The sequence below is a fragment of the Tateyamaria sp. GN1-10 genome, assembly GCF_055693845.1.
This window is the reverse complement of sequence record NZ_JBVFUR010000005.1, coordinates 1-57671: the sequence shown is the minus strand read 5'-3', so window position 1 is coordinate 57671 and position 57671 is coordinate 1. Positions and strand designations below refer to the sequence as shown.

Annotated in this window: 46 protein-coding genes and 13 pseudogenes (1 of these 59 running past the window's edge); 37 read left to right on the top strand and 22 right to left on the bottom strand. The window is 59.4% G+C overall.

The window, feature by feature from the left end; all coding sequences use genetic code 11:
• The 7 genes and pseudogenes from ACZ1HN_RS23875 to ACZ1HN_RS23845 form a co-directional block, all read right to left on the bottom strand.
• Positions 1-1287 carry the 5' portion of a DUF294 nucleotidyltransferase-like domain-containing protein gene (locus ACZ1HN_RS23875; RefSeq protein WP_472729429.1) on the bottom strand. It extends 534 nt beyond the left edge of the window, so the window shows 1287 of its 1821 coding nt (coding positions 1-1287); its start codon is at positions 1285-1287; its stop codon lies off the left edge, out of view.
• 105 nt (positions 1288-1392) lie between these two features.
• A complete protein-coding gene (locus ACZ1HN_RS23870) occupies positions 1393-3177 on the bottom strand; it encodes a sodium:solute symporter family protein (protein ID WP_299592766.1) in 1785 nt (594 codons plus the stop codon).
• A 10-nt stretch (positions 3178-3187) separates the two neighbouring features.
• Positions 3188-3466: pseudogene (locus ACZ1HN_RS23865) on the bottom strand (DUF4212 domain-containing protein); the annotation flags it as partial.
• Between the two features lie 259 nt (positions 3467-3725).
• Positions 3726-4412, bottom strand: coding sequence for an adenylate kinase (locus ACZ1HN_RS23860; protein ID WP_472729428.1), 687 nt, complete (start codon positions 4410-4412; stop codon positions 3726-3728).
• Positions 4412-6430 (bottom strand): acetate--CoA ligase, encoded by a 2019-nt coding sequence (gene acs, locus ACZ1HN_RS23855; protein ID WP_472729427.1) that lies wholly within the window; start codon positions 6428-6430, stop codon positions 4412-4414. The genes ACZ1HN_RS23860 and acs overlap by 1 nt, the downstream gene beginning before the upstream one ends.
• Positions 6431-6752: 322 nt before the next feature.
• Positions 6753-8714 carry a sensor histidine kinase gene (locus tag ACZ1HN_RS23850; protein WP_472729426.1) on the bottom strand — a complete coding sequence of 654 codons (1962 nt, stop codon included), beginning with the start codon at positions 8712-8714 and terminating at the stop codon, positions 6753-6755.
• A gap of 9 nt (positions 8715-8723) precedes the next feature.
• Entirely contained in the window at positions 8724-9677 is a 954-nt protein-coding gene (locus ACZ1HN_RS23845; protein ID WP_472729425.1) for a RepB family plasmid replication initiator protein, read from the bottom strand.
• A 682-nt stretch (positions 9678-10359) separates the two neighbouring features.
• On the opposite strand from ACZ1HN_RS23845, the gene ACZ1HN_RS23840 reads away from it, so the two are divergent.
• The 5 genes from ACZ1HN_RS23840 to ACZ1HN_RS23820 all read left to right on the top strand — a co-directional run bounded on the left by ACZ1HN_RS23840 (position 10360) and on the right by ACZ1HN_RS23820 (position 14969).
• Positions 10360-11565, top strand: a complete 1206-nt coding sequence (locus tag ACZ1HN_RS23840; RefSeq protein ID WP_472729424.1) for an AAA family ATPase — start codon at positions 10360-10362, stop codon at positions 11563-11565.
• Positions 11562-12551 (top strand): ParB/RepB/Spo0J family partition protein, encoded by a 990-nt coding sequence (locus ACZ1HN_RS23835; RefSeq protein WP_472729423.1) that lies wholly within the window; start codon positions 11562-11564, stop codon positions 12549-12551. The genes ACZ1HN_RS23840 and ACZ1HN_RS23835 overlap by 4 nt, the downstream gene beginning before the upstream one ends.
• Positions 12552-12754: 203 nt before the next feature.
• On the top strand, positions 12755-13459 hold the full coding sequence (locus tag ACZ1HN_RS23830) for an ABC transporter permease (RefSeq protein ID WP_472729453.1): 705 nt from the start codon (positions 12755-12757) through the stop codon (positions 13457-13459).
• Positions 13453-14169, top strand: coding sequence for an ATP-binding cassette domain-containing protein (locus tag ACZ1HN_RS23825; RefSeq protein ID WP_472729422.1), 717 nt, complete (start codon positions 13453-13455; stop codon positions 14167-14169). Before ACZ1HN_RS23830 ends, ACZ1HN_RS23825 begins: the two co-directional genes overlap by 7 nt.
• Positions 14166-14969, top strand: a complete 804-nt coding sequence (locus tag ACZ1HN_RS23820; RefSeq protein WP_299606415.1) for an ABC transporter substrate-binding protein — start codon at positions 14166-14168, stop codon at positions 14967-14969. The genes ACZ1HN_RS23825 and ACZ1HN_RS23820 overlap by 4 nt, the downstream gene beginning before the upstream one ends.
• A 113-nt stretch (positions 14970-15082) precedes the next feature.
• On the opposite strand, the gene ACZ1HN_RS23815 is transcribed toward ACZ1HN_RS23820, so the two are convergent.
• The 4 genes and pseudogenes from ACZ1HN_RS23815 to ACZ1HN_RS23800 form a co-directional block, all read right to left on the bottom strand.
• Entirely contained in the window at positions 15083-15568 is a 486-nt protein-coding gene (locus ACZ1HN_RS23815; protein ID WP_472729421.1) for a DUF6505 family protein, read from the bottom strand.
• Positions 15565-16275: pseudogene (locus ACZ1HN_RS23810) on the bottom strand (biotin/lipoate--protein ligase family protein). The gene ACZ1HN_RS23815 and the pseudogene ACZ1HN_RS23810 overlap by 4 nt, the downstream one beginning before the upstream one ends.
• Positions 16272-17331, bottom strand: a pseudogene (locus tag ACZ1HN_RS23805) (Mrp/NBP35 family ATP-binding protein). The pseudogenes ACZ1HN_RS23810 and ACZ1HN_RS23805 overlap by 4 nt, the downstream one beginning before the upstream one ends.
• Positions 17332-17337: 6 nt before the next feature.
• Positions 17338-17526: pseudogene (locus ACZ1HN_RS23800) on the bottom strand (DUF6494 family protein); the annotation flags it as partial.
• 57 nt (positions 17527-17583) lie between these two features.
• On the opposite strand from ACZ1HN_RS23800, the gene ACZ1HN_RS23795 reads away from it, so the two are divergent.
• Positions 17584-18315: a hypothetical protein gene (locus ACZ1HN_RS23795; RefSeq protein WP_472729420.1), complete on the top strand. Its 732-nt coding sequence runs from the start codon at positions 17584-17586 to the stop codon at positions 18313-18315.
• Here the strand turns inward: ACZ1HN_RS23795 and ACZ1HN_RS23790 are convergent.
• Positions 18309-20251, bottom strand: a pseudogene (locus ACZ1HN_RS23790) (4Fe-4S binding protein). The gene ACZ1HN_RS23795 and the pseudogene ACZ1HN_RS23790 overlap by 7 nt on opposite strands.
• A gap of 361 nt (positions 20252-20612) precedes the next feature.
• On the opposite strand from ACZ1HN_RS23790, the gene ACZ1HN_RS23785 reads away from it, so the two are divergent.
• The 16 genes and pseudogenes from ACZ1HN_RS23785 to ACZ1HN_RS23710 all read left to right on the top strand — a co-directional run bounded on the left by ACZ1HN_RS23785 (position 20613) and on the right by ACZ1HN_RS23710 (position 34249).
• A complete protein-coding gene (locus ACZ1HN_RS23785) occupies positions 20613-21146 on the top strand; it encodes a DUF3305 domain-containing protein (RefSeq protein ID WP_472729452.1) in 534 nt (177 codons plus the stop codon).
• Positions 21143-21703, top strand: coding sequence for a DUF3306 domain-containing protein (locus ACZ1HN_RS23780; protein ID WP_472729419.1), 561 nt, complete (start codon positions 21143-21145; stop codon positions 21701-21703). Before ACZ1HN_RS23785 ends, ACZ1HN_RS23780 begins: the two co-directional genes overlap by 4 nt.
• Positions 21700-22326 carry a TorD/DmsD family molecular chaperone gene (locus ACZ1HN_RS23775; RefSeq protein WP_472729418.1) on the top strand — a complete coding sequence of 209 codons (627 nt, stop codon included), beginning with the start codon at positions 21700-21702 and terminating at the stop codon, positions 22324-22326. The genes ACZ1HN_RS23780 and ACZ1HN_RS23775 overlap by 4 nt, the downstream gene beginning before the upstream one ends.
• A 55-nt stretch (positions 22327-22381) precedes the next feature.
• Entirely contained in the window at positions 22382-22567 is a 186-nt protein-coding gene (locus ACZ1HN_RS23770) for a twin-arginine translocation pathway signal protein (protein WP_299775034.1), read from the top strand.
• Between the two features lie 226 nt (positions 22568-22793).
• Positions 22794-25642: pseudogene (locus ACZ1HN_RS23765) on the top strand (formate dehydrogenase subunit alpha).
• A 13-nt stretch (positions 25643-25655) separates the two neighbouring features.
• Positions 25656-26264 (top strand): formate dehydrogenase FDH3 subunit beta, encoded by a 609-nt coding sequence (gene fdh3B, locus ACZ1HN_RS23760; RefSeq protein WP_472729417.1) that lies wholly within the window; start codon positions 25656-25658, stop codon positions 26262-26264.
• 143 nt (positions 26265-26407) lie between these two features.
• A pseudogene (locus tag ACZ1HN_RS23755) lies at positions 26408-27594 on the top strand (formate dehydrogenase subunit gamma).
• A pseudogene (locus ACZ1HN_RS23750) lies at positions 27575-28848 on the top strand (c-type cytochrome). The pseudogenes ACZ1HN_RS23755 and ACZ1HN_RS23750 overlap by 20 nt, the downstream one beginning before the upstream one ends.
• Positions 28849-28851: 3 nt before the next feature.
• Entirely contained in the window at positions 28852-28977 is a 126-nt protein-coding gene (locus tag ACZ1HN_RS23745) for a hypothetical protein (RefSeq protein ID WP_472729416.1), read from the top strand.
• 4 nt (positions 28978-28981) lie between these two features.
• The gene (locus tag ACZ1HN_RS23740; RefSeq protein WP_472729415.1) at positions 28982-30331 is read left to right on the top strand and encodes a sigma-54-dependent transcriptional regulator; all 1350 of its coding nucleotides are present in this window, start codon (positions 28982-28984) and stop codon (positions 30329-30331) included.
• Between the two features lie 108 nt (positions 30332-30439).
• Positions 30440-30547 carry a pyrroloquinoline quinone precursor peptide PqqA gene (pqqA, locus tag ACZ1HN_RS23735; protein WP_076630733.1) on the top strand — a complete coding sequence of 36 codons (108 nt, stop codon included), beginning with the start codon at positions 30440-30442 and terminating at the stop codon, positions 30545-30547.
• A 14-nt stretch (positions 30548-30561) separates the two neighbouring features.
• Positions 30562-31449, top strand: a complete 888-nt coding sequence (pqqB, locus tag ACZ1HN_RS23730) for a pyrroloquinoline quinone biosynthesis protein PqqB (RefSeq protein ID WP_472729414.1) — start codon at positions 30562-30564, stop codon at positions 31447-31449.
• Positions 31446-32194: pseudogene (gene pqqC / locus ACZ1HN_RS23725) on the top strand (pyrroloquinoline-quinone synthase PqqC). The gene pqqB and the pseudogene pqqC overlap by 4 nt, the downstream one beginning before the upstream one ends.
• Entirely contained in the window at positions 32191-32469 is a 279-nt protein-coding gene (gene pqqD / locus ACZ1HN_RS23720; protein WP_299775022.1) for a pyrroloquinoline quinone biosynthesis peptide chaperone PqqD, read from the top strand. The pseudogene pqqC and the gene pqqD overlap by 4 nt, the downstream one beginning before the upstream one ends.
• The gene (pqqE, locus tag ACZ1HN_RS23715; protein ID WP_472729451.1) at positions 32459-33538 is read left to right on the top strand and encodes a pyrroloquinoline quinone biosynthesis protein PqqE; all 1080 of its coding nucleotides are present in this window, start codon (positions 32459-32461) and stop codon (positions 33536-33538) included. Before pqqD ends, pqqE begins: the two co-directional genes overlap by 11 nt.
• A 9-nt stretch (positions 33539-33547) precedes the next feature.
• On the top strand, positions 33548-34249 hold the full coding sequence (locus ACZ1HN_RS23710) for a vWA domain-containing protein (RefSeq protein ID WP_472729413.1): 702 nt from the start codon (positions 33548-33550) through the stop codon (positions 34247-34249).
• Here the strand turns inward: ACZ1HN_RS23710 and ACZ1HN_RS23705 are convergent.
• Complete coding sequence (locus ACZ1HN_RS23705) at positions 34246-34695, bottom strand: ABC transporter permease (protein ID WP_472729412.1); 450 nt, start codon at positions 34693-34695, stop codon at positions 34246-34248. The genes ACZ1HN_RS23710 and ACZ1HN_RS23705 overlap by 4 nt on opposite strands.
• Before the next feature lie 476 nt (positions 34696-35171).
• Here ACZ1HN_RS23705 and ACZ1HN_RS23700 point away from each other — a divergent pair, with 476 nt between their 5' ends.
• The 3 genes from ACZ1HN_RS23700 to ACZ1HN_RS23690 are packed head-to-tail and all read left to right on the top strand — an operon-like array spanning position 35172 to position 38093.
• Positions 35172-37226, top strand: coding sequence for a 4Fe-4S binding protein (locus ACZ1HN_RS23700; protein WP_472729411.1), 2055 nt, complete (start codon positions 35172-35174; stop codon positions 37224-37226).
• On the top strand, positions 37223-37513 hold the full coding sequence (locus tag ACZ1HN_RS23695; RefSeq protein ID WP_472729410.1) for a hypothetical protein: 291 nt from the start codon (positions 37223-37225) through the stop codon (positions 37511-37513). Before ACZ1HN_RS23700 ends, ACZ1HN_RS23695 begins: the two co-directional genes overlap by 4 nt.
• Entirely contained in the window at positions 37473-38093 is a 621-nt protein-coding gene (locus tag ACZ1HN_RS23690) for an FAD:protein FMN transferase (protein WP_472729409.1), read from the top strand. The genes ACZ1HN_RS23695 and ACZ1HN_RS23690 overlap by 41 nt, the downstream gene beginning before the upstream one ends.
• A gap of 61 nt (positions 38094-38154) precedes the next feature.
• On the opposite strand, the gene ACZ1HN_RS23685 is transcribed toward ACZ1HN_RS23690, so the two are convergent.
• The 6 genes and pseudogenes from ACZ1HN_RS23685 to pedF form a co-directional block, all read right to left on the bottom strand.
• Positions 38155-38937, bottom strand: coding sequence for an FAD binding domain-containing protein (locus tag ACZ1HN_RS23685; RefSeq protein ID WP_472729408.1), 783 nt, complete (start codon positions 38935-38937; stop codon positions 38155-38157).
• 12 nt (positions 38938-38949) lie between these two features.
• A pseudogene (locus ACZ1HN_RS23680) lies at positions 38950-41323 on the bottom strand (xanthine dehydrogenase family protein molybdopterin-binding subunit).
• Positions 41324-41337: 14 nt separating this feature from the next.
• Positions 41338-41821: pseudogene (locus ACZ1HN_RS23675) on the bottom strand ((2Fe-2S)-binding protein).
• An 11-nt stretch (positions 41822-41832) separates the two neighbouring features.
• A pseudogene (locus ACZ1HN_RS23670) lies at positions 41833-42269 on the bottom strand (CoxG family protein).
• A 192-nt stretch (positions 42270-42461) separates the two neighbouring features.
• Entirely contained in the window at positions 42462-43364 is a 903-nt protein-coding gene (locus ACZ1HN_RS23665) for a substrate-binding periplasmic protein (RefSeq protein ID WP_472729407.1), read from the bottom strand.
• 4 nt (positions 43365-43368) lie between these two features.
• Positions 43369-44037: a cytochrome c-550 PedF gene (gene pedF / locus ACZ1HN_RS23660; RefSeq protein ID WP_472729406.1), complete on the bottom strand. Its 669-nt coding sequence runs from the start codon at positions 44035-44037 to the stop codon at positions 43369-43371.
• 195 nt (positions 44038-44232) lie between these two features.
• Here pedF and ACZ1HN_RS23655 point away from each other — a divergent pair, with 195 nt between their 5' ends.
• The 8 genes and pseudogenes from ACZ1HN_RS23655 (at position 44233) to ACZ1HN_RS23620 (ending at position 48923) form a co-directional block, all read left to right on the top strand.
• Positions 44233-44532: a hypothetical protein gene (locus ACZ1HN_RS23655; protein ID WP_472729405.1), complete on the top strand. Its 300-nt coding sequence runs from the start codon at positions 44233-44235 to the stop codon at positions 44530-44532.
• Positions 44529-45395 (top strand): type 1 periplasmic-binding domain-containing protein, encoded by an 867-nt coding sequence (locus tag ACZ1HN_RS23650; RefSeq protein ID WP_472729404.1) that lies wholly within the window; start codon positions 44529-44531, stop codon positions 45393-45395. The genes ACZ1HN_RS23655 and ACZ1HN_RS23650 overlap by 4 nt, the downstream gene beginning before the upstream one ends.
• Positions 45392-46381, top strand: a complete 990-nt coding sequence (locus ACZ1HN_RS23645; protein WP_472729403.1) for a YVTN family beta-propeller repeat protein — start codon at positions 45392-45394, stop codon at positions 46379-46381. Before ACZ1HN_RS23650 ends, ACZ1HN_RS23645 begins: the two co-directional genes overlap by 4 nt.
• Positions 46378-46563, top strand: a complete 186-nt coding sequence (locus ACZ1HN_RS23640) for a hypothetical protein (protein WP_472729402.1) — start codon at positions 46378-46380, stop codon at positions 46561-46563. The genes ACZ1HN_RS23645 and ACZ1HN_RS23640 overlap by 4 nt, the downstream gene beginning before the upstream one ends.
• Complete coding sequence (locus ACZ1HN_RS23635; protein WP_472729401.1) at positions 46560-46829, top strand: hypothetical protein; 270 nt, start codon at positions 46560-46562, stop codon at positions 46827-46829. Before ACZ1HN_RS23640 ends, ACZ1HN_RS23635 begins: the two co-directional genes overlap by 4 nt.
• Positions 46826-47544, top strand: a pseudogene (locus tag ACZ1HN_RS23630) (ABC transporter ATP-binding protein). The gene ACZ1HN_RS23635 and the pseudogene ACZ1HN_RS23630 overlap by 4 nt, the downstream one beginning before the upstream one ends.
• Positions 47541-48332 carry an ABC transporter permease gene (locus ACZ1HN_RS23625; RefSeq protein WP_472729400.1) on the top strand — a complete coding sequence of 264 codons (792 nt, stop codon included), beginning with the start codon at positions 47541-47543 and terminating at the stop codon, positions 48330-48332. Before ACZ1HN_RS23630 ends, ACZ1HN_RS23625 begins: the two are co-directional and overlap by 4 nt.
• 54 nt (positions 48333-48386) lie before the next feature.
• Positions 48387-48923 (top strand): tetratricopeptide repeat protein, encoded by a 537-nt coding sequence (locus ACZ1HN_RS23620; protein WP_472729399.1) that lies wholly within the window; start codon positions 48387-48389, stop codon positions 48921-48923.
• Here the strand turns inward: ACZ1HN_RS23620 and ACZ1HN_RS23615 are convergent.
• The 3 genes from ACZ1HN_RS23615 to ACZ1HN_RS23605 form a co-directional block, all read right to left on the bottom strand.
• The gene (locus ACZ1HN_RS23615; RefSeq protein WP_472729398.1) at positions 48863-49528 is read right to left on the bottom strand and encodes an ABC transporter ATP-binding protein; all 666 of its coding nucleotides are present in this window, start codon (positions 49526-49528) and stop codon (positions 48863-48865) included. The genes ACZ1HN_RS23620 and ACZ1HN_RS23615 overlap by 61 nt on opposite strands.
• Positions 49529-50497, bottom strand: a complete 969-nt coding sequence (locus tag ACZ1HN_RS23610) for an ABC transporter substrate-binding protein (RefSeq protein WP_472729397.1) — start codon at positions 50495-50497, stop codon at positions 49529-49531.
• Between the two features lie 71 nt (positions 50498-50568).
• Complete coding sequence (locus tag ACZ1HN_RS23605; protein ID WP_472729396.1) at positions 50569-51090, bottom strand: hypothetical protein; 522 nt, start codon at positions 51088-51090, stop codon at positions 50569-50571.
• A 216-nt stretch (positions 51091-51306) separates the two neighbouring features.
• Between ACZ1HN_RS23605 and ACZ1HN_RS23600 the strand changes: the two genes are divergently transcribed.
• From ACZ1HN_RS23600 to ACZ1HN_RS23585, 4 genes are all read left to right on the top strand, one after another.
• Positions 51307-53076 carry a PQQ-dependent methanol/ethanol family dehydrogenase gene (locus ACZ1HN_RS23600; protein ID WP_472729395.1) on the top strand — a complete coding sequence of 590 codons (1770 nt, stop codon included), beginning with the start codon at positions 51307-51309 and terminating at the stop codon, positions 53074-53076.
• A 109-nt stretch (positions 53077-53185) separates the two neighbouring features.
• Positions 53186-53887 (top strand): response regulator, encoded by a 702-nt coding sequence (locus ACZ1HN_RS23595; protein WP_472729394.1) that lies wholly within the window; start codon positions 53186-53188, stop codon positions 53885-53887.
• A 33-nt stretch (positions 53888-53920) separates the two neighbouring features.
• Positions 53921-55117 (top strand): FIST N-terminal domain-containing protein, encoded by a 1197-nt coding sequence (locus ACZ1HN_RS23590; protein WP_472729393.1) that lies wholly within the window; start codon positions 53921-53923, stop codon positions 55115-55117.
• On the top strand, positions 55117-57318 hold the full coding sequence (locus ACZ1HN_RS23585; RefSeq protein WP_472729392.1) for a PAS domain-containing hybrid sensor histidine kinase/response regulator: 2202 nt from the start codon (positions 55117-55119) through the stop codon (positions 57316-57318). Before ACZ1HN_RS23590 ends, ACZ1HN_RS23585 begins: the two co-directional genes overlap by 1 nt.
• Positions 57319-57671 lie beyond the last annotated feature (353 nt).

The following is a 57671-nucleotide window of genomic DNA, read 5'->3' as shown; positions in this document are numbered from 1 at the left end:
GACCGAGGCCAGCATCTGCGCCTCGGGATTGGGTTTGGCGATCCAACCGGTAAAGTACGCGCGCCAGACAGACAACGGCTGACACCAACGCGGGTTGGTCGCCATCATGTCGCCGGGGCAATAGATATAGCCACAGGTATTGAGCCCATCGCAAACAATCCGCGCCAGTTTCGCAAAATAGGGCAAGTCCGCATCCGTCGCGTCATCGGACAAGATCAGGCAATTGTCCTGATCCGACACACCCGCCTGCTCCCGCCGACCCTGAGATCCACAGGCCAGCCACAGATACGGCACAGGCGGAGCACCCAGCTCTGCCTCGGCCAGAGACAGCAAGCGCCGGGTCACGGTATCGGCGATATCGGTGATCAGACGGGTGACAATATCATGCCGGGTCCCCATGCTCACCAGCTGTGCCAACAGCGCCGGGATCTCGGCCGTGACACGGGCCATGGCAGGCGCATCATCCGCCTCGGCCAGACGGCGCACCAGATCGGCAGAGGACAACGCTTGAAACCGTGTCAAGTCTGTCTGAGTGACAATGCCCAACAGCTGCCCATCCTCGACAATAGGCACGTGGCCAATGCGCCGTTCCATCATCATATGCAGCACATCCATACCCAACGCACTTGGCGGCAGGGTCAGGGGATCGGGCGTCATGATTGTAGACACAGCCTGACCAGAATCCACACCACCGGCAACAACCTTGGCATTCATGTCGCGGACCGTGACGATCCCCTGAAAACACTCCGATCCCGCCACACAGATGGATGAGATATGGTGCTGTGCCATCTGCTGCGCCGCCGCACGGATCGTATCATCCGGCAGGCATGTGACCGGATCACGGGTCATCAACTGATCAACGGGTAAAACCGTCAAATCCTTTGCCGCCGCCTGCGCCGGACGACGACGATCAAAGAACCGTGCCACCTTGGGATGCTCACGGATCAATTCGTGCAACATCTGGGCCGGTACCAGGATCAGCGTTGTCTGACCAATCGCGACAGCCGTGCGCTGTGATGGGCCACCTCGCAGCAAAGCGCGTTCACCAAATGAGTTGCGCGGGCCCAATAGGGACAATTGCACATCCGTCTCATCCGTGACCTCAACCTCGCCTGCAACGATGACATAAAGATACCGGATCGCGTCCCCGACCTGAAACACGGGCACGTCGTCGGCAAATGTCTCGACCGTGCATCGACCAACCAGTGTCTTCAGATCATCCGCGCTCAGCGCGTCATAAGGATGGACCGAGGCCAGGAATTGCGCGTGTTCAGTCTCAAGAGGCATCACATCACCCTGCGAAGGACAAAAACCTGCCCACGAGGATCGCGGACAGGTTCAGGATCAAAAGGCGCATCGCAGGGAAGAGAGACTGCGATGCGCCCGAGGGCCTTAGTGGTCCGCGGCTGCAGTACCCGCCCCGCGGGGGATACGCACGCTTTCCACCAGGTCCTTGATCTCTTGCGGGGTTTCCTTGGTCATGCCGGACACCACGTAAGCTGTGGCGAAGTTGACCATGGCCCCGATCGCGCCGAACGATGTCGACTTGATCGGCCCCAACAGCGGATTGTCATCCGTGAACATGTTGGTGTCCGGGATAAAGAACCAACCCTTGTGCAAGAAGATATAGAGCAAGGTCACAACCAGACCGGCCAGCATGCCAGCCACAGCCCCCACGTTGTTGATACGGGTCGAGAAGATGCCCATCATAAGCGCAGGGAAGATCGACGCCGCCGCCAGACCAAAGGCCAGCGCCACCGTCTGGGCCGCAAAGCCCGGCGGGTTCAAGCCCAGGATCACGGCCACCACAATCGCCGCCGCCATTGAAATACGGGCCGCAAGCAGCTCGGACTTCTCTGACATGTTCGGCGTCAGCTGACCCTTCAACAGGTCGTGGGACACCGCGGAAGAGATCGCCAGAAGCAGACCTGCCGCCGTGGACAGAGCCGCCGCAAGGCCACCCGCGGCCACAAGGCCGATCACCCAACCCGGAAGGGACGCAATCTCTGGGTTCGCCAGCACCAGAATATCCCGGTTGAACTTGGTCAACTCATTGCCCACCCATCCGTTCTCGGCCGCCTTGGCCTGCAGATCAGCATTTTCGTCGTTGTAATACTGGATCAGGCCGTCGCCGTTCTTGTCTTCCCAATCTAGCAGACCGGTTTGCTGCCATGTCTCCATCCAGGCATATTCCGGATCGCTATCGATTTGCTCGACACTCACCGCCGCATTGTCGATCCCATTGGGCCACATCAGTTCCGAGATGTTCAGGCGTGCCATCGCACCCACGGCAGGCGCGGTCAGGTACAACAGGGCGATGAACACAAGCGTCCAACCGGCAGACCAGCGCGCATCCGACACTTTGGGCACGGTAAAGAAGCGCATGATGACGTGAGGCAGACCCGCCGTCCCGATCATCAGGGACAAGGTGAAAAGCACCATGTTCAGAGTAGATCCATGGGCCGCCGTGTACTCGGCAAAGCCAAGATCGGTCACGATCTGGTCGAGCTTGGCCAGTAGCGGCTCACCACTTTCGGTCGATCCAAACAGACCCAACGCGGGGATTGGGTTGCCCGTCAGTTGCAGCGAGATGAAAACCGCCGGAATGGTATAGGCAGTGATCAGAACGCAGTACTGCGCCACCTGCGTGTACGTCACACCTTTCATGCCGCCAAACACGGCATAGGCAAACACCACGCAAGACCCGATCAGCAGCCCCCATGTCGCATCAATCTCAAGGAAGCGACCAAAGGCGATGCCGACGCCTTGCATCTGGCCGATCACATAGGTGATCGACGCCACCAGCAGGCAGATCACGGCCACCATGCGGGCCGATGAGCTATAGAAACGATCGCCGATGAATTCAGACACCGTGAACTTGCCGAACTTCCGCAGGTAAGGCGCCAGAAGCAGCGCAAGCAGCACATAACCGCCCGTCCACCCCATCAAGTAGGATGAATTGTCGTAGCCGGTAAAGGCGATCAGGCCCGCCATCGAGATGAAAGAGGCCGCCGACATCCAGTCCGCCGCCGTGGCCATCCCGTTGGTGACTGGGTGCACGCCGCGACCCGCGGCGTAGAACTCGCTGGTCGAGCCCGCGCGGGCCCAAACAGCGATGCCGATGTAGAGCGCAAAGGACGCGCCAACAAACAGCAGGTTGAGTGTAAACTGGTCCATCGTTCTTACCCTCGTCCACGCCGTACTGCTTATCGAGCCTGTTCATCCGCCAGGCGTAGAAAAAGATCAGCACCAGAAAGACGATGATCGAACCCTGCTGCGCAAACCAAAAGCCCAGGTCCGTGCCACCCACAGAAATTCCGCTCAGGGCTGGCCTGAGGACGATGCCAAAGCCAAAGGACACAAGGGCCCAGATCACCAGCGAAATTAAGATCATGCGGACATTGGCCGCCCAATAGCCTTTGTCCCTCTCCGTGACTTGAGCAATGTTTGTCGTTTCCTCCGACATCGTAGCTCCTCCTATCGTTTCCGTTGCGGGGCGCGCGTGGCCCCTTTGGTCTATGGCACCCGAATGATGTTGCGGGTTGCCTTCGAAATTTCAGTCACTGTGCTGCGCCTTGGGGCCGTCAGCGATGACCCAGATCAAGGCAGGCACAGCGATCTTTCCCGGCCCCCAAACACACGGGGGCCTATCTGCGCCCTTGCGGGGCGCAGCCACGGCCACACACACAGCCGCGTTTTACAGTTTCGTCAGGCAGGTTCGGGCGTCAGCCCGCAGCCTCCCGCACCATCCCCGAAAGGGTCGTCGCGATTGCGTCGATCTCTCCCATCGCATCCAGGGATTGCAGCACGCCTTTGCCCTCGTAATAGTCAATCAGCGGCGCTGTTTGTTTGTGATACTCGGTCAGCCGTTGGGCGACCGTTTCGGCATTGTCATCGGCCCGGCGTTTCATATGGGTACCCCCGCATTTGTCACAGGTGCCCAGCACAGCCGTCGGCTTGTGCACGTCATGATAGCCTTCACCACAGTTGCCACAGGTGAAACGGCCCGAGATACGGGCGACCATCGCTGCGTCGTCAACCTCAAGGCTGATGGCCGCATTGATGTGCTGCCCTGCGTCGGCCAGCAGTTCGTCCAACGCCTCAGCCTGCCCGGTCGTGCGGGGAAATCCGTCAAGGATCACGCCGTGGCCACAGTCCTCATCGCCCAAGCGGTCTTTGAGAATGGCAATGACGATTTCGTCGCTCACCAGCCCGCCCGCTTCCATCACAGCTTTCGCCGCCTCGCCAGCGTCCGTACCCGCCGCAACAGCGGCACGCAGCAGATCGCCGGTGGAAAGCTGCACAAAGCCATGGGCGTCTTGCAGCATACGCGCTTGGGTCCCCTTCCCTGCTCCGGGCGGTCCAAGCAGGATGAAAACAGGCGCCGTGGCCGTTACCTGAGCACCATCCATTAGACATCACTCCGGTTCATGCGGTTTTCGATCAGATCTTCGACGACCGACGGATCGGCAAGGGTCGACGTATCACCCAATGACCCGAAATCATCCTCAGCAATCTTGCGCAGGATACGGCGCATGATCTTGCCCGAACGTGTCTTGGGTAGGCCCGGCGCCCATTGGATCAGGTCGGGTTTGGCAATCGGCCCAATCTCGGTCCGGACCCAGACCTCCAGCTCCTTGCGCAGCGCGTCGCTGGGCTCTTCGCCGTTCATCAGGGTGACATAGGCATAGATGCCCTGCCCCTTCACCTCATGCGGATAGCCCACGACCGCGCTTTCCGCGACCTTGGCATGGGCCACCAGCGCGCTTTCAACTTCGGCCGTGCCCATCCGGTGACCGGACACGTTGATCACATCATCGACGCGACCAGTGATCCAGTAATCACCGTCGTCATCCCGACGACAGCCATCACCTGAGAAGTAATAGCCTTTGTAGTCCCCGAAGTAGGTCTTCTCGAACCGCTCGTGATCACCCCAAACGGTGCGCATCTGACCGGGCCAGCTGTCCTTTATGCACAGCACGCCCTCAATCCCATTGCCGTGCAGCTCAATACCGCTTTGCGGGTCCAGAACGACAGGTTGCACGCCAAAGAACGGCTGCTGGGCAGAACCAGGTTTCAGGTCCGTGGCGCCGGGCAGCGGTGTCAGCATGTGACCACCGGTTTCGGTCTGCCAGAACGTATCGACGATAGGACAATTCCCCTTGCCGACCACCTCGTGATACCAGTTCCACGCCTCGGGGTTGATCGGCTCACCGACCGAGCCCAGAAGACGAAGCGACGACAAATCGTATTTCTCGACCCATTCATTGCCAGCACCCATCAGGGCACGAATAGCCGTGGGCGCGGTATAGAACTGCGTGACGTTATGGCGTTCACACACGTCCCAGAACCGGCCCGCGTCAGGAAAGGTCGGCACGCCTTCGAACATGATCGTGGTCGCACCATTCGCCAGCGGACCATAGACGATATAGCTATGACCAGTGACCCAGCCGACGTCGGCCGTACACCAGAACACATCGCCTTCGTGATAATCGAATGTGTATTGATGGGTCATCGCGGCATAAGTCAGATAGCCGCCCGAAGTGTGCACAACACCCTTCGGCTGACCGGTCGAGCCGGAGGTGTAGAGGATGAACAACGGATCTTCGGCATTCATCTCGGCTGGCGCGGCGTAGTCCGACGCCTCCAGCGCCATCTCGTTGCAATCATAGTCGCGATCGGTCCAGGTCGTCTGACCCCCTGTCCGCTTCACCACCAGACACTTCACGCTGTCCTTGCAATGCAGAAGCGCCGCATCGGTGTTCGACTTCAGCGGCGTCTCTCGTCCGCCTCGGGGCGCGTAATCGGCGGTAATGACGACCTTCGCTTCACAACCGTTGATCCGCGCCCCAAGCGCGTCCGGGGAGAAACCGGCGAACACGATGGAATGGATGGCACCGATGCGGGCACAGGCCAGCATCGCATAAGCGGCTTCCGGGATCATGGGGAGGTAAATGACAACCCGGTCGCCTTTGCGAACCCCAAGCTCTTCGAGGATGTTTGCCATCTTGCAAACAGAGCTGTGCAGGTCGCGATACGTAATATGTTTCGGCTCTACCTTGGACGTATCATCTGGTTCCCAGATGATGGCCGTCTGATCGCCGCGCGTCTCAAGATGCCGATCGATACAATTGGCCGCCACATTCAGCGTGCCATCTTCGAACCAGCGGATGTCGATGTTGCCGGGTTCGAATGACGTATTCTTGACTGATGTATAAGGCTTGATCCAATCCAGCCGTTTGCCATGCTCCCCCCAGAACGCTTCCGCATCATCCACCGACGCAGCATACATCTTGGCATAGCCCTCCGCGTCCAAATGGGCGCGTGCCTTAGTCTCTTCCGATGGGGGAAGGTCGCCGAATTCGGCGTGCTTTGAATATTCATGTGTCTCCTCCGGTTTGGGATCAGATCCGCTTTTCATCGGCTTCATCACCCGGGGCGTGCATCACTCGCCTGTCGAAGTTGACCATACACGGTTTTGTAAAATCATGCGTTGGGCACTGGTCTTGAACAGTTTTTTTGTAAATTTCTGTTCTGCGGCATTACCCGATCTGTAAACTCTTTTAAATCAGAACAGATTTTTCCATGTTTTTCTGCAGCATAGCATTTTCCCGCAAAGATAGAACGGTATCCGTTTGTATACTGTTAGCGTAAGACAAGTTGACAGTGCTGACTGTGACAAATTGTCAACCAACGGTGACGTATGGCCGGCATACCCAGAATCACGTAGGTGGCGCGCACCCGACTCGGCCCTAAGCGCTGAATGACAAAGCGCCGGTTTCCTGCTCAGCCGCAGGCAACCAAATCTCGAAACAGGCACCGCCCGCTTCGCGGTTGTACGCGCTGATCAGCCCCCCTGCCCTCTGGATCAAGGTTTGTGAGATCGACAGGCCCAGACCCGTCCCCTCGGCCTGCTTGGTAGTGTAGAACGGAGCAAAGACATCATCGACCCGATCCGGCGCGATGCCGGGTCCAGTATCTGATACGGTCAGCTGCACACCTTGCACACTGTCACGATCCGCATCTGCCGTATGCAGGGTCAGCGTTCCTTGTGATCCCATCGCTTGCACGGCGTTCATGATCAAGTTGATCAGCACTTGCTGTAATTCACCGGGATCAATGCGTACGTCTTGTACGGCATCAAACCGTGTTTCGACGTCAATGTCAGCTTGCGAAATCACGTGATTGACCAGCACCAGACAGTCCGTCACCACGGGTTCCAACGGCACGGTTTGCTCCAGATCCGCAAACTCTCCCGGCCGTGCAAATTGCAGCAGCTTGCCGACGATGGTCTGGATGCGGGCAATCTGGCGGTCCACCAGCCCCAACTCGGTCCGGATGGCGGCACTGTCTTCCCCAAGGCTCTCTCGGATCACATCCATATTGCCCTGAATGACGGCCACCGGGTTGTTGATCTCATGCGCGACGCCTGCGGTAATCTCCCCAATCGAAGCAAGCTTTTCGCTCATCACCAATTGGCGAAACGTCTCTTCCAGTTTTTCATTGGCGCTTTGCAGCTGTGCCGTGCGTCTTTCGACACGCACGTTCAACTCTTCATTCAATGTACGCAGTTCCTGATCCCTCTCCTGCACCTGGTCCAGCAGATCATCAAGGTGGCCGGCGACCTCTCCAATCTCACCCGTGCCCCCCTCTTCACCATTGCGCGCTGACAGATTGCCCCGCTGCACCAGAAACATGGTGTGGGTCATACGTTCGAGTGGCGCAAAGATACCCTTTGCCAACCGCAGGAACACCGGCGCAGACAACAGCAGCACAGCGACAAAGGCACCGAGGATGGCAAGGAACGCGTTGCGCTTGGCGATGGTAAACGGCTCTTCCAGAAATCCGACGTAGAGCATGCCGACATGATCCCCGAAGCTGTCCGTCAGTGGCAGATAGCCCGAGATGTACCAATCGTTGACCACAAATGCGCGGTCCAGCCATGTGCGCCCCTCGCCCAACACCTTCCCCCGCACTGCCGCCGACACGCGGGTGCCAAGCGCGCGCACCTCCTCGAACAGGCGGACATTGGTGGACACGCGCACATCCTCCAGGAACAGCGTCGCCGTCCCCTGCCGTGATCCACCGCCTGTAGCGTCCTGATAAACCAGCGCATTGATCGTATCGATAAAGCCAAGGTTGCGGTTCAGCAGGATGCCCCCCACCAGCACGCCGTCGCGCCCCGGTAAGGTCACAGGAGTCGCCGAGTGGATGACCATACCGCGATCCTCGACCGTGCGGTCCGTTGGAACCGCCGCCTCTGTGTCGATCAGCGGCAGGCGCGCGCGTTCTGCCAGGTCGGGTGAGATCGCGGCCAACATCTCTCCGCTGAAAATGTCGATCTCGGTCCGCCCCTGTCCTTTTGCAGCACTTTGAATAACGGGCCAGACGTCGGCCATGTCCGCACGCGGCAGAAAGTAGAGAAAATCCAGCCCAAGCGTCGCGCGCTTTTCCTCAAAGAACGCATTACGCCCCGAAGGCGGTGTTTGTGCAAACTCGACCGACCCCGCCACAGCCTGCAACTCATCCCCCGTCTGGACCATCAGCCGCGACAGGTACTGTTCGGCGATCCGCAGATCGCTTTCCACGTTGGCGATCAACACCTGGTCATAGTCTGCCGTCCACCGCGTCATGCCCAGAAACAAGAGCAGCGGCATCAGCACGACCATCGGTGCAAGGGCCAGGATCAACAGACGGAAACGAACGGAGTTCATGGGTCTACGCTAGCGCAGCGGGTTGTTTTCCGCAAAGCTCCGGAAAAAGGCGAGGTAAGCGCGGTCCGCATCGCGCGGCGGCTCCTTGCCCTGTGCCCAGGCACGCCACTCCTTTTCGACATGGTAAATGTCGTAGCCAGGATAGCGCAGACGCGCAGTCTCGTAGGTTTCCGTGCGCAGCGCAGGGCCTGCGGCTTCCAGCCACGCGGGCCGGGGTTTCAGATTCTCGGTGGTATTGGTCATCCGCGCCTTGCGCCCGACCTTGGAGAAGGACAACTCCCGCTCCGTCTCGGCCGTCCCTGCCCCATCCTTGCGCCACCACTTCAATTCGATATGCGTGACCCGCCGCCCCGTCTTCACCGGATCAATCTCGACCACGTAATCCGACAGCATGTTCACCTCGGCCACCGCCGGTTCAATCGCCCGCAGCTTCAGGTTCGACCAAGAGGTCAGTTTGCCCTTGGGAACGCCCAGCACCCCGCGCAGATCATCCAGCGCAAACTTCTCAGATGACCGATAGCGCAGGTTCCCCCGCTTCTGGATCATCTCATAAAGCGTCAGCGCATATTTGGAACTGAGCGCAAACATCACCTCGCGCTGGAGCCGGGCAAAGACAGTTGAGTCCTTGATGATCTTGCGAAGCCGCTGCGGGATTTCGTATTCCAGCACCCCGTCCCGCCGCGTCGTCTCGATGTTTCCGCCCAGCAGCTGCACCCGCTCGATGGCATCTTCGCCTTCATGGGTGACCTTCACCTTGACGATGGCCGACATCAGCCGCTCGACCGACTCCTCTACCCTGTCATTGGAATTGTGTGACCCACGCAGATCGGATTTCGAGATGACATGCGTCACCGGCTTTTCAATCGCGTCCCACGCATTTTCCAGAAGCTGGTTATAGATGCGCCGGTCGGCCAGCGTCAGCGGCGTGACCTCGACCAGGTCCACCAGCTCACCGGGCTTCACTAGGCTTTGCGCATTTGGCCGGGCGTCTATCGTCCGGTAGGATTGGGTTGGGCGATCTCGCCATGCTGCTCTTCTCTTACCTCTGACGGGCAGTGTGACGTAAGAATAACAGCAGGCGCGGGACGCGTCCACGAAAACGAGGGCACCCAATTTGTAAGGTTAAACGGGCATAAGGGAATCAGTAGTCCCGCCAAGTGATCTGAATAACGCCCAAAAATCAAAGGGCTGAGTCGCTGCTGAGACTCACCCAAAACGTAAGGATTGGAGGCCACCCGATACGTAAGCTTTGCCTCCCCCAGATGTAGGAGTTATCGTCCCAAGACGTAAGCAGAACCGCCCCGGAATGTAAGTCCCAGCGCCTCTTTTCCTATGAAATTCAGCGCTTTGAGCTGAGGGAACACTGAACACTATGAAATTAGAATAGAGGGGTGTTTTCTGTTTGGGGTTTTGATTGTGTTTTGTGGCAAACGTCGGCTCACCGAAGCCAACCACATACATAGTGGGTTCTGTCGCGCTTAAGATGCGCTAAACTTCCAAACAGAGCGCAATGATCACCCAATTTCCAACCATTGGGCGCCTATCATCCAATTTCCGCTTTTTTCGTCCCTATCCTCCAAAGTTTGCACTTGAGGCAAACGCTCGCACCCGTCATGATTCGGGCCAACGCCCCCATAAGAGGTCCATGATGGAGCAGTCCGCCCTTCCCCCCGTCTCCCTTGAGGAGTTGGACAAACTTGCCACTCGCGCCTCGACGGTGATCGACCGGTTGAGGGACCGGCTCTATGCGCCGGGGGCTCAGAAAACGCTCGATCTGCGTTTCAACGTCAAACGCGCCGCAGACATGGTGGGACGTAGTGACAAGCTGATCCGTGATGCCGAAGCAGATGGCCGTCTCCCAATGCCGGAAAAAGACCCTAACACAGGGCGCCGCACGGGATATTCCCTCGCGGACGTCAACCGAATGCGGCAGGTGTTCGGCACCCTGCCCCACCGCGCAGACAGCGATCCAGCGATGGTCCTTGCCATCCAGAACTTCAAGGGCGGCGTCGGCAAATCCACGATGGTCTGCCACTTCGCCCAGCACCTCGCCCTGCGCGGTTACCGCGTCTGCGTCGTGGATTGTGACAGCCAGGCCAGTACCACCTCTGTCTTTGGCCTGAACCCCGATGTGGACGTGGATGAAGAAGAGGATACGCTCTACCCCTTCTTCCGCCACGGCGGACCGCAAGACCTGTCCTATGCTCTGCGCGCCACCTACTGGCCCAACATCGCGCTGATCCCTGCAAATCTCGGTCTCTATGACGCGGAATACGAATTTGCCGCCCGCATGGCCCGCGAACAGGTGTTCGTGCTCGACCGCCTGCGCAACGGGTTGGAGACGATCAAGGACCGGTTCGATGTCATACTGCTGGACCCACCCCCTGCCCTCGGGATGCTGTCACTTTCGGTGTTGCGCGCAGCGGATGCATTGGTGATCCCTGCCCCGCCCAACAACATCGATTTTGGCTCCACCGCGCACTTTTTGAAAATGCTGGGTGCCACGCTCAACGAGCTCGCCCGCCATGGGGGTACGCGCGATTATGCCTTCGTTAAGATCCTCGCAACCAAGATGAATGACTCGAAATCAGCGCATATGGCGATCAAACGGATGATGGACGCGGTCTTTCCCCTCGACATGTTGCAATCGGTGCTCAAGGACAGCGCCGAGATCGACAATGCCGCGGCGAACCTGTCTACCGTCTACGAGCTGACCGGCCCGGCCACCCGGACCGAGACGCACAAACGCTGCCGCGCCTATCTGGACGCTGTGAACCGCGAGATCGAAGTGCTGATCCGCAAGACATGGCCAAGCCATCACGCAGGGCTGCGCAAGGAGGGACTGCTATGACCCGCAAACATGATGCTATTTTTGACGATGTTCTCAGCGATTTGGAGGCCGTGCCCGATGCGTCCGACCGCGCCGGTGCCCGCTTTCTCAAACGCACCACGGCGATCAGCGACAGGTTGGCCGGAGAGGTCGAGGAAAAGACACTGCGCTGGATCGACCCGGCCCGGTGCCGCATGTGGGAGCGGCATAACCGAGATTATGCTCTGCTGACCGAAGACAATTGCCGCGACTTGATCGACGGTATCCGTTCTCAGGGGCAGCAGGAGTTTCCTGCCATAGTGCGGCCCGTCGATGACGAGGATTATGATTTCGAGGTGATCTGCGGCGCGCGCCGGCACTTCGCTGTAAGCTGGTTGCGTGCCAACAACTACACACAGTTCAAATACCTGGTGGAAGCGCGGCAGCTGTCGGACGAAGAGGCTTTCCGGCTGGCGGATATCGAGAACCGCGACCGCGAAGACATCTCGGACTACGAACGCGCGTTGGACTATGCGGATGCGGTTGCGCGCTACTATGGCGGCAAGCAAAAGGCGATGGCAGAGCGGTTGGAGGTCAGCCAGCCGTGGCTGTCGCGCTATCTGCAATTGGCGAAGCTGCCGCAAGCCATTGTCGACGCCTTTCCGAACATCCGAGAGATCCGCGAACGGAATGCACGCGAATTGAAGCCGCTTCTGGCACAGCCGGGTACAGCGCGCGCGGTTTTGGAAGAAGCGGGCGCCATTGGTCGCGAACAGGCGCGAGCCCGTACCGGGCGTGGATCCTTTGTGGATGCAGCCACAGTCATGCGGCGCTTGTCACGGGCAGGCAAACCTGCACAGCCCAAGGCAGAACCCGATGGAAAGGTGTTCCGCCGGAGTGTCCATGACAAGGGCATTGCCGTCGTTCAGAAGGGCCGTAAGGTGCGGATCGAATTTGAAGCGGGTATGAGCCGTATGCAATTGCAGGGAGCGTTCGACGCCTACCTCAAGGCCGAGTTCGACAGCTAGTTCGAAGAATTGCCCATGGGCAATTCTTGTCCTGCCCGCGGAAATTGCCCGCGGGCAATTTTTTTGCCTGGCGGACAAACTGACCCCTAACTGTACTCGTCACGGCTCTGCCAGAGACAACCTGACAGGCTGGCATAACAGGGCTGGTATCCACGCGCAAAACCGTCCAATTTCAGGAAAAAGAAACAACGGGAGGATCGGCCATCGTCGATCTATGGGAGGGTTTGCGACACGCCTTTTGGCTGGTCGTCACGTTTGATGCAGAGCTGGCAGAGATTGCGCTGCGCTCGCTCCGCGTCACCCTCACCGCATTGATGATTGCCTGTCTGATCGCCCTGCCCCTGGCGGCCATGCTGGCTGTGCGGCGTTTTCGCTGGCGGCGGGCGACCATTGCCTTGCTCAACGCGCTGATGGGCCTGCCGCCGGTCGTTGTCGGGCTGATCGTTTACATCTTTCTGTCCCGGTCAGGTCCATTTGGCGCGCTCGGCCTGCTGTTCACACCTACAGCCATGATTGTGGCGCAGGTGATCATCATTGTTCCGTTGATAGCGTCCATTGCGCACCAGTCCTTGCGCGAGCTGTGGGCCGAGTACCACGATTTGCTGATCTCGATGAATGTCACGCAGGTGCAGAAAATGCGCACGCTGATCTGGGATGCCCGGCGGGCGCTACTGACGGCCGCGCTGGCCGGGTTCGGGCGCGGGATTGGTGAAGTCGGAGCTATCATGATTGTGGGTGGCAATATCGACAATGCGACGCGCGTTCTGACCACGGCCATCGCACTTGAGACAGGCAAGGGGGAGTTCGCTCTGGCGCTTGCACTGGGGTTCGTCCTCATCGCCCTGGCTCTGGGCGTCAACCTTGCAATCCACTGGATCGGCCAGACCGAGCGGGACAGCCGATGGTGACCGAACTTTTTCCCGTGACGCTCAAGGGGGCTGAAACCTCGCGCCGAGGCAAGCGGTTGGTTGGGCCGGTGGATTTGTCCTTGGACGGGCAGGGGCTGTGCGTGGTTCTGGGTCCAAATGGCGCCGGTAAGACAACGCTTTTGCGCCTTATGCACGGAACGGCGCGTCTGACGGGGGGCACAGTGCAATGGGCCTGCGATACCGAAACGGCCCGCCATCATCAGGCGTTTGTCTTTCAGCAACCGGTCGTTCTGCGACGCACGGTCGAAGAGAACCTGACGTACCCATTGCGCCTACGAGGCGCGGATCGAAGGACTGCGCGGATGGCGGCGCGTACATGGGCCGAACGGGTCGGATTGGGCGCGCACCTGACCCGCCGCGCCATGGTTCTGTCCGGGGGTGAACAGCAAAAACTGGCCATCGCCCGCGCCCTGATCACCGATCCGGCGCTGGTGTTTCTGGACGAACCCACGGCATCGTTGGACGGACGCGCCATGCGCGAGATCGAGGCGGTTCTGCTGCAAGCTAAGGCTGACGGCACGCGCCTTATTTTGTCGACACATGACATGGGTCAAGCCAGACGGATTGCGGATCGGGTAATCTTCATTCTAGGCGGCAAAGTACACGAAACCGGTCCTGCGCAGGGGTTCTTTGACGCGCCGCAAACGCCCGAAGCACGGGCCTTTCTGAATGGAGACATCGTGGAATGAAAAAGACCCTGATACTCACGTTTTTGGCGGTTTTTGCCGCCGGGATCGCGCAGGCGGCTGATCAGATGCGCATGGCGGTGACAACGTCGTTCCACAATTCAGGGCTGGCCGATGTATTGCTGCCAGAGATTACAAAGGACCTCGATCTTGAGGTTCAGCTGCTGGTGGTCGGCACGGGGCAGGCCATCAAGCTAGGAGAGGCGGGCGATGTGGATGCGATCCTCGTGCATTCCCGCACGGCTGAAGATGCATTTGTGGACGGTGGCTATGGCACACATCGGCGTGAAATCATGTATAACGATTTTGTCTTCATTGGCCCGGCGGACGATCCGGCTGCGATTGCCGAGGCCGAAACGGCCGCTGATGCCCTGCAAAAGATCTGGTCCGCCAGTGCTGCTTTTGTAAGTCGTGGTGATGACAGCGGCACCCACAAGAAAGAACTGAGCTTGTGGGTGGATGCGGGGTTGGACGCTGACACATTCGACGCATGGTACAATGCTGTCGGTGCGGGCATGGGGGCAGCACTGAACACGGCATCGGGCCTGAACGCCTATGTGCTTTCAGACCGAGCAAGCTGGCTGAACTTCGGAAACAAGGGTGATCTGGCGCTGCTGTTTGCTGGCGATCCGGTGCTGTTCAACCAATACGCTTACCTGCCGGTCAATCCTGCGCGGCATGATCATGTCAAAACTGATCTTACGGCCAAGTTGGAAGAGTGGCTAACATCCGAGCGCGCGCAATCACTGATTGACGGGTACATGATCGACGGTGAAACGCTGTTCGTATTCAATGCAAAATAGGCTCTGACAAGGCTCTTTTGCTTCTTCTGACCGGAAATTCGGTGGGGAGCGCGCGGGACGGATAACAACCCTCTCGTATCAGTCGAATTGGCAAAGCCAATTCGAAACAAGTATCAGTGACCGTGATCCGTATCCCCGTGGACCGCGAATTGATCCAGCCCGGCGTCTTGCGGTTGAATCGTCCGGAACGCTTCGCGCACACCCGCTTCCGTCAGCTCACGTGCGACCGTCAGCAGCGTGTTGGGGTCGTGGTCCTCGCAGAGATCAATCATCTGCGCCAGTTCCTCGGTCGCGACGGGTTGCGCCGCCTTAACGGATGGGGCGCCGTAATATGTCACGAAGTGTTGGGCAAGCAGGGCGGTCAGTGTCTCCAATTCGGCCTGTTCCAACTGGGTGACGGCGACAAAGGTCACGCGCCCGCCGGTTTCCAGCCCGAACCACCCGTTGGCAAAGGCCTGGCGCGCTTTGCCCGTCAGGTCGCTCTCGCCCCAGTTCGAAAACTCGAACCCACCCGAGATGCACCATTCGCCCGTGCGGGCAGGGGAGGCGAAAACGTTCATATCGCTTTCGTCGAAATGGATCGCGCGGGCGAGTTTCATGACGGGTCCTCCAACACAGTTGTGAGCGGGATCAAGTGCGTTGTCTCTGTGTCCCGCAGAAGCATTCCGAACTCTTCGTCAACACCCAGAAATGTCCCTGTTAGAGACTGATTTTCTACCTCTTCCCCGATACCTTCAACCAGCCCGCGCCATTCGGAATGCAAAGAGGCGGTGCCTTCGTCTTCCCACCGGTTCAGCCAGTTCAGCGTGTGCCTTGACCACGATCTCGAGCAAGGTCGGGGGCGACACCTCGGCGCAGCCTTCGGCAAACAGCGCCGTTTCGTCGGGGGTCAGGCCCGTGTCTTCGGACGCCGGGATCAGGGGCAGTGTGAAGCCAACGACCAGCCAGTCTGGCACAGCTTCGGGTCGGATCCCGAAGCCATGGCGCGGAACTTGCCGCAGCGCGCGCCGTTGACGCGAATGCCGCCCCACCAATTCAGGTGCACGGCCACCTCGGGCGGGGCCAATGCACCAAGCGCATTCTGAAAACCCACACCGCAGAGCGGCAGCATCGCAATTGCCTTGGATAGCGGCACTTCGGGCGCAAAGACCAGCGCGGCCTCCATTTCCGTCACACCCAATTTGTAAGAGATGAGCCCCGCGTCACAACCCAGTGTCGCCCGCATCACGGCATGGTCAAAGGCGCTGTCCGGCGCTTCCTCACCCCACATCAGCGGGGGAAACGTGACTTCGGCCGCGTCGCTCATGCCGCCCCCTGGGCTACAAGGCCCGCCGCCACGTCTTGAAACGCCTTGGCCTGCGGGCTGTCGGGTTGGCTGACCGTAACCGGTGCGCCGCCATCTGCGGCCAACCTGATCTGCAGATCCAGTGGCACTTCGGCCAGCAGCGGCACGTCCAGTTTCTCGGCTTCCGCTTTGACCCCGCCGTGCCCAAACACGTGTTCCTCGTGCCCGCAATTGGAACAGATATGCGTGCTCATATTCTCGATCATCCCGACGATCGGCACATGCAATTGCTGGAACATGTCCACACCTTTGCGCGCGTCCAAAAGGGCCACATCCTGCGGTGTAGAGACAATAATCGCGCCATCCACGACAAACTTTTGGGCCAATGTCATTTGCACGTCGCCGGTGCCTGGGGGCAGGTCCACCAGCAGCACGTCAAGCGCACCCCACTGCACCTGGCTCATCATCTGTTGCAATGCGCCCATCAGCATGGGTCCGCGCCAGACGACCGCCTGATCCTCGTTCATCATCAGGCCGATGGACATCATGGTGACGCCATGGTTGCGCATCGGCAGGATTGTCTTGCCATCGGGGGAGGCAGGACGGCCGGACACGCCCAGCATCCGGGGCTGAGAGGGGCCGTAGACATCCGCATCGAGCAGACCCACGCGCGTCCCTGTTGCGCCAGCGCGCAGGCGAGGTTTGCCGACACGGTGGACTTACCAACGCCGCCTTTCCCCGAGGCGATCGCGAGAATGCGGTCAATGCCCGGGACCTTCTGTGGCCCTTTCGGGTCGGCAGGGCGCTGCGGTTTCAAATCGGGGGCGGGGTCTTTTCCGTATGGCCCGTCAGCACAATCGACACGCTTTCGATGCCATCGAGCGCGCCCACGGCGGCTTCGGCCTCAGCTTTCACGCCTTCATAGGTGGCGGCCTGCGCCGGGTTGATCTCCATCACGAAGCGCACGGTGCCGCCATCGACATTCAACGCTCGCAGGACGCCGGACGACACGATGTCGCCCCCCGGCGCGTCGAGGCCCCTGAGGACCTCGAGAACCTGTTCTCTGCTCGTGCTCACGCGCCAGTCCTGTCCCTTGATCTCGCCTGTGACCTCGTGGGTCATGTCAAGTTCTTCGATGGTGACTACCGCTTTGACGGCATAGGTCTTACCGCTGCCACCCGCATTGCGCATCGCCTCTTCGATGGCCTGTTGCGAGGTCACGCCGACCTGCTTCAGGAACTTGCGCATGGACATGTTGAAATCGTCGCTCATGGGGCTTTCCCCTCCCTAACGTTGACGGATCGCGCCGGTGAGCCGTAGGCTGCCGTAATGCGCATCTTGGTTCTGATCTTGGCCCTGTTGCCGGGTTTGGCAATGGCCGATGACAAGCGGGTGGTGTTCTATGCCCCGCCTGCGTTGGTCGAGAGTGGGCTGATCAAGCATATTGCCCCGCGTTTTTCGCTGAAGACCCAGGTTAGGGTCGAAATTGCCGACGAGCCGGCGGTCGCTGATCTTGTTTTGGGATCGGATGGCAGGGCGCTGTTTTCCGGTTTGGGCCAGACGTGGCACATGGATCTGCGCGGCGATGGCAAGGGGGCGCAACGGTTTGCGGATTGGCTGACGTCCGATGTCGGCCGCCGTACGGTACAGGGCTTTGCACCCGATGGTGAGGTGCTTTTCACCGAGCCGCAGGTGCAGGAACGCGTCGTGGCCAAGGTCGAGATGACGGGTGATGCCATCGCGGGGCAGGGGGTGTCCTGGGCCAAGTGTGGGCGTTGTCACGTGACCGAACGGGGCAAGGACGGTTTTGGCATTGGCTCCACGCCCAGCTTTTTCGTCATGCGGGGGTTTGAGGATTGGCAGTCGCGGTTCGCGGGCTTCTATGCGTTGAAGCCCCACGCGGCCTTCACCCAGCTTGAAGGTGTCACCGATCCGTTCCCCATCGACCGGCCGTCGCCCATCGCGCCCATCGAACTGACGCTTGATGATCTTGAGGCGATCCTGGCCTATGTGGCCGTGCTGGACCCTGCCGATCTGGGTAAACCGCTCGAACATCAGTGATCGCGCCGCTTTGACAGGTAGTCGTCGGTGGTGCGCACGCGCGGGCGCTCGCCGCCCTGGAACGGGTTGTCGTCGGAATGGAACTGGGCCGCGACCCGGCAATTGTCGCACATCTGGATCATGCGCAGCTTGTCGCCTGAGAACATGGCGTGGTTCTTGAGCTTGTCGGTAATCCGGTCGATGGCCGACTTTGAGCCAAAGAGCGCGCCGCATTCGATGCAGGGGAAGGGCTCTTCCTCGTTCAGAACTTCCTGGCGCAGGGCCGCGTCTGTCAGGTCGAGACGGGGTTCGTAGGTGATCGCGTCCTCGGGGCAGATATTGGCGCAGAGGCCACATTGCAGACAGGCGTCTTCCTGGAACCGGAGTTGTGGCTTGTCGGAGTTGTCGCCCAAAGCGCCTGAGGGGCAGAGAGATACGCAGCTGAGGCACAGTGTGCAGGCATCGGTGTCCACCAGCACAGCGCCATAGGGCGCGCCATCGGGTAGGGGATCTGATCGGTGCTAGGATGCAGTGCCCGGGCCGCTTGCCGCGTGATTTGCCGCCGCGTGCCCATGGGCCGAACCGGGGTTGCGACGGGGGAGGGGCCTCGGCCCCATAAAGTGCATCGCTCATTACGTCGGGGTCTGGGGTGTCGAGCAGTGTTGCCTTGCCGTCGCCTGCAATGGCGTTTGTGAGGGCAATTTGTGTCTCCAACGCGGGGATATCCGCCTTGGGGCCGGGCAAGAGCGTGACGCTGGCAAAACCGGCAGCTAGGGCCGCAACAGCTTCGGCATGGCCAAACGCACCAATAGCCGCCATCTCAAGCGGAACCATGTCGGCTGGCAATCCACGGCCATGGCGGGCAGAGAGCGGACCATTTCGGCGCCGTGGTCATCGTGGATCAGCAGGCGCGGGGCGGTGCCGCCAGCGTCGAGATATGCCTTGGCCATGGTCTGCACGCGCCGCATGGTCAGATCGACGGCTGGTGCGTCGTAGGTGATCGCCCCGGACGGGCAAGCGGCGGAGCACGCCCCGCAGCCTGCGCAGATCATCGGGTCGATGGCGACATGTTCGCCCGCAGACGTAATCGCTCCGGTCGGGCAGAGGTCGAGACAGTTGGTGCACCCCGTCTGCTCGGCCCGGGAATGGGCGCAAAGCAGGGGCGTGGTTTTGACATAGAGCGTCTTTTCGAACGTGCCGGTGAGATGCGAGGCGGCCATGATGGCTGCGGCCACGCCGGGGGCATGGGTCGGCTCGGCCCGCAAGTACCCGTCACGTTTTTCATGGGCCGGAAACAGGGGGTGTCGGCGCGCAAATCCAGGATGACATCGCACTTCGACACGGCGCCGTCGCGCGGATCGGTCAGGGTGAAGGCTCCGCGCCCGCCCGGTTCGATCTGCTGCAGGGCGTCGATCACCACTTCGAACTGGGCAAAGGCCCCTGAGGCGCGGCGCAGCTTGCCCACCACCACGTCATAGGCGCGGGTGTCGGGAATTTCGGCAGCGTCCGAAAGCAGGACAGTGACGCCAAGATAGTTCTTAAGCTGTTCGGCGGCATCCAGCGCGACGGCGGATGGCCCAAGGATCAGGCACAGCCCCTCGCTGACCACATCCAGCGTTTTTTCCGGCTCGGCGGGCAGCATGGCGTCGGCGATGAGTGCGGACATTTTGGGCAGTTTCGGGGCGGTATCGTCGCTCCATCCGGCACGGTCACGTAGATCCAGAACGGGTGGGGCAGGGCGGTCCAACCCCTCTGCCAGCTCCTCGAAAACACGGGCTTCCTGGGCACAACAAAAAACTGCATCCGGGTCCGACAGGGCGGCTTCAGCCTGGGCCAACTGGGTGGTGCAGAGGGCCGAACACGGTGGGCGCACGTCCAAACCCGTGGCATCGGACAGCCCCTTGGCGTCGATGGTCTGGGTGCCCAAACAATCGCATGTTATCAAAGATTTGACCACGTATTCCTCCCTTGCGGCAGGGCTGATTTTCGGCCCCTGTCCACATGCGTCCCGGCGCCAGCCTAGACTTGATTCGTGGTGCTTCACAAACCGTTTTCAAGCAATCGCACCATGCGGAAGGGCATGGAAAACGGCGAAGTGATCTGCGTTTCGCTACACCATCGTATTCCCGAGCGAAACGCTCGAATTAGACATTTAGTCCCTTTGACGCGGCATCCCTTGGACAGGCTGGCCAAACTGCCTTTGCGTCAATGCGATACGCAAAAACCCGAATAAGACGCTTCTCGGATGAATTTTTTGGCAGTTTGATGATGGCAAGGGAGGACATTGGGTGATCCGAAACCCCGACCAGTACCGAACCATGCCTTTGGGCGTCGTTTTGCGACGGCTGCCGGGTGTGACACGCTGGGCCTCTTACAGCTGGAAAGCCGTAGCCGTTTTGCCGGGCGCCGGATCTGCCGACTGGCAGGAGCTACGCCGAGAGGGGGAGGCGGTCGAGTACCATGCCGCCACGCTGCTGTTGGAGTTGCACGGTGCAGAGACCGAGGCGTATCTGCATGGCCTGTCGGCAGCGGAGCCTGCCATTTACGTGGTGATGCGTGAATGTCCGGGGGATCAGCCGCTTGAGGTCGTGCTGGTCACAGCGTCGCCCTACGAGGCGCAGGATTACACCGACAGCGGCGAAGAGATTGTCGAGAAGGTGTCCATGCCCGCTGGGTTGATGGCGTGGGTGCAGGGCTTTGTCACCGACTTCCACCAGGACGAAGCGTTCGTCAAACGCAAGCGTGACAAGACGCGCACGGACCTGACGCAGGACGGTATTGGCGATCCGCGCATTGCAACCGCGGCGGACATCTATGCCTCGCCCGCGCGGCAGCGGAGGCGGGTGCATTGAGTTCGGGTCGTGATTTCTGGTCCCGGCGGCGTGCCGAGGTTGAGGCCGAAGAGCAGGCGCTTGAAGCGCATGTTGTTGAGGCCGAAGTTGCCAAGCTGGAAGAACGCCCGGACGAGGAGATCTTGGCAGAGCTGAACCTGCCAGAGCCAGAGGCTTTGGAGAGCGCGGATGCGGTGCGTGACTTCCTCAAGGCCGAGTTGCCTCAGCGCCTCAAGACCCGCGCCTTGCGCAGGTTGTGGCGGTTGAACCCGCTGCTCGCCAATCTGGATGGGCTGGTGGACTACGGTGAGGATTACACCGACGCCGCAACGGTCATCGAGAACATGCAGACCGTCTATCAGGTGGGCAAGGGCATGGTGACCGCGTTCCTTGAGGACGAGGAAGACGAGGCGGAGACCGTGGACGAGGTGCCTGCCGAAGAGATCAAAGAGATTGAAGCAGAGGAAGAAGAGGCGCCGTTGATCGCGTCGGCTGATCCTGTTCCGCTGCCAGACCCGGAACCCGAACCAACCGCGATGCCGCAGCGCCGGATGCGCTTCGCCTTTGATACAGCATGATGGAAGACAAGACCGTGACAGCCGCCGAAGACATTCAAATCGCCGACATGGACCGCGCCCGTGCGGACCTTTACAATTTCCTTGGCGCATTACTGGCCGGACCGCCGGACGAGATGCTGCTCGCGCAGACCGCTGGGTTGACCGGCGACGACACAGATTTGGGACAGGCCATCGGCACCTTGTCCAAGCTGGCGCGGGTTACCAAGCCCAAGGCGGCTGAATCCGAATTCAACAAGCTGTTCATCGGCTTGGGCCGGGGCGAGTTGCTGCCCTTTGCCAGCTACTATCTGACCGGCTTTCTCAATGAAAAGCCGCTGGCGCTGTTGCGTCAGGACATGGCCACCAAAGGTATGCAGCGGTCTGAGACCGTGTTCGAACCCGAAGACAGCATTGCCAGCCTGATGGAGATGATGGCTGCCATGATCGTGGGTCGTTTTGGCACACCTGCGGACATCAATGCGCAAAAGCAGTTCTTCAACAAACATATTGGCCCATGGGCCGGACACTTCTTTACCGACCTGGAAGAGGCGAAGACATCGGTCTTCTACACACCTGTGGGCACAGTGGGTCGGATTTTCATGTCTGTGGAGGCGGAAGCCTTCCGGATGAGCGGCGCCGAGTGATCGGCGTCAGAAGGGGGCGGGCAACTGCCCCACAACATCGAGAGGAGACTTGTCGATGAGCAAGAAAGAAGACGGTGCATCGCGCCGCGACTTTCTGAAGCTGGCCTCGACCACAGCGCCGATTGCGGCGGTGGCGGTTGCGACCGGTGCGCAGGCAGAGGCGGCCGAGCCGGATCTGACCTCGGAGAAGATGCAGGATACCGTGCACACGCGCGCGTATTTTGACAGCGCCCGCTTCTGAGCGGTGTGACTTTGCGCGCGCGGTACAGCACGCGACGGGAGGGAAGGCCGCGCCCGGGAATAAGCCCGGACGAGGCAGGAGATCAGCGACTGGTTGCGTGACGCCCGACTGCTGAGACCCAAAGGAAGCCAAGCGAGTGACCCGCGCAGGCGGGAAGCAAGCAAGGGAGATGCAACATGCTTAGGAAAAGACCAACGGGGTTGCGCGACGCCCCCAGCGGACAAGTATCCTGACTGAAGCGGCAAATGCTTCGGTAGACCGGCGTGCGTTCTTACGCGGGTCGGGACTGGTGATCGGGGGCTTGTCGGCCATTGCTGCGACAGGCGGGACTGTCACCCAGGCCAGCGCTGCCACGGCGGCAGCGGGCAAAGTGGATTTGAAGAAATCGGTGTGCACGCACTGTTCGGTCGGATGTACGGTCGTGGCGGAAGTGCAGGACGGTGTCTGGACGGGGCAGGAGCCCGGCTGGGACAGCCCGTTCAACTTGGGTGCTCACTGCGCCAAGGGCGCATCGGTCCGCGAGCACGCCTCATGGCGAGCGCCGCCTCAAGTACCCGATGAAGAAAGAAAACGGGGAATGGAAGCGCATCAGCTGGGAGCAGGCGATCGACGAGATCGGCGGCGGCATGATGAATATCCGGGACGAAAGCGGCCCGGACAGTGTCTATTGGCTGGGATCGGCCAAGCACAACAACGAACAGGCGTACCTGTTCCGCAAGTTCGCGGCCTATTGGGGCACGAATAACGTGGATCACCAGGCGCGTATCTGTCACTCGACCACCGTTGCGGGTGTTGCGAACACATGGGGCTACGGCGCCATGACCAACAGCTATAACGACATCCATAACTCCAAGGCGATCTTTATCATCGGCGGCAACCCGGCTGAGGCACACCCCGTGTCCCTGCTGCACCTGCTGCGCGCCAAGGAGCAGAACAACGCCCCTGTCATCGTGTGTGACCCGCGCTTTACCCGCACCGCAGCCCATGCGGACGAGTATGTGCGCTTCCGTCCAGGCACTGACGTGGCGCTGGTCTGGGGGATCCTCTGGCACATCTTCGACAACGGGTGGGAGGATCAGGAATTCATCCGCACCCGCGTCTGGGGCATGGACCAGATCAAGGAAGAAGTGGCCAAGTGGACGCCCGAGGAAGTTGAGCGTGTCACCGGTGCCCCCGGTTCGCAGCTCAAGCGCGTGGCCCGTACCATGGCCAACAATCGCCCCGGCACAGTGATCTGGTGTATGGGTGGCACGCAGCACACCAACGGCAACAACAACACCCGTGCTTACTGTGTGCTTCAGCTGGCCCTTGGCAACATGGGCACCAGCGGTGGCGGCACCAACATCTTCCGCGGCCACGACAACGTGCAGGGTGCCACGGACCTTGGTGTTCTGTCCCACACGCTGCCCGGCTACTACGGTCTGTCGGCGGGTGCATGGGGCCACTGGGCCCGCGTTTGGGGTGAAGACCCTGAATGGCTGGCTGACCAGTTTGCCACGACCACAGGTGTGGATGGCAAGGAAAAGGCGCTGCAGAACCTCAGCGGTATTCCTGTCTCGCGCTGGATCGATGGTGTTCTTGAAGACCCGGACAACATGGACAACCCGAACAAGGTGCGTGCCATGGTTCTTTGGGGCCACGCCCCGAATTCGCAGACCCGCATGGTTGAGATGAAGAAGGCGATGGAACAGCTGGATATGCTGGTTGTCATCGACCCCTTCCCGACCGTGTCTGCCGTGCTGCATGACCGGACCGACGGGGTGTACCTGTTGCCGGCCACTACGCAGTTCGAAACCCGTGGTTCTGTCACAGCATCGAACCGGTCGCTGCAGTGGCGGGAAAAGATCATCGACCCGCTGTTCGAGTCCAAGCCCGATCACGAGATCATCGCGCTGTTCGCACAGAAGTTCGGTTTCCACGACCGCATCTTCCGCAACATCAAGTTGGAAGAGGACGGCCTGACGCCTGAGCCAGAAGACACGCTGCGCGAGATCAATCGCGGCATGTGGACCATTGGCTACACGGGTCAGTCACCTGAGCGGCTCAAGAAGCACATGGCAAACCAGCACACGTTCGATCGGACGACGCTGCAGGCCATTGGTGGTCCAGCAGATGGCGACTATTATGGTCTGCCATGGCCCAGCTGGGGCACGGCTGAGATGAACCACCCGGGTACGCCGAACCTGTATGATATGTCCAAGCCTGTGGCTGAAGGTGGTCTGACCTTCCGCGCGCGCTTTGGCGTCGAACGGGACGGTGACAACCTGCTGGCCGAAGGGGTCTATAGCGTCGGGTCGGAGATCCAGGATGGGTATCCTGAGTTCACGATGCAGATGCTGATGGACCTTGGCTGGGACGGTGATCTGACGGACGACGAACGCGCTGCGATTGATGCGGTCGCGGGTCCCGAAACCAACTGGAAGACCGACCTGTCGGGCGGTATCCAGCGGGTGGCGATCAAGCATGGCTGTGCGCCCTTCGGGAACGCCAAGGCCCGCGCGGTCGTCTGGACCTTCCCCGATCCGATCCCGGTGCACCGCGAGCCGCTGTACACCAACCGCAGGGATCTTGTTGCGGATTATCCGACATACGAGGACCGTCACGCCTACCGGCTGCCGACTTTGTATGCCTCGATCCAGAAACAGGACTTTTCGAAGGACTACCCGATCATCCTCACATCCGGCCGACTGGTCGAATACGAGGGCGGCGGGGATGAGACCCGTTCGAACCCGTGGCTGGCCGAGTTGCAGCAGGACATGTTTGTCGAGATCAACCCGCGCGACGCCAACAACCTTGGTGTGCGGGACGGCAGTCAGGTCTGGGTCGAAGGACCCGAAGGCGGCAAGGTCAAGGTTATGGCGATGGTCACCAACCGGGTGGGCGAAGGCGTGGCCTTCATGCCCTTCCACTTTGGCGGTCATTTCCAGGGTGAGGATCAACGCTCGAAATATCCCGAGGGTGCCGATCCTTATGTGTTGGGTGAAAGCACCAACACGGCCCAGACCTATGGCTATGATTCAGTAACCCAGATGCAGGAGACCAAAGCGACTCTTCTGCAAAATCTGGACAGCGTAAGGAGGATTACGACATGGCATTAGGAGGACAGGCGAGAGCCAAGTTCCTATGCGACGCCGAGCGCTGCATTGAATGCAACGCCTGCGTCACGGCTTGTAAGAACGAGCATGAAGTGCCCTGGGGCATCAACCGCCGCCGCGTGGTGACCATCAACGATGGTGATCCCGGCGAACGGTCGATTTCCGTGGCCTGCATGCACTGTTCCGATGCACCTTGTATGGCGGTCTGCCCGGTAGACTGCTTTTACCAGAACGAGGAAGGTGTGGTTCTGCACTCCAAGGACCTCTGCATCGGGTGTGGATATTGCTTCTACGCGTGCCCCTTCGGCGCGCCGCAATTCCCGCAGGCTGGCAACTTTGGCTCACGCGGAAAGATGGACAAATGTACCTTCTGCGCCGGTGGCCCCGAAGAGACCCACTCCACCGCGGAGTTCGCCAAGTACGGGCGCAACCGGATCGCTGAGGGCAAGCTGCCCATCTGCGCCGAGATGTGTTCGACCAAGGCGCTCTTGGCTGGTGATGGCGACGTTGTGTCGGCCATCTACCGCGAACGCGCCGTGGCGCGCGGTTTCGGCTCAGGCGCATGGGGTTGGGGATCAGCTTACGGTCGTCAGGACGGCTGATCCACATCGACAAGACGGAAGGCGCGATACGCAATCGCGCCTTCTGATTCCGGGTGCGGATTTCTAAAATCTGCCCTGAAACTTACCAAGTTTCCGTTCCGTTTTCTTTCGAGGAAGACGGTTCCTTGCACCAATCGAGGACGATGATGCGAACCCTTCTGATTGCGATTACAGCATTGTTTTTGGCTCTGCCCGCCATGGCACAGGACACGGCCCCAACGCCGGACCGGTCCGCCACGGGCGGAGCGCAGACGCTTGAAGACATCATGGCCCGTCAGCGCGGAGAAGAGGTTGCACCCAAGACCGGGGATGCTGCTGGAAACGCGCGTGACCTGACGGGGCAGCTTGGCACATTGGGTGGCGCGTCTGATCCTGACCTGTGGCGTGCGCTGCGCTATGGATCGGCAGACATTACGGTGTCTGCAGGGGGGAGGTTGCAACCGTCCTTGTGCAGGATGGTGGCATGGCGTGGCTGGAGTTCCGCAAGGGACCGCTGGCCAAATACGGTGGCTATCTGCTTTTGGGCACCATCGCGCTGTTGATCGTGTTCTTTGTCCTGCGGGGTCGCATCAGGCTGGACTATGAAAAGACTGGGCACACCGTCACCCGCTTTAAGACCTTCGAGCGAGCGGCTCACTGGCTTTTGGCTGGATCGTTCATCCTGCTGGGCATCACCGGTTTGCTGACCCTGTTTGGTCGGATGTTCATTGCGCCGTACATCTCGAAAGAGTTCAATGCGACCCTGCTGATGGCGTCAAAATACATTCACAACAACGTCGCCTGGGCCTTTATCGTGGCGCTGGTTGCTGTGTTCGTGATGTGGGTCTGGCACAACATTCCCAACCGCACCGACATCACGTGGTTTGCGCAAGCGGGCGGTATCGTGGGGTCCAAGCACCCGCCGGCCAAGAAGTTCAACGGCGGTCAAAAAATCATCTTCTGGTCGGTGATCCTGTTGGGCGGCTCGATCTCGCTGTCGGGGGTTTCGCTGCTATTCCCCTTTGACTTCCCGATGTTCATGAAGACCTTTGACCTGATGCGCAGTGTCGGGATCGAGAGCTTGCCCATCTATGGCCCGTTGCCCACGGCAATGGCCCCGCACGAAGAGATGCAATACGCCCAAGCGTGGCACGCCATCGTTGCTTTTGTCCTGATGGCGATCATCATCGCCCACATCTATATCGGCTCGGTGGGCATGGAGGGCGCTTATGACGCGATGGGATCGGGCGAAGTGGACGAAGCATGGGCCCGGCAGCACCATTCGCTGTGGCTGGAGGAGCTGGAGGCAAAAGGCAAGGCGGCCCCCAAAGATGCGACGCCTGCTGAGTAGCCTGTTCCTTTGCATCGCGCTGCCCGCCGGGGCGCAAGAGTTCACCACATATAAAGGGCATGGTGGGCCGGTCATGGGGCTTGTCGTGACCGAAGATGGCACGCTTGCCTCAGCCAGTTTCGACAACTCCGTCGGGGTTTGGAACGGCCAAGCGCCGGAATGGTTGGAAGGGCATGATGCCGCCGTGACGGCGATTGCCGAAGATACGACCGGTGCACTGGTGACGGGCGGCGATGATTTCGCCGTATGGCACTGGGGCGACAGCCCGCGCAAGATCGGGCAGCACAAGGGCAAGGTGACATCGCTTGCGGCGTCCCCCGATGGTTCGGTGATCGCTGCCGGGTCGTGGGATGGTGATATCGTGCTATGGCCTTTGGGGGCAGGAGAGGCGGAGACGCTGCCCTATCCCGGTGCCGGGGTGAATGCGGTGGCCTATTCGGCCGATGGTGCGTTCCTGTATGCCGCGACGTCCAAGGGCGATGTGTTGCGCTATGACATGGTGACCCGAGACACGCCGCGCCCTTTGGTACGCCATGGATTTGGCGTGAACCGCCTTGTTGTGGGGGACGGCTGGCTCGCCTATGGCGCGGTCGATGGCGGTACGCGCGTCATTGATGCCGATACGGGCGAAGCGCGGCATGACTTCACCCTCGACCGCCGTCCGATCCTGTCGATGGAACTTCACGCGCCGACCGGACAACTGGCCATCGGCGATGGTGAGGGCCATATCATGGTGGTCGACACCAACAACTGGCAGATCACGCGCGACTTTCGCGCGATGCGGCAGGGGCCGGTTTGGGCACTGGCTTTTTCGGAGGATGGCACCGTGATCCATGCCGGTGGCATCGACGATGTTATCTATGCTTGGCCCGTGGCGCTGCTGGACACCTATGATCCTGCGGGCGGCGATACGCGCAGCTTCCTGCGCGACGCTGACACGATGAGCAACGGAGAGCGGCAGTTCATGCGCAAATGTTCGATCTGCCATAGTCTTGAGAACGGGCCGTCGCGCAAGGCGGGACCAACCCTGCATGGGGTGTTCGGGCGCAGGGCAGGGGTCGTGCCCGGCTATCGGTACTCGCCAACGCTCGACGGGTCTGCGATTGTCTGGGACGACACGACCATCGATGCCCTCTTTGACGAGGTCCCGATCACTATATCCCCGGATCCAAGATGCCGATGCAGGTCATCGCCGGGGCGCAGGACCGGGCGGACTTGATCGCCTTTCTGCGGACGGCCACACAAAAGGAGTGAACCATGAAAGCCATAATGCTGGGCTTTGCCGCATTGATCGTGATTTCCGTGGGCTCGTATTTTGCGCTGCAAGAATTGGGTTTTTCATCTGAGGACCGCGGTTCGGGCGATGCGGTGAGGTTGGACTGATCCCATGAACGCGCCCCACAAATCCACACCGGACATCTATGGCACGTCTTTGGCCGGTGCCTCGGTCCTGGTGATCGATGATGAACCGGGGATGCGCCATTTCCTGACCAAGACGCTTGAAACGCGGGTAAAGCGTGTGGACGCTGTGGGGTCGCCTGCGCAGGCAACCATGGCACTGGACGAGGCGCAATATGATCTGGTGATCATCGACAACCTGATGCCGGGCGGCACCGGGCTGGATTGGATGACCGAACAAAAGCGCAAGGGCTTGTTTGCTGACGCGATCCTGATCACGGCCTATGCCGATCTTGAGACTGCCATCGCGGCGTTGCGTGCGGGGGTCAGCGACTTCGTGTTGAAACCCTTCCGCGCCAACCAGATCCTGAGCGCCGTGGCCCGCACGCTGGATCGCAAGTATCTGCAGCGCGACAACACCCTGCTGCGCCGCGAGCTTTCCAGCGGCAACGGGCATGGCAAGTTGCTGGGCAACTCCGAACCGATGGAAGACGTGCGCGCGATACTGTCGCGGCTGGCACCCTTGCCGACACCTGTGCTGTTCACCGGGGCCAGTGGCACGGGCAAGGAAATGGCTGCCCGCCATTTGCACGACCTGTCGGATCGGGCGGATGCGCCCTTTGTCCCTGTGAACTGCGCAACGATCCAGCCTGATCGTTTTGCAGAGGAGCTGTTCGGTGTGGTTGAGGCGGAGGACCGTTTGAAACCAGGGCTGCTGCTGCTCGCCGATGGTGGCACGCTGTTGCTCGATGAGATCGCGCAGATGCCGGAAACAGTGCAGGCCGCGCTGTTGCGTGTACTGGAAGATAAGAAGGTGCGCCCCGTTGGAGCCGAACGCGAGATACGCCTGAACGTGCGGTTCCTCTTTGCCACCAACGATGACATCGAGGCTGCTGTAGAGGCGGGCCGGTTCCGGGCGGACCTTTATCATCGCATCCACGTGGTCAAGATCCACATGCCGCCGCTCAAGGATCGGATGGAGGATATTGTGGAACTGGCAGCCCATTTCATGGAGCAGTTTTCTGCGTCCCTGGCCATGCCCTCTCTGGATCTGGATGAGGAAACGCTGCTTAAGCTGCGCCGCTATAGCTGGCCGGGCAATGTGCGGGAATTGCGCAATCTTATCGAACGCTCGGTCATTTTGGGCGCGCTCCCCGAGGAGTTTTCGGGCGGGGGCAGTGTCACCGGCGCGCAGGCCATCGAGAATCTGGACCTTGTGGTGCAGCGCCACATCCTGCGGATGCTGGACCTGTGTGGCGGCAACCGGGCAGAGGCCGCGCGCCGTCTTGGCGTGTCGCGTAAGACGATCGACCGAAAGATGACTGCTTGGTCGGGCTGACCGATTGCGCAATCGTGATCCGTGCCGACCGCGACGTAGGGCTAAAGTCGCATATATAGCTAGTTAGCAGGACGCTATCGTATCCAGGCAATAGAGGAGGAATGCGCAATGGCATGGACAAAACCCAAGGCACGCGAAGTGAAGTGCGGCATGGAAATCAACATGTATGGCCCGGGCGAAGACGATGATCGTGGCGCTGAGCGCGACGTAATCTAAGCCACTTTCATTACATGAGGCTGATTGTTCTTGGGGCAGCCGCCGGAGGGGGGCTGCCCCAATGGAATTGTGGCTGCCGCAATTGCACGGATGCACGCGCGGGGGTGATCCCGCGCATGACCCAGTCTTCTGTCGCTGTGTCGCTGGATGGGCAGTCTTGGGTCGTTCTGAATGCGTCGCCGGATATCCGTGCGCAGGTGGATGCTTGCTCACAAATGCACCCGTCGGCATTGCGCGGGTCACCGATTTCCTCGGTGGTGCTGACGAATGGCGATATCGACCATATCGCCGGGCTTTTGACCTTGCGGGAGAAGACGGCATTTGATGTCTACGCGACCTCTTCAGGGCTCGACATCCTGCGCAGCAATTCGGTCTTTGGCGTGTTGGACCCGGACCTTGTGGCGCAGCACGCTGTGTCGCTAGAGACGCCCTTTGAACCCTTGCCCGGATTGACAGTGACGCCCTTTGCAGTGCCGGGGAAGGTGGCGTTGTTCCTCGAAGGTGACACGCTCAACCTTGAGGAAGTGGGCGAACAGACCGTTGGCCTTTTGCTGGAGAGCGCGTCGGCGCGGGCGGCTTACGTTCCTGGATGCGCAGCGATCCCGGATTGGTTGATCGACCGGCTTGCCGGGGTGGGCCTGCTGTTGTTTGACGGAACCGTATGGAACAATGACGACATGCAACGGACCGGAACTGGAGAAAAGACGGGCGCCCGGATGGGCCACGTGCCGTTGAACGGTGAGCTGGGCAGCCTCACCCGCCTGTCGAAGGTAGCCGGGCGCAAAGTATTCATTCACATCAACAACACCAATCCGATCCTGCAACCTGATAGCCCCGAGCGGGCCGAGGTTTTGGGCAACGGATGGGACATCGCTTTTGACGGGATGGAGATCACGCTATGACCGCCCCGCCTGACAGCGCCGAGGTGTTCGAAGCGCGGCTGCGTGCCGTTGGGGATGCCCAGTATCACGATAAGCACCCGTTTCATCATCTGCTGCATTCCGGTGGCTGCACCCCTGATCAAGTGCGCGCTTGGGTGATCAATCGCTACTACTACCAGACACGCATCCCGATGAAGGATGCAGCATTCATGTCGCGCGTGTCCGATCCTAACCTGCGTCGGGCGTGGCGGTCTCGGATTGAGGGATCATGATGGTTCTGCGCCCGGTGAAGGGGGCATTGCGCGGTGGTTGAAGCTGGCCGAGGGCGTGGGGCTGTACCCCGACTATGTCGCGTCAGAGGTGGGGATATTGCCTGCCACCCGCTTTGCCGTGGATGCCTACGTGCGCTTTGTGCGGGATGAACCGCTGCTGCCCGCCGTGGCTTCGTCTCTTACCGAACTGTTCGCGCCAGCCATCCACAAAAACCGGATTTCTGGGCTGTTGGAACATTATGACTTCGCGAACAGTGAGACGCTGTCTTATTTCCAGAACCGGCTGACCGAAGCGCCGAAGGACGTCGCCTTTGGTCTGCAATGGGTGATGGATCATGCGGTCACGAAAGCGGATCAGGATGCGGCTGTTCGCGCGTTGACCTTCAAGACCGAAGTGCTTTGGGCACAGCTGGACGCGCTCTGGTCGGCCTATGTTGAACCGGAGGCGCATTCCGCCCGGAGGGTGGCAACCGGGTGAGGGGCTGGCGTCATGACCGGGGCCGACGTGCCCTTTTTGCCGCGCGGTGTGCGCACGCAGTTTGATGCGGTGCGCAAGGTTGATGTGCTTTTGGGACCGGAGCGGGTTCTGGTGTTGGACCAGGTTGGGACAGCGGTGCTGGATCGTCTGGACGGGGCGGCGAGCCTTGATCAGATCTCGGCCGATTTGTCGGCGATTTATGACGCGCCGGTGGATGTGATCGCGCCGGATGTCATCGCGTTTGTCGAAGATCTGCGGGACAAGGGGATGGTGCATGTCCATCCGCGTTGATCCCCCCATGGCGATGCTGGCCGAGCTGACGCATCGCTGTCCGCTGGCCTGTCCCTATTGTTCGAACCCGACCGAGTTGCTTGCCAAGGAAACGGAGCTGAGTACCGAGGCATGGGCAGACACTTTCAAGCAGGCGGCAAAGCTGGGTGTATTGCAGTTGCACTTGTCGGGTGGTGAACCCGCGTCGCGTCGCGATCTGGTTGAACTGGTTGCCGCCGCGCGTGAGGCGGGGCTGTACACCAACCTCATTACGTCCGGCATCGGGTTGACCGAGCGTCGTTTGCATGCGCTGGACGAGGCTGGTTTGGATCATGTGCAGTTGTCGCTGCAGGGTGTGACGGCAGCGCTGGCCGACCGGATCGGCGGATACAAGGGTGGGTTTGACCGCAAGATGCATGTGGCCGAGATCATCTCGAAAATTGGCTTTCCCCTGACCCTGAACGCGGTGATGCATCGCGAGAACCTTGGTGACTTGCCTGCGACAATCGACATGGCGTTGCGGCTGGGTGCACGTCGTATCGAAATTGCCTGTGTGCAGTTTCAGGGCTGGGCTTTGGTCAATCGTGCAGCCTTGCAGCCGAGCCGGGCGCAGGTGGACGTGGCCAAGAAGACGGTTGCGCGGGCGATCGGGTCGTTGAAGGGCCGCTTGGTGATCGATTTTGTGCCGCCCGATTACTATTCGGATTTCCCAAAGGCGTGCATGAATGGCTGGGGTTCGACTGGGTTGAACGTCACGCCAAATGGAACCGTTTTGCCCTGCCACGCGGCAGAAACGATACCGCATTTACAGTTCGACACTGTGACTGAACGGAAGCTGTATGACATCTGGTATGATGGTGCAGCCTTCAATGCCTATCGCGGGACGGACTGGCTGCCTGAGCTGTGTCAGGGATGCGAACGGCGTGACATCGATTTTGGTGGCTGCCGTTGTCAGGCGATGGCGGTGCTAGGTGATGCGTCGGCGCCCGATCCAGTGTGTCGAAAATCGCCCGGACGCACGGCGTTGAACGCGCTGTTGACTGAAGAGGTGCAAGAGGTTGAAGCGCCGGAATTCGTGTTTCGTCGGTAGGAGGGGGCCATGCGACGAAAAAGTCAAAGAGCTATTGCGGCAGCGGGTATCGCTGCCGTGCTGATGTCCAGTGCGGCCCATGCGGACTGTACCGAAGATGCGATGATTGTGTTTGATGGCTCCGGGTCCATGGCCGAGATGGGCTTTAACCAGATCAATGAGCCCCGAATTTTTGAAGCCCGTCGCGCGGTGCGCACGGCTATGCCGCAGGTGGCGCCGTTTCGGCGGATTGGCCTGATCATCTACGGTCCCGGCGGGGCGGGTGGTGCCGGTGAGTGTTCCGGTGTCGACCTGCGGTTCGGCCCTCGCGCAGATGCTGCCGACGCCGTGATAGCCGCGGTAGACACTCTGGAGCCCGAAGGCAGGACGGCGTTGACCGAAGCAGTGACTATGGCGGCTGAAACGCTTGGGTCACCGACCCAGCCCGGGACTGTGGTTCTGGTCACCGATGGTCGTGAAACCTGTGGCGGGCAGACCTGTGCGCTGGCCAATCAGCTGATGGGCACGGGCCTGACCGTCCATGTGATCGGCTTTAAGGTCAGGGGTGAGCATTTTGGTTGGGAAAGTCAGGGGCAGACAGATTACCAGACGTCGGTCAGTGGGGCCAAGTGCCTCGCCACGCAGACCGGCGGGGAGTATGTGAACACCGAAACCGTGGATGAACTGGTTGCAGCTATGACCCGTACTCTTGGTTGCAAGCTGCTGTTCTAGCCGGGTGCCGATTGTCGCCACCGCGTTGCGCGCTCCTCCATCATGCGGAGCAGGGTGAATTCCAAAAGCAGCATGAAAGCGACGAAGCTGAGCGCGTAGGCCAGCACGTAACCGGTTTCGAACAGTTGGAAATAGAGGTGGATCTGGAAGCCGATCCCGTTGCTACGTCCCAGAAACTCGACCACCAGCACGATCTTCCAGATGATGGCGAGGCCGTTGCGGATGGAACTGGCGATATAGGGCCAAAGCTGCGGGACAATGACGTGCCGCAGTTGGGCGCCGCGGCTCATGCGGAACACGCGCGCCATGTCGCGCAGCTTGGGGTCCAGTGCTTGTACGCCTTCGCGGATTGATACGGCCACCATGGCTGTTTTGTTCAAGGCAACGGCGGTGATTGCGGCCACCTCGTTCAGGCCGATCCAGAGGTAGCACAGTACAATGACCACCAGAGCAGGGACATTGAGGAAGTACGACCAGCCATGGGGAAAACCAGCGATTGATGGTGGTGTTCACGCCCATGAAAAAGCCGATGGCGCAGCCGAACCCCATGGCGAGCGAGAAGGCTGCAGCAACGCGTAGAAGCGTTGCGGTGAAGTGGAGCTGCAACTCTCCTCGGGCCAATTCGTCCGTGAAGATGTCCCATACCTGGTTGGGTGCGGGCAGAACGCTGGGGTCACTTCCAACCCATGCCGCTGCCCACCACAGGGCCAGCATGGCCAGCAGCGATAGCACGAGCGTTTTGGCGTCGAAGCGGGTGTCGGTCATGGGCCGAGCCTGTCACAAATGTGATCGTGCCCAAAGTTATTTGGGCTGCGGTCATACCTTAGTCGCATAGGGTCGCGGCATCAGCCGTCATAGGCTGCGCGGGATGTCAGTGATCAAGCCCATAACCTCTTTGCTGCTGTCTGCCATTCTGTGGTGTATGGCCACGATTCTGACCGTTGCCGAACCGCTGAGCCGCGACGTGATCGCCCCCTATATCGTGCCGCCCATGTCCTTGGGTGATCAGATCAATGACCAGGGGGTTTGGCAGCTTTTGAATTCGGGTGGGGCCGAAGCTGGTTACGTGTTCGAGACGGAGCCGATGGCACCTTTGCCCGGCTTCTCCGGGGCTGCGATCAACTTGCTTGTCGTGCTTGATCTGGACGGTCGCTTTCTGGATGTGCAGTTGATTTCGCACAACGAACCGATCTTTGTTTCTGGCCTGCCGGAAAAGCTGTTTTATGACTTCTTCAAGCAGTACCGGGGGCATTCGATTTCGGACACGCTGGTGGTCGGATCGCCATACGGTGCGGGCAGCGAGGGGTCGGCGCTGGTCTATCTGGATGGTGTGACCAAAGGGACCGCATCGGTTCGTATTGCGCATGAGAGCATCCTGGCGGCTGCCTTGCAGGTGGCGCGCGAGAAGATGGGCGGGATTTCGACCGGGCCGCCCGCTTATCCGAACATCGAATACAGTGAAGATCTGACGTGGGAAGACTTGATCACCGAAGGAATAGTGACCCGTAAGGTGGTCACAAACGCCGAGATGGATGTCGCATTCGAAGGCACGCTTTGGGAGGATGATGACCCCGAGGCCAAGGATGATCCTGATGGCGCTTACTTGGACCTTTGGGTTGTCGACATTGGTGCGCCGTCGATTGCCGAAGCAGTCTTGAGCAATAGCAGCTTTGAAGAATTGCAGGGCTTCATGGAGATTGCCGACACGGACGAGCCTGTGCTGGTGATCGAAGCCGCGCGACATGGGTTGGTCACGGATGAGTTTGTGCGCAACACGGCCCCAGACCTGATCAGTGCAGAGCAGGGCGGCTTTCCCATCGCTTTTCGTGACAGTGACATCTACGTGGAGCTGAATGATGCGCTGCCCAATGACTTGCACAATGCCGTCTATGACGGGGCTGCTTTGATCCTGCGCACGGACCGGCGTTTGGGCTTTGACCCGACCTCTGATTGGGTGCTGAAGGTCAAGGCATTGCGCGAGCACGGGTCGTTCCAACCCGAGATCGGGTCAGTGACGCTGGACGTGCCGCACGTGACGCCCGAGCGGTTCTATGCCCGGCCTGTGATCGTGAAACCCGCGCCGCCTTGGGTCGATGCGCTGCGCAATCGGGCGGTCGATTTGATTGTGTTGGCTGTCTTTCTGGTGGGTCTTGTTGCGTTGCTCTTGTTCGGGACAAATCGGCTGGCGGCATATCGATGGTTCACGCCGCTGCGGCTTGCCATCCTGGCTTTTGTCACCGGTTTCATTGGTTGGTGGGGGCAAGGGCAGCTTTCCATTGCCACACCCTTGGCCGTGGTCCGGACAGCGCTGGACGGGGGAGGCTATGCGTTCCTGCTGTATGACCCGTTTTCCCTTGTGATCTGGGGGGTGACCATTGTTGGCTTTGTGCTGTGGGGCAGGGGGTTGTTCTGTGGCTGGCTCTGTCCCTTTGGCGCGCTGCAAGAGTTCGCGCACCATCTGGGGCGGTTCTTGCGTTTGCCACAGATTGAGCCGAATGCGTACTGGGATAACCAGTTGAAGAATCTGAAATACGTCGTGCTTGTGTCACTCATGGCGTTGTTGTTCGCGGCGCCAGCGGCATTGGACAACGCCATCGAAGTGGAGCCGTTCAAGACAGCCATCACCACGTTTTTTGTGCGTGAGTGGTACTATGTCGCCTATGCGGTTGGCCTCCTGGTTCTGTCCATGGTGCTGTTCAAGGGGTTTTGCCGGTATCTGTGCCCGCTGGGGGCTGTCATGGCGATTGGTGGTTTGGTGCGGGGACGCGACTGGATTGCGCGGCGGGCCGAATGCGGGTCTCCCTGCCAGCTATGCAAGGTCAAGTGCAGCTACGGCGCGATCAAGAAGACGGGCGAAATCCAGTACTCCGAATGCTTCCAGTGTCTGGACTGCGTGACGATCCATGATGATGATAGTCTTTGTGTGCCGCTGATCCTGGCGGCCAAGGGACGCAAATTGCAGGTGGCTGCAGAATGATGAACCGTCGTCGTTTCCTTGCCATTGCTGGCAGCTTTGCTGCCACACCAGCCATTGCGCAACGCGCCAGCTGGACCGGACACGCCTTTGGAGCCGAAGTTTCGATTGAACTGCGGGGACCGGACGGTGTGGCCGGCCCGGCCTTGCAGCGGGCACAGGCGTTGATAGCCGAGGTTGAGGGGCTGTTCTCGCTCTATGATCCCGGATCAGGACCTAGCGTTATTGAACGGGCAAGGTGCGCGGACGGTGCCACCGCATTTCGAGAGTCCGATGTGGATCGCGGATGAGGCGCATCGCCTGACTGACGGGTTGTTCGATCCCACGGTTCAGCCGCTTTGGCAGGCCCTGGCAGAGGGCAGGGACGTTGCGGGTGCGCGTCGTTCTGTCGGTTGGGATCGTGTGAAGATGCGCGGCAACAGGGTGCAGCTTGGGGCCGGGCAGGCGCTGACGTTCAATGGCATTGCTCAGGGGTTTGCGACAGATCTGGTGTCGGACATGTTGCGCGAACGTGGCTTTGACCAGACGTTGGTCAACATTGGGGAACATCGTGGGTCCGGCGGCCCTTGGCGGCTGGGGCTTACCGACCCTGTCCATGGTCGGCTGGCGATGCGAACAATCGAAAACATGGCAGTTGCAACATCAAGCCCTTTGGCGACCCCCCTGGGAGCGCACGGCCACATTGTACATCCCGTCCAAACCCCGCATTGGTCAACCGTGTCGGTCGAGGCCGAAACGGCAACGATGGCCGACGCGCTGTCGACCGGTTTGGCACTAGGTGATCTGGAACTGGCAGAACGGGTACGTGGCGCGAAGGGTGTTCACCGGATCACCTTGATTGATCCGGGTGGAGACCTGACGACCCTTTGACAGAAGAAACGAAAAGGGCGGGGATGATCCCCGCCCTTCGCTTTTTGTGTGTGGCTGTGGATCAATTTGCTGCTGTCACCGCGCGGCCCGTCATCACCTTGACCAGATGTGCCCGGTAAGCGGCAGAGCCATGCAGGTCGGTGATCATGTTGTCAGGCGATACGCTCAAACCGTCGAGCGCAGAGGCAGAGAAGTTTGCGCTCAATGTGCTTTCGGCCTCGGTCCAGCGATAGACACCCTCGTTTGAAGCACCCGTCACCGCCACGCGTACCCCGTCTGCCAATTTGGCGACAAACACACCGACCAAGGCAAAGCGCGACGCGGGCTGGACGAACTTCTGGTAGTTGGCTGCTTGGGGGATTGGGAACTTGACGGCGGTGATGATTTCACCTTCGTCCAAGGCTGTGTCGAACATGCCCTGAAAGTAGTCATCTGCCGCGATCTCGCGTGTGTTGGTGACGATGGTTGCCCCTGACGCCAGTGCAGCCGCAGGATAGCAGGCCGCCGGGTCGTTGTTGGCCAGCGATCCAGCAATGGTGCCGCGGTTGCGGACGGCAGGATCGCCGATATTCGAGGCCAGCGCCGACAGGGCAGGGTAGCTGCCATCGGCTGCGACTGCGGCGTGGGTGGTGGCCCCACCAATGCGCAGCGTATCACCCTCTTTAGTTATGCCCTGCATCTCGGCCACGCTGGATAGGGATACCAGCTTGGATGGGCTGGCGAGGCGCTGTTTCAGCGTGGGGATCAGTGTCTGCCCCCCGCCCAGTGCTTGCGCATCCTCAGCCCCCATTGCTGTGGCGGCTTCGGCAATCGTGCCCGGTTTTTCAACGTCGAAATTATACATCTGAAGCCTCCTTTATTCTGCGTTCTGCATGGCGTCCCACACGCGGGCGGGCGAGACGGGCATGTCAATATGGGTGACGGTCTTGCCGCCTCGATTGTAGCGCGTCGATCACCGCGTTCACGACTGTGGGCGGAGAACCAATCGCTCCGGCCTCACCGCAGCCTTTCACACCAAGCGGGTTGTGTGTGCAGGGCGTGCCCTGGCTGTGGTCGACGGCGAACATCGGCATGTCGTCGGCGCGGGGCATGGTGTAATCCATGTAAGATGCGCTGAGCAGCTGGCCGTTTTCGTCGTAGGTTGTGTTTTCGACCAGTGCCTGACCTATCCCTTGCGCCAGACCGCCATGGACTTGGCCGGTCACGATCATCGGGTTGATGATGTTGCCGAAATCGTCAACGGCGGTCATCCGGTCCACGCGTACCTTGCCCGTTTCGGGGTCTACCTCAACCTCACAGGCATAGGCGCCCGAGGGGTAGGTGAAGTTCGCAGGGTCGTAGAAGGCCGTTTCCTCCAGCCCCGGTTCGATGTCTTCAAGCGGGTATTCGTGGGGGATATACGCCTTCAGCGCGACCTCGCCAAAGGTCACCGACTTGTCCGTGCCAGAGACTGAGAACACGCCGTCAGACAACGTGATGTCGTGCTCGGATGCTTCCAGCATGTGGCCCGCGATCTTCTTGGCCTTGTTGATGATCTTTTCGGTTGCGCGGACTACGGCCGAGCCGCAGACCGCCAGCGAGCGTGAGCCGTAGGTGCCCATGCCGAAGGGGATCTTGGACGTGTCGCCATGTACGATGTCGATCACGCCAGGGTCGATCCCCAGCATCTCCGCCACCACTTGGGGGAAAGCCGTTTCATGCCCTTGCCCGTGGCTGTGCGCGCCAACCATGACGCTCAGGTTGCCGGTGGCGTTCACCCTCACTGTGGCTGCGTCGTACAGACCCACGCGAGAGCCCAGCACACCGACGAGGTTCGAGGGGGCGATTCCGCACGCCTCGATATAGGCGTTGACACCAAAGCCACGCAGCAGGCCCTTGGCCTCGCTTGCCTTACGCCGGGTTTCGAACCCCGCCACATCCGCAACCTCTTCCATCTTATCCATCAGTGCATCGTAATTGCCCGAGTCGTATTCCAAACCTGCGGCTGACGCGAACGGGTACTGGTCGGGCTTCACGAAGTTCTTGCGGCGCAGCTCGATGGCATCCATGCCTAGCTCGCGCGCGGCTTTGTCGATGACCCGTTCTATGGAATAGGTCGCCTCGGGCCGACCTGCACCGCGATGAGGCATCGACGGGCGCGGTGTTGGTGAAGACTGCCTTCACGTTCACATAGACCAGCGGCACCGTGTAGTTCCCGGCCATCAGCGTGCCATGCAGGAAGGTCGGCGTCGCGGTCGAGAAGTTCGACAGGTATGCGCCTACGTTTGCCTTGGTGTCGGTGCGGAAGGCGAGGAATTTGCCATCCGCGTCCAGCGCGAGTTCGATCTTGGTAACGTGGTCGCGGCCATGGGCGTCGGTCAGGAAGCTTTCGGTCCGATCGGCAGTCCATTTTACCGGGCGCCCCAGCTTCTTGGCTGCAGCCAGCACAAGGCTTCTTCACCATAGTGATAAATCTTCGACCCAAAACCACCGCCCACGTCGGGCGCAATGACGGTCAGCATGTTCTCGGGGATGCCAAGGACAAAGGCCGAGATCAGCAGCCGCGTCAGGTGAGAGATTCTGCGACGTGGTGTGCAGGTGTACTCACCCGTGCTGGCCTTATAGCTGCCGATGGACGCGCGCGGCTCCATCGCGTTGGGCACAAGACGGTTGTTCACCAGCTCAAGCGTGGTGACGTGATGCGCGTTCTTGATTGCGTTGTCCGTTGCTTCGCGGTTGTCCTCGATCCAGCCCCAGTCAAAGCACTGGTTGGTGCCGATTTCATCGTGGACGAAATTGGAACCTGAAAGCGCGTCGTTCATGTCCACGACAGCGGGCAGTTCGTCGATATCTGCCTCGATGGCTTCGACCGCGTCGCGGGCCTGTTCAATGGTTTCCGCGATCACGGCGGCATAGGCGTCGCCCACATGGCGCACCTTGCCATGCGCCAGCACGGGGCGCTTGGGCTCCTTCATCGGTTCGCCGTCGCGCGAGTTGATTAGCCAGCCAGCGGGGTTGCCGCCCACCTCGACGAAATCCTCGCCGGTGAACACGGCCAGCACGCCGGGCATGGCCGAGGCGGCGGAGGTGTCGATGGACTTGATCGTGCCATGTGCGACGGTCGATCGGGCAAAAACTGCGTAGGTCTGTTTCGCCAGTTGAATGTCATCCGTGTATTCGCCGGTTCCGGTCAGGAAGCGGACGTCTTCGCGGCGCACGGTGGCGGCGCCAATCCCTGTATCTTTGGGCATCTTGTCTCCTCCCTTTATTCGGCGGCTATGGCGGTCACGTCTTGACCGGACGCCGCCATGATCGCCTTGACGATATTGTGGTAGCCAGTGCAGCGGCAGATGTGCCTTCGAGGTAGTCACGGACCTCTTGCTCGGATGGCTTGGGGTTGTCCTTGAGCAGCGCTGCCGCAGACATCACCATCCCCGGAGTACAAAACCCGCATTGCAGGCCGTGGTGGTCCTGAAATGCTTGCTGGATCACGTTCAGTGACCCGTCTGCATTCGCCTGACCTTCGATCGTGTCGACCGTTGCGCCGTCTGCTTCGGCGGCCAGCATTGTGCAGGATTTCACGGCTTGCCCATCCACATGCACCACGCAGGCCCGCATTGGGACGTATCGCAGCCGATATGCGTGCCGGTCAGCCCCTGATCTCTCACGCAGAAGGACGATAGCAATGTGCGTCCTTCCACGTCGCCCGAGACGGCCTTTCCGTTCACCGTCGTGGTTACCTTTGTCATCCTGTCCTCCCTTAGAACATCTCGTTGTGTTTGGTGCGCTTAGGTGACCAAGCGCTTGAGCCATCCTTCTTGGGCGTGTCTTCCGACGCCTCGGGGTTTGTTTCTTCGGTGGGTGATGCGCCCACGTGATCCTGAAAGTTGGTAAAGAACTGATCGGCCATCTTCTTGGCGAATCCGTCGATGATGCGGCTGCCCAATTGCGCCAGTTTGCCGCCAACCTTTGCTTCGACCTCGTAGTGCAGGACTGTTTGCGCCCCCTGCGCTTCCAGCCGCACATTGGCGCCGCCCTTGGCAAAGCCTGCAGCCCGCCTTTGCCCTCGCCCGCGATGGTGACGCTTTCGGGGGGTTGCATGTCAGAGAGGGTTACGGCCCCTTTGAACGTTGCTTTGACCGGGCCAACTTTTTGCACAACCGTGGCAGTAAAACCTTCCTCAGGGGTGCCTGTCATTTCCTGACAGCCCGGGACACCAGAGTTTCAACATCTCGGGATCAAGGATGGCCGCCCAGACCAGATCGCGTTCGGCATCAATGACACGTGAATCAGCAGAGATTCATCAGAGTCCCCTTCTAGTTCCTGCGGAGCCTATGGCGCAGGGGGACGGGACACTATTCGACCAAGTGTGTACGACCAAAGTCGCTCTTACCGTTCGGGTGTTTGGTGCGTCAGTCCATACTTCTCGTAGATGGCGGGAATCCGTCCGTCCTGAAGTGCATAATTGATGGCGTCATCAACCGCGTAGGACAGAGGACGGTAGCGAAAATTCACCGCCACTCCTAACGTCCACTGGCTGATCGCAAATCCGGCCAGAGCTGGTTGGTGCACATCCGTGCTGTCCGTCAGCCCATGTTCAAGTTCGCCCAACGGACCCATCACGGCTTTGACGCTACCGGCGTTCAATGCGGCCATTGCAGCGGCCGTGGTAGGGAAGCGGCGGATGTTGCCCTGAAGTTGCCCACCAACAAATCCAGACAAATAAAAGTCCGAGATCGAGTCATTCTCGACCCCAACAGTGTCGAAGCGGAAATAGGCGGGGACGGGTTTATCTTCGGGGTAGGTTGCCTTGTCATAGGCGATGGCGATGCTTTCGCCTGCGTATTGTCCGGTGAATACCACCTGTTCAACACGGCATTTGAAGGCGCTGTCATAAGGGATCCGCATCATCACGTTGGCGATCCGGCCCCCGATCAGTGCACCTCGCCATATGTTGTTTCGTAGATCGGCGTCAAGGTTTTCCCCCGCATCAACAAAATTGAACCGCGCTTCGACCCCCAAATCCTTGGCGATGATGCGTGCAATCTCGATATCGACGCCCTTTGGCTCTCCGCCTTCTTCCCAGGAATAAGGTGGGTAGTCTTCGTAGACGGCGAAGAGCATATGGCCTTGGTCCTGGATCTCGTCCATTTCCTTGCCCACGATGTCGCGACCGACATTCTGGGGCTTGGGCTGGGGCACATAATCTGCACAGGGATCAGCAGCATGGGCCTGCCCCGTCCAGGACAGACCCATAACCACCAGGGAGAAGATCGTGTTTCGAATTGTCATACCGTCAGTTTGCGGCAGACAATCCGATGGTCAAGGCTTCGGAGGCCGACTTGTAAGCGCCCGGTGTCCCATCGATCAGGTTCGCAGCCCGGAAGGCGACGCTGTCGGCCACAGGAGCGCCTGACAGGGTCGGGATTTCACCTGCGATTTCACCCAGCCGTGCCTTGAGTGCGTCAGCATCTGCGCCGCTGGCGTCGCTGGTGTAGCCAGCCAGTTCGTCGCGGAGTGTTTTTAGTTCGTCTGCAACTTCTTCCATCGCCACGTCATCGGGGCGGGCTTCGATGTAAGTGCGGATAGCCCATGCAGCCTCCTGGCCCAAAAGCTCACCAAAGGCCGGCATCTTGGTGATGCCGTTCTGGGTGTAGCCTTCAACGAAGCGTTCGACATACCATTCATCGCCGTATTCTTCGGCTTCAAGGAACCGCAGATCGGGTGCCAAGCCACCTGAAACAACTTCAAGCCCATGGCACCGTGCGCAGTTCTGGTTGTAACCTGACGCGCCGATTTCAACGGCGCGCAGCCAGGTTTCCTCACCCACCTTGTCGGCACGATAGGGATTTTCGGTCAGCCACTCGCCTTCAATCATGGGCAGGCCGGTGGTGTCCACCGCCTGCGGTGCGACGTCGCCGTGGGCAACGGCAAGCGTTGCGATAGCCGTCAGTGCGCCGGCCATAAGAAACTGTTTTCGGGTTGTGCTTTTTCATCACATGCCTCCCTGACACGAATGCTCCTCATTGCCTTTGTCCTACGCCACCAAAAGGATGCGCGGTATTGGACTTTGGTTGTGCGTCGAAAGGAGTAAGACCATGGTCCTATACCAGTCGGCTTTGCCCGCCACGGTAGCCTAGCAACCATGGGAGGAATTGTCGTGAAACACCTTGTGATAGGTGCGCTCGTCGGGGGTGTCCTCGCCGCGCCAGCATCTGCGGAGATGACACTGAACATCGGGCATCTGCGCGTCGAACAGCCAGCGCCGCCGACCCTGTCGAACCTTGATCCGATTCCAGAGAATAACGGGCTTGCAGGCGCGCAAACGGGTCTGGCTGATAACCTGACAACGGGAAAATTCCTGGGTCAGAAATACGAGCTGACCGTGACCGAAGTGTTTGAGGACCAAGACCCGCTGGCCGCTGCGCGCGACCTGCTGTCAGCCTCTCCTACCTTGTGATCGATGCAGGACCCGAAGACATCATCGCCATTGCCGATCTGGCCGAGGCGGAAGGGGCAGTATTGTTCAACACATCTGCCGGTGATCTGGCCCTCCGCGACGTGGAATGCCGGGGTAATCTGCTGCACACACTGGCGTCCGATGCGATGCGTACGGATGCGTTGGCACAAGTACTGGTCAAAAAACGTTGGGATGACCTGGTGATGATCACAGGTACGCATGCTTCTGACCTCAGCTATGCCGAGGCGGTGCGTCGGTCGCTGACGAAGTTCGGTCTTGACCTTAATGGCGAAAAAGAATGGGCATTTGATGCTGACATGCGTCGCAACGCATCGCAAGAGGTGCCGCTCTTCACACAGGACTTCGGCGACTACGACGCGCTGATCATTGCGGACGAAGTGCACGATTTCGGGCGGTATGTGCTGTATAATACGTGGCAAGCGCGTCCGGTCGTGGGGTCAGAAGGGCTGACTGCCGTGGGCTGGTCCCCTGTCATCGAACAATGGGGGGCAGCTCAGCTGCAATCCCGGTTTGAGGATGAGCATGCGCGTGAGATGACCGCGCAAGACTATGCCGCCTGGGCAGCCGTGCGAACGCTGGGTGAGGCGATGGCGCGTACCAACGCGTCTGACCCCGAAACGCTGCGCGGCTATATCATGTCCGACCAGTTTGAACTGGCGGGCTTCAAAGGACGACCGCTGACTTACCGCGACTGGAACGGACAGTTGCGACAGCCAATTGCCATCGTGCATCCCCGCGCCCTTGTGGCGCAGGCCCCGCTTGAGGGGTTTCTACATCAGACCAACGAACTTGATAGCCTGGGGCTCGACCGCCCCGAAAGCAAATGCGAGGCGTTCCAATGATCCGATTGACTGCGATGTTTTCCCTTTTGGCCTCGACCGCGATGGCGGGCGAGATTTGGGTGACGAATGAAAAGGATGACACGATTTCTGTCATCTCGACTGATACACTTGAAGTGATCAAGACTTATGAAACCGGTGAACGCCCGCGTGGCATCCTGTTCAACAGCGACTACAGCCGCGTCTATATCTGTGCGTCCGACAGCAATGCGGTGCAGGTGATGGACCCGAACTCGGGCGAGATTCTGCACGAGCTACCCTCGGGCGATGACCCGGAACAGTTTGTCCTGCATCCGAATGACAAGCACCTCTATATCGCAAACGAGGATGACGCGATCACCACGGTCGTTGATGTCGAGACCCGCAAGGTGATTGCCCAGATCGATGTGGGCGTGGAACCCGAAGGCATGGCCGTGTCCCCTGATGGGAAGATTGCCATCACCACGTCCGAAACCACCAATATGGCCCACTGGATCGACACTGACACACAAGAGCTGTTCGCCAACACGCTTGTCGACAGTCGCCCACGTCACGCCGAGTTCATCAAGGATGGGTCCGAGATGTGGGTGAGCTCTGAGATCGGTGGTACGCTTACTGTCTTTGACACTGCGACACAGGAGGAAAAGGCCAAGATGAGCTTTGAGGTGCAGGGTGTGCACCCTGATCGCGTCCAGCCCGTGGGTTTTGAATTCACCGCCGGAGACACCCATGCCTTTGTTGCCCTTGGCCCGTCCAATCATGTCGCCGTGGTCAACGCCGAAACCTACGAGGTCGAGGACTACATCCTGGTTGGTCGCCGCGTCTGGCACATGGATTTCAACGAGGACCGGTCGATGCTGTTCACCACCAACGGTGTGTCGGGCGACGTCACCGTAATCGACGTCGAAAAACGCGAAGCCATCAAGTCCATCAAGGTGGGCCGCTTTCCCTGGGGGCTGCATACCGCCCCACGGGGTCGTAATCACAACATTTCGGGAGGAACCCAATGAAAACTTTGGCTTTGATCGCCGCGATGGCGCTCGCCGCGCCAACACTTGCCCTGGCCGACAACGATGATAACGGCCCCAGCTTTGGCGCGGCGGGTCTGCTGGGCGGTAGCAACAAGGAAGACCTGCCGCCGATTATCTTGTCGGCAGAGAACCTATCGCACCAGAGGGCGCGTGGGAATTGAAGTCCGGCACGTATTACGAGTTCGAGATTCAGGGGGATGGCAGTCAGGAGCTTGCTTTGGTCGGACCGGAGTTTTTCCGCGCCATCTGGATTGACGAGATTGTCGTTGAAGGCTTGGAAATCCGGCCGCTCGGCCTTGATAGCATCGAGTTTGATGAAGCCGGTGAGATGGAGATTGGTTTCATCGCGATCAAACCCGGCGCATACTACATCAAGATTCCCGGCACATCGGGCGAGACACAGCGGTTGGAAATCACCATTAAATGAACGGACTTGAGGCGCAGGGCCTCAGCTATTTCTACGGCACCAAGCGCGCGTTGGACAACGTTTCGTTCAGCGTGCCCACTGGTACGTTCTGTGCACTGCTCGGTCCGAACGGGGCGGGCAAGTCTACGCGCTCTTCAACCTGCTGACCCGTCTATTTGTTGCACCAGACGGACAGATCACAATCGCAGGCCATGACCTTCGAAAGTCACCGCGCGCCGCGTTGGCGCAATTGGGTATCGTGTTCCAGCTAACCACACTTGATCTGGATTTGACGGTGCAACAGGGCCTGTCTTACTTCGCAGCGTTGCACGGGCTTTCCGGTCGCGCGGCACAAGGCCGGATCGAAAGCGCGCTGGATCAACTGGATATGCGCGAGCGGGCAGGGGAGAAGGCGCGCGCCCTGAACGGCGGGCATAGGCGCCGCACCGAAATTGCCCGCGCATTGCTGCATGATCCAAGTGTCTTGCTGCTGGATGAACCCACCGTCGGTCTTGATGCCGCGACCCGTGCGTCGATAACGGACTACGCCCACGGTCTTGCTGAGGACGGCAAGACGATCCTGTGGGCCACGCATCTGACGGATGAGGTACAGCCAAACGATGATCTGATCATTTTGCACCAGGCCCGAATTCTGGAGACCGGCAAAGCCCAAGACATTGCCGGTGATATGAGCCTGCAGGATCGGTTCCTTGCGCTGACTGGAACGGTTGCATGACAGCCTATCTCACGTCTCTTCGCGCCATTGTCCTGCGCGAAGCCTTGCGTTTTATCCATCAACGGGAACGCTTTGTTGCGGCCCTTGTCCGCCCGTTGGTCTGGCTACTGGTGTTTGCTGCGGGGTTTCGCGCGGCCCTGGGGCTCAGCATCATCCCACCTTATCAAACCTACATCACCTACGAGACCTACATTGTGCCGGGGCTGTGCGGCATGATCCTCTTGTTCAACGGTATGCAATCGTCACTGTCATTGGTCTATGACCGGGAGATGGGGTCGATGAAGCTGTTGCTGACCTCGCCCTTGCCGCGCTGGTGGTTGCTCTTTTGCAAGTTGCTGGGCTCAACCACGATTTCGATCCTGCAGGTCTATGCTTTCCTCGCCATCGCCGCCGCGTTTGACATTAAGATGCCGGTTTGGGGGTATCTGACGGTGTTGCCCGCCCTGATCGTGGCGGGATTGATGTTGGGTGCGCTTGGGTTGCTCCTATCCAGCTTCATCAAGCAGCTGGAGAACTTTGCCGGGGTCATGAATTTCGTGATCTTTCCAATGTTTTTTCTGTCGTCAGCCCTCTACCCGCTGTGGAAGATGGCAGAGAGTTCAGAGCTTTTGCACGACATCTGCGCGTTCAACCCATTTACGCATGCGGTCGAGTTGATCCGTTTTGCGCTATATGTCGAGGTGAACGGTGCAGCGTTGGCTTGGACCGTGCTGGCCACGTCTGTCTTCGCCGCTGCGGCGTTGGTTGGATATGATCCTGCGCGTACTCGAATTGGGCGGCGCGGTTAGGCACCGACCAATGGCTCGGTCGCGACCTGACAGGAACTATGGTATGGAAGGGCCATGAAACACTCTGTGATCGCTACCTTCATTTGCACTTGCTGCGCTGGAACCGTTCTGGCCGAGGAGTTTGGCACACTCAATCCTGACGAGATGACGTGGCAGCATTTCCTGGAAGAAGCTGAGCGTGGCGAGACAGGCATGGTCATCTGTTCCATGGGCTATGCCCTGACAAAGTCCGGAGATCACCAGTCGGCCCGCACTTTGTTCCAGAACTGTGCAAACGATGGGTACACAGGTGCCATGACCTGGATGAGTCAGCTGGACAACAACGGGTTGGGTGGCGACTACAATCCAGATGCCGCTGCCGGATGGGACCGTCGCGCGGCGGAGCTTGGCGATCCTGTGGGTAAATTCAACTATGGCATTGCGCTGATGCGGGGGCACGGTGTTGCTCAGGACAAAGATCTGGGACGGCAATTTGTCGATGAGGCTGCGGGTGAAGGACTTGTGATCGCGCAGCGGCTGCAGAGCGCGGACTACGATCTGGACGAGGTTACGCCCGACGCGGACAACTGGAAATACGCGCCTTCGTTCTGAACATCGCTGACAATGGTTGCAGGGTTGCCGCCCAGTGTCACGATGCGACTCGCCAGTTTTTCTGCTTCCTGTGCAACATGGGTCACAAGAATTGTTGTCACGTTGTGCACGGCCCGTAAGCGGGTAAACAGGGCCATCATCTCGTCCACCAATGCAGGGTCCAGCGAGACAAACGGTTCGTCCAGCAACAACAGATCAGGTTTCACCGCAAAGGCACGTGCAAGGGCCAGACGGCGTTGTTGGCCAAGCGAAAGCTGCCCCGGATAGTCCTCGCCGCGTCCGGCAAGGCCCACATCGGCAAGCGCTATGTTGACCTGCTTGGCGGTTGCATCCGTCGTTACGCGAATGTTGTCGCTGACAGTGCGCCAAGGCAACAGCGTCGGTTCCTGAAACACCATGGCGCAGGTTCCGTCCAATGCACATGATCCTTGAAACTCGGTGTTAAGGCTGGCGATGACACGCAGAAGGGACGACTTTCCAATGCCGGATGGGCCGACAAGGGCAAGTGTTTCACCACGCATCAGCTGGAAGGAGACATCTTGCAGGATACGGGTGTCGTCATGGCACAAACTCCGCAAACGGATGTCGAGCAAAGAGGAAGCCAACTAGCTACCGGATTGCAGGAATGTGCCTGCCGGCAACTCCTGCGCCTCGCCCATCAACTCCTTGCCGCCCAGCTCGATCATCAGGGCAAGCATGCGCGCAGCAGCGTCTTCATCCACGGGACCGGGGGCAGGAATACCCGCGCGGGATCCGGCCTTGAGTGCTTCGAATTGTGCATCGGTTTTGGCGTTCATCTTGTCGCGCAGACGGTCCCATTCCGCGTCATCGGTTGCCAACAGGTTCTTCGCATCGCGCGAAGCCGCCGCAAGGCCTTTCACAAGGTCAGGCATGTCGCGCAGCATCTCGCCCTTCACCACGTAGCCCAGCAAAGGTGTGTCGGGATCAAGCCCAAGATCAGTCGCCGCATCCGCAACGTCCACCAGCTTTCGCATGCCCGATGCCTCCATCTTCGCCAGAAAATGCCAGAAGTTGATGGCGCCATCCAGCTCACCTGACAGAGCGGATTTGAAGATCAGGGGTGGGGCAGCAAATACCTGTTCGGTGTCAGCCTTGAGGTCGATACCATATGTCTTTTCTGCGTAGGCGCGGAGGATTAGCCAGCTTTTGTCCAATGGGCCACCGGCAATGCCGATCTTGCGCCCGGACAGGTCGGACAATGATTGGGCCGGGCTGTCGTCAGGCACCATGACGCCGCCGACGGCCTTGGAATAGGGAATGAAGAGGTAGTCCTTTCCGGCGGCACGCTGGCGCGCGACCCAGAGCCAGTCAGACACGATCACATCAGCTTCGCCACCCTGAAATGCCACCTTAGCTGCGGATCCACCCGCAACGCCCTGCACCTGCAAATCGAACCCGTGTGCCGCATCAAATCCGTGATGTTTGATCGTATTCAGTTCCCAGGTTACAGTCCCGAACTTCAGAACCGACGCCCGCAGCGTCGGGTCTTCAGCGAATGCGGCCGTGGCGACGACGACTGCGGCAACAGCTCCGGTCAGTGCTTTGAAAAACATCACGTAATCCTCCCGTATTGCCTAAGCCTAGCAGTATCATGCCGCGCTGGAATACGACCAACGCCGCAGCTTCAATCGATGACCATGCGTGGCAACCAGTGGCTTTCTGGGTCACTTTCGTGCAGGTCCGTCGCCTTCAAGGGTCGAAGGTTACCCGTTTCGGGCGGGGCTGACAGCAGGTCCATGTCCATCTCGTGCAAGGTGCCGATCAGGCGACCGTCGTCGTCTTCCAGCTTGTAGTAAACGCCGTTCCACATATTGATCCCGTATTCCGTGGCCCCTTTCCAAAGGAACAGGAAGTCATATTCGAGGTCGGTCAGGTCTGCATGGATGTTTCGATTGATGTCATAGGGGTAGGGCACATGGCACCAGTGTTTCTTTGGTCCCTCAAGGCAGCGGAAGGGTCGCATGGACAGGAAGTGATTTGAGAACGGCGCATCTTCCATTTCAATGGCGTAATCACCGCCGTCGGCAATCGTGATTGTCGCGATCTTGATCTGATCTCCATCCTGCGATTCAAGGTAAACACTTTGGCTTTCCGCGGCAGCAGTCGAGGCCATGGCGACAAGCGCAAGCGTTGCTCTGAGTGTCATGACAATTCCCCCTGCACGCAGGATAGGAGCTGTCTGATTGAGTCGCAGCGCGACCAAAGTCGCACGTCATCTGTCAAGTTCTTTGGGGTCTTACGACCATTGTGCAATACCTACGCGCCCCTTTGCGCAAATAATTGGCGCAGGGCAAAGGTCGGCCTGTTTCAGCATGTCACCTTTGTAAGAACTGCCCACCAACGGGTTTTGGGAGGAAAACAAATGAACAGATTTATTGCAGCTGCCGTTGTGGGGGTGCTTATGACCTCGCCAGCATTTGCAGAAGGTGTGACCGAAGAGATGCTGGCGAACGATGCGGCCTCTACGTCCGACGTGCTGACCAACGGGATGGGCCGCCACCTTCAGCGTTACTCTCCGCTCGACATCCTGAACAAGGACAACGTGGACAACCTTGTCCCTGCATGGGCCTTTTCACTGGGTGGAGAGAAACAGCGCGGTCAAGAGACGCAACCCATCGTGCATGATGGTGTCATGTACATCACCGGGTCCTATTCACGTATGTACGCGATCGACGTGAAGACGGGTGAAGAGATCTGGCAGTACGATGCCCGCTTGCCCGAAGGTATCCTGCCCTGCTGTGACGTGGTGAACCGTGGTGCGGCCATCTACGGCGACAATATCTATTTCGGCACGCTCGACGCACGCATCGTGGCGCTGAATGCCAAGACCGGCGACACTGTCTGGAACAAGAAGATTGCGGACTACAAGGCTGGATACAGCTACACCGCCGCGCCGCTGATCGTGAACGGGCTGATCATCACCGGCAATTCGGGCGGTGAGTTTGGCATTGTTGGCGAAGTGCAGGCCCGCGACGCCATAACCGGCGAGACCGTCTGGACGCGACCCGTGATCGAAGGCCACATGGGCACGCTCAACGGCGAAGAAAGCACCATGACCGGCACGCTCAACGCCACGTGGCCCGGCGATATGTGGAAGACCGGCGGCGGCGCCACATGGCTCGGCGGCTCTTATGACGCCGACACCGACACGCTGGTCTTTGGCACCGGCAACCCTGCGCCATGGAACAGCCACCTGCGCAACGCGGGCACGCCAACCGAAGGCAACGCAGGTGACAACCTCTATGCTGCCTCGCGCATCGGGATCGACCCCGCCACCGGAGAGATCAAGTGGCACTATCAGACCACCCCGCGCGAGGGCTGGGACTATGATGGCACCAACGAGGTCGTCTCCTACACCGACCGCGCAGGCAACATGCGCTATGCCACCGCCGACCGGAACGGCTTCTTCTATGTTCTGAACCGCGAAGACGGCGCCTTCGTGAGCGCGGTACCCTTCGTCAAGGACATCACCTGGGCGGAAGGCATCGACGAGAACGGTCGCCCGATCTTCATCGAAGAGAATCGCCCCGGTGATCCCGCAGCTTCTGCGGATGGCAAAAAGGGTGAAGTGGTGTTCTCATCCCCAGGCTTCCTGGGCGGCAAAAACTGGATGCCGATGGCATTCAGCCAGCGCACCGGCAACTTCTATGTGCCGTCCAACGAATGGGGCATGGACATCTGGAACGAACCGATCACCTACAAGAAAGGGGCCGCCTATCTGGGGTCCGGCTTTACCATCAAGCCCAACTACGAAGACCACATCGGCAGCCTAAAGGCGATCGACCCAGACACCGGCGAGTTGAAGTGGGAGTTCAAGAACGACGCACCCCTATGGGGCGGCGTGATGACAACCGCTGGTGGCCTGGTGTTCACCGGTACGCCCGAAGGCAAGTTCATCGCCTTTGACGACGAGACGGGCGAACAGCTTTGGTCCTTCCAGACCGGCTCGGGGATCGTGGGTCAGCCCATCACTTGGGAACAGGACGGCGAGCAATACGTCACCGTCATTTCCGGCTGGGGTGGTGCGGTTCCGCTCTGGGGTGGTGAGGTTGCCAAGAAAGTGAACTACCTGAACCAAGGTGGTATGCTCTGGACATTCCGTTTGCCCGAACAGCTGGCTTCGGCCAACTGATCTTTGAACCTCACATGCAAGCGCTCCTGCAACAGCGGGGGCGCTTGTCTTTTGATGTAGTACCTTTTGGCAAGTGACCGGCCTGCGCACCGTGGTCTAAGCTGGCATCATGTCATTTCAAACCACGCCCCTATCCAACCCATCCGAAGCCAAGGTGCCACAAGGCTGGGCGCTGGTCATCGATGATCACCCGCTGTTCTGTGACGCGCTTGAGCTGACACTGCGATCTGTCGCGAATTTCGACAGGGTTGTAACGGCTGATAGTCTCGAAAGTGCACTCAACAGATTGGCGGATGACACGCCACCATCACTTATTTTGCTGGATCTGAACCTGCCTGACGTTGATGGGCTGGACGGGTTGATGCGGCTGAAACGCACGGCCGAGAGCACACCAGTCATCATCGTGTCGTCGATGACCGACAATTCGATCATAGCCAATTCAATCGTCGCAGGCGCACAGGGATTTGTACCCAAGCATTCGCATCGGTCCGTTTTTCTTGAGGCCATTCAAACCATTGCAGCCGGTGATATTTACAAACCGGCGGGCTATGTCGAAGGAAATGGGGCAGAAAACAGAGAGGATCATCTGAGCCGGCTCTCATCTTTGACCAACCAACAGGCGCGCATCCTCGACCTGATCTGTGAAGGCAAGTTGAACAAGCAGATTGCGTTCGACCTGTCGATTGCCGAGACAACGGTGAAGGCGCATGTCACTGCGATCATGCGCAAGCTTGGTGTGCAAAGCCGGACCCAGGCTGTCCTTGTTGCGCAGGAAGCGAAGTATTCAAAAGTCTTGCCAACATCGGACTGACGCCCCTATCCTCCGCGTCAGGGAGATAATCAAATGACATTGCAGTCCAAGGCCGACAGGCTTGAAGGACGTGCCGTGGCAGACCAGTACGATATACTTCGTACAGGTGAAGTGCGCGCTTCGACGACATCGCCGGTCAAACACCTGAAACGCAAGTTGGGTGACGGACCATTTGCGCTTGTGGCCTTGTTTGTAACGCCCCTGGTCGACTTCCAGGGTGTTGTGACAGAGGCCGCTGCGCTGTTTCCAGACACCGACGTCTTGGCCTGCACAACTGCGGGCGAGATTGGTGCCACCGGATATGAGGAAGGTCTTGTCGTTGCCATCGGATTTCCGTCAGACGGGTTCGTGACAAAATCGATCATGATCGAAGATATCAATGCTCTCGATACACAAGCGACTATCGATGAAATCACGCTTGAACGGATCGCGCTGAGAGACAAGACGCCTGACCTCGACGACAGTTTTGCCTTCCTTGTCGTGGATGGGTTGTCGCTCAGCGAGGATACGTTAACGGCCACGATTGCGCCGGCGTTGCGTGACTTTCCCATTTTTGGTGGATCGGCGGGCGATGGGACCAGCTTTGTTCAGACCTTTGTGGCGCTGAATGGCAAAGTGGCCAGCAACGCTGCGATCCTCACCCTGGCCCGCAGCAAGTTTCAGACCCGCGTGTTCAGCCTGAATCATCTGGTGCCTGGCGAAACGCAAATGGTCGTGACAGGCGCCGATCCCGCACGCCGCATTGTAAAAGAGATCAATGCAGAACCTGCCGCACGCGAATATGCCCGGCTTGTGGGCAAGGACCCAAACCAGCTGGACCGTTTCACATTTGCGTCGCATCCTGTTGTCGTCAGGATTGGCGACACGCACCACGTGCGTGCGATCCAGCAGGTGAACGAACATGGCGAATTGGTATTCTTTTCTGCTATTGACGAAGGGATGGTCCTGACAGTGGCTTCGCAAGAAAACCTGTCAGCGCATTTGCAAAAGAAACTGTCCGATCTAAGCCATCCACGGAAACCGACAAACATCATTGGCTGCGATTGCATTCTGCGCCGGATCGAAGCAGAGCAGTCGCAACAGACGCGGCAAATTTCGGACGTTTTGGGCGAACATCGGGTCACTGGCTTTTCGACCTACGGTGAACAGATCGGACCATTGCACGTGAACCACACGATGAGCGGCGTGGCCTTCTACCATCCGGATCCGCGAGACAAGGGACGCGCATAATGTCTCTGATCGATCCGCGGGACTCGCTTGAGCGGCAGAACGAAAAGCTTCTCCAGATATCTCAGGCGCTGATGCGGCGGGTCGAACAAAAAACGGAACAATCCGGCTTTGCCTATCAGCAATTCGAACGTGCGGCTCTTCTGGAGTCCGAGGTGCGGGAACGCACCCGTGACCTTGAACGCACATTGGACCTCCTGCAGGATTCCAACGCACGGCTTGAACAGGCCAATATAGAGACTGAGACCGCCCGTTCGAATTTGGCCGAAGCGATCGAGACAATCAACGAAGGCTTCGCGCTGTTTGACGAACAGGACAGGTTGGTCCTGTTCAACAGCCGCTTTTGTCGCGACCTGCAAGATGTTGAACCCATTCTGACAGAGGGGCTGACATTCCAAGAATACGTCACTTCAATTTCGAACAGCCGCTTTCTGGCCTTGCCGGACGGGCAAACTGCCGCAGACTGGGCACAACTGCGTATCGAGCGGCACCGCGAAGAGCACGTGGTGTTCAACGTCAGCCTGATCTGGGATCGCTGGTTGCAAGCCTCGGAACACCGCACCTCCCGCAACGGGACGGTTATCCTGCAGACCGACGTGACCGACATCATTCGGATGGAACGTCACGAACGGGACAAGATGCGCCATCAGCAAGCGCGCAGGTTGCAAGCCACACTCGACCACTTGAATCAAGGTGTCTGCATCTTTGACCACGACAAAACGCTGGTCGGATGGAACAAGCGTATGGACAGGCTGTTGAACGTTGCGCCCGCACGCACGCGGGAAAAACTGAAATTCGACGACCTTATGGACCAGTTTCGCGAGGAGTTGACTTTCGGATCACGTTTTTCCGCGCAGCGACTGATCGATTGGGCCAACCGCACCCGCTCACGTGAACCGATCGCGTTCGAGGTGACCCGCAAAGGTGACCAGATTTACAGCATCTTTGCTCAGGAAATGCCGGACAAGGGTTTTGTGATCAGTCTGACCGATGTCACCTCGGAACGTGCTGCGACCCGCGCTCTGGCCAACGTCAACGAGAAACTGGAGATGTGGGTTGAGGAACGCACAGCAGAACTCGAGGATGCCTTGGCCGAAGCAGAACGAGCAAATGCGTCAAAGTCCCGTTTTGTAGCAGCCGCCAGCCATGACCTGCTGCAGCCTCTGTCCGCAGCAAAGCTTTTTGTCTCGTCGATTGCGGATCAGATTGACAATGAAGATGTCCAGCAGATCGTCGCCAAGACCGAAACGGCGCTTCAGGGCGTTGAGCAGATTATCGAAGCATTGTCAGCAATCTCAAAACTGGATGCGGGCAAGGCGGTTTTTGATGTCCAGCCAATCTCGTTGACTGAAATCTTCAACCCGCTCAGGGACGAACTGGCACCAAGCGCACGCGCCAAAGGTCTTGCATTCAACCTGATTCATAGTGGTCTGACTGTTGTCAGCGATCCGGGGTATTTACGCCGGATTGTTCAGAACCTGTTGTCAAATGCGATCCGCTACACCGAAACAGGGCGCGTTCTGGCGGGTGTCAGACGGGTCGGGGATTTTGCGCGCATAGAAGTTTGGGACAGCGGATGCGGCATTGCCGAAGAAGATCAGCAAACGATTTTTCAGGAGTTCAAGCAACTGGGATCCGGCGCGGCGAATTCAGGGCTCGGATTGGGCTTGGCGATTGTCGAACGGGCCTGCAAAGGCCTTGGCCATCCATTGGAACTCTGGTCACAACCGGGAACGGGCAGTTGCTTTTCCATAATGGTGCCAATTTCTGCCCCCACGGCACGGTTGCAAAGCCCCCATGACACCACGCCCTCGCACACACTCCGCGATCTGAACGGATTGTTGGTGATGCTGGTCGAGAACAATCGGGGTGTCGCACAGGCCATCAGCCATTTGATCGAAAGCTGTGGCGGCGAGGTGATCTTGGCCGAAACCGGAGAAGAAGCGCTTTCGACAATATCGGAAATTGACCTTGTGCCCGATGTGTTTCTCCTGGACTACCAATTGGGTGACGGCATGACCGGCATCACACTTTATGAGCATCTACTGCACAAATACGGCCGCGTCCCGGCATCGATCATATCTGCGGATCGCACGACAGAGCTGCGCTCGCATTGCAAACGTTTGAACATCAAACTGCTGCCCAAGCCGGTGAACGCACAGCGCGTTAACGATTTCTTGAGTGAAAGCATCAAGGCAAACTGACCTTGCTTGTCGGCGGCGGCGACAGCACTGCCGGTACGCCGCTCACAAAACGCTCCCCAATCATACCACTTCCCAAGTGATCCGCTGCCTCTGGGCCGTGCCGACAACAGTTGCACCTTTCTCCCCGCTGACCCTCGGGATGCACTGCAATCATGATTTAAGCTTGACTCATACTGAGTTTCAACTTCATGCTAAATAACAGCACAAATGTGCCATTATACAGAACAATAGGAAAATTAGATGCTCAGGGAAATGTCTCTTACCGGCGTGGTGGCAGCTGCGCTTGCACTGCTCCCGGTCACTGCGATGGCCGAGAGCGCAACCGTCAAACAAATCAAGGAACGTGGCACACT

What these genes read in the sequence shown, in the direction of transcription:
- ACZ1HN_RS23685 (WP_472729408.1), bottom strand. Translation starts at nt 38,937, where the DNA reads ATGTATAATTTCGACGTTGAAAAACCGGGCACGATTGCCGAAGCCGCC.
- ACZ1HN_RS23775 (WP_472729418.1), top strand. Translation starts at nt 21,700, where the DNA reads ATGATGGAAGACAAGACCGTGACAGCCGCCGAAGACATTCAAATCGCC.
- ACZ1HN_RS23740 (WP_472729415.1), top strand. Translation starts at nt 28,982, where the DNA reads ATGAACGCGCCCCACAAATCCACACCGGACATCTATGGCACGTCTTTG.
- ACZ1HN_RS23795 (WP_472729420.1), top strand. Translation starts at nt 17,584, where the DNA reads ATGCGCATCTTGGTTCTGATCTTGGCCCTGTTGCCGGGTTTGGCAATG.
- ACZ1HN_RS23825 (WP_472729422.1), top strand. Translation starts at nt 13,453, where the DNA reads ATGGTGACCGAACTTTTTCCCGTGACGCTCAAGGGGGCTGAAACCTCG.
- ACZ1HN_RS23665 (WP_472729407.1), bottom strand. Translation starts at nt 43,364, where the DNA reads ATGACAATTCGAAACACGATCTTCTCCCTGGTGGTTATGGGTCTGTCC.
- ACZ1HN_RS23590 (WP_472729393.1), top strand. Translation starts at nt 53,921, where the DNA reads ATGACATTGCAGTCCAAGGCCGACAGGCTTGAAGGACGTGCCGTGGCA.
- ACZ1HN_RS23610 (WP_472729397.1), bottom strand. Translation starts at nt 50,497, where the DNA reads ATGTTTTTCAAAGCACTGACCGGAGCTGTTGCCGCAGTCGTCGTCGCC.
- ACZ1HN_RS23745 (WP_472729416.1), top strand. Translation starts at nt 28,852, where the DNA reads ATGAAAGCCATAATGCTGGGCTTTGCCGCATTGATCGTGATTTCCGTG.
- ACZ1HN_RS23620 (WP_472729399.1), top strand. Translation starts at nt 48,387, where the DNA reads ATGAAACACTCTGTGATCGCTACCTTCATTTGCACTTGCTGCGCTGGA.
- pqqB (WP_472729414.1), top strand. Translation starts at nt 30,562, where the DNA reads ATGAGGCTGATTGTTCTTGGGGCAGCCGCCGGAGGGGGGCTGCCCCAA.
- ACZ1HN_RS23820 (WP_299606415.1), top strand. Translation starts at nt 14,166, where the DNA reads ATGAAAAAGACCCTGATACTCACGTTTTTGGCGGTTTTTGCCGCCGGG.
- ACZ1HN_RS23710 (WP_472729413.1), top strand. Translation starts at nt 33,548, where the DNA reads ATGCGACGAAAAAGTCAAAGAGCTATTGCGGCAGCGGGTATCGCTGCC.
- ACZ1HN_RS23640 (WP_472729402.1), top strand. Translation starts at nt 46,378, where the DNA reads ATGAAAACTTTGGCTTTGATCGCCGCGATGGCGCTCGCCGCGCCAACA.
- pqqA (WP_076630733.1), top strand. Translation starts at nt 30,440, where the DNA reads ATGGCATGGACAAAACCCAAGGCACGCGAAGTGAAGTGCGGCATGGAA.
- ACZ1HN_RS23850 (WP_472729426.1), bottom strand. Translation starts at nt 8,714, where the DNA reads ATGAACTCCGTTCGTTTCCGTCTGTTGATCCTGGCCCTTGCACCGATG.
- ACZ1HN_RS23625 (WP_472729400.1), top strand. Translation starts at nt 47,541, where the DNA reads ATGACAGCCTATCTCACGTCTCTTCGCGCCATTGTCCTGCGCGAAGCC.
- ACZ1HN_RS23645 (WP_472729403.1), top strand. Translation starts at nt 45,392, where the DNA reads ATGATCCGATTGACTGCGATGTTTTCCCTTTTGGCCTCGACCGCGATG.
- ACZ1HN_RS23700 (WP_472729411.1), top strand. Translation starts at nt 35,172, where the DNA reads ATGGCCACGATTCTGACCGTTGCCGAACCGCTGAGCCGCGACGTGATC.
- pedF (WP_472729406.1), bottom strand. Translation starts at nt 44,037, where the DNA reads ATGGCCGGCGCACTGACGGCTATCGCAACGCTTGCCGTTGCCCACGGC.
- ACZ1HN_RS23585 (WP_472729392.1), top strand. Translation starts at nt 55,117, where the DNA reads ATGTCTCTGATCGATCCGCGGGACTCGCTTGAGCGGCAGAACGAAAAG.
- ACZ1HN_RS23695 (WP_472729410.1), top strand. Translation starts at nt 37,223, where the DNA reads ATGATGAACCGTCGTCGTTTCCTTGCCATTGCTGGCAGCTTTGCTGCC.
- ACZ1HN_RS23595 (WP_472729394.1), top strand. Translation starts at nt 53,186, where the DNA reads ATGTCATTTCAAACCACGCCCCTATCCAACCCATCCGAAGCCAAGGTG.
- fdh3B (WP_472729417.1), top strand. Translation starts at nt 25,656, where the DNA reads ATGGCATTAGGAGGACAGGCGAGAGCCAAGTTCCTATGCGACGCCGAG.
- acs (WP_472729427.1), bottom strand. Translation starts at nt 6,430, where the DNA reads ATGAAGCCGATGAAAAGCGGATCTGATCCCAAACCGGAGGAGACACAT.
- ACZ1HN_RS23870 (WP_299592766.1), bottom strand. Translation starts at nt 3,177, where the DNA reads ATGGACCAGTTTACACTCAACCTGCTGTTTGTTGGCGCGTCCTTTGCG.
- ACZ1HN_RS23815 (WP_472729421.1), bottom strand. Translation starts at nt 15,568, where the DNA reads ATGAAACTCGCCCGCGCGATCCATTTCGACGAAAGCGATATGAACGTT.
- ACZ1HN_RS23840 (WP_472729424.1), top strand. Translation starts at nt 10,360, where the DNA reads ATGATGGAGCAGTCCGCCCTTCCCCCCGTCTCCCTTGAGGAGTTGGAC.
- ACZ1HN_RS23860 (WP_472729428.1), bottom strand. Translation starts at nt 4,412, where the DNA reads ATGGATGGTGCTCAGGTAACGGCCACGGCGCCTGTTTTCATCCTGCTT.
- ACZ1HN_RS23605 (WP_472729396.1), bottom strand. Translation starts at nt 51,090, where the DNA reads ATGACACTCAGAGCAACGCTTGCGCTTGTCGCCATGGCCTCGACTGCT.
- ACZ1HN_RS23600 (WP_472729395.1), top strand. Translation starts at nt 51,307, where the DNA reads ATGAACAGATTTATTGCAGCTGCCGTTGTGGGGGTGCTTATGACCTCG.
- ACZ1HN_RS23770 (WP_299775034.1), top strand. Translation starts at nt 22,382, where the DNA reads ATGAGCAAGAAAGAAGACGGTGCATCGCGCCGCGACTTTCTGAAGCTG.
- pqqD (WP_299775022.1), top strand. Translation starts at nt 32,191, where the DNA reads ATGACCGGGGCCGACGTGCCCTTTTTGCCGCGCGGTGTGCGCACGCAG.
- ACZ1HN_RS23785 (WP_472729452.1), top strand. Translation starts at nt 20,613, where the DNA reads ATGCCTTTGGGCGTCGTTTTGCGACGGCTGCCGGGTGTGACACGCTGG.
- ACZ1HN_RS23835 (WP_472729423.1), top strand. Translation starts at nt 11,562, where the DNA reads ATGACCCGCAAACATGATGCTATTTTTGACGATGTTCTCAGCGATTTG.